48 protein-coding genes, 3 tRNA genes and 1 pseudogene are annotated in these 56,458 nt (G+C 69.5%); 25 read left to right on the top strand and 27 right to left on the bottom strand.

Annotated elements, in window-relative coordinates; genetic code table 11:
* A partial coding sequence (locus tag ADK57_RS40800) for an IPT/TIG domain-containing protein (protein WP_199830792.1) occupies nucleotides 1-697 on the top strand: 697 nt, incomplete at its 5' end.
* A gap of 27 nt (nucleotides 698-724) precedes the next feature.
* Here ADK57_RS40800 and ADK57_RS40805 read toward each other — a convergent pair.
* A complete protein-coding gene (locus ADK57_RS40805; protein ID WP_053754791.1) occupies nucleotides 725-1,552 on the bottom strand; it encodes a hypothetical protein in 828 nt (275 codons plus the stop codon).
* A gap of 242 nt (nucleotides 1,553-1,794) precedes the next feature.
* Here ADK57_RS40805 and ADK57_RS40810 point away from each other — a divergent pair, with 242 nt between their 5' ends.
* The 4 genes and pseudogenes from ADK57_RS40810 to ADK57_RS49555 all read left to right on the top strand — a co-directional run.
* A complete protein-coding gene (locus tag ADK57_RS40810) occupies nucleotides 1,795-2,994 on the top strand; it encodes a hypothetical protein (RefSeq protein WP_159050234.1) in 1,200 nt (399 codons plus the stop codon).
* 228 nt (nucleotides 2,995-3,222) lie between these two features.
* Entirely contained in the window at nucleotides 3,223-3,402 is a 180-nt protein-coding gene (locus ADK57_RS50280) for a hypothetical protein (RefSeq protein WP_053754793.1), read from the top strand.
* Nucleotides 3,399-3,644 (top strand): hypothetical protein, encoded by a 246-nt coding sequence (locus tag ADK57_RS50730; RefSeq protein ID WP_053754794.1) that lies wholly within the window; start codon nucleotides 3,399-3,401, stop codon nucleotides 3,642-3,644. The genes ADK57_RS50280 and ADK57_RS50730 overlap by 4 nt, the downstream gene beginning before the upstream one ends.
* 31 nt (nucleotides 3,645-3,675) lie before the next feature.
* A pseudogene (locus ADK57_RS49555) lies at nucleotides 3,676-3,750 on the top strand (IS5/IS1182 family transposase); the annotation flags it as partial.
* A gap of 10 nt (nucleotides 3,751-3,760) precedes the next feature.
* Here the strand turns inward: ADK57_RS49555 and ADK57_RS40825 are convergent.
* Nucleotides 3,761-4,390 carry a TetR/AcrR family transcriptional regulator gene (locus ADK57_RS40825; protein ID WP_053754795.1) on the bottom strand — a complete coding sequence of 210 codons (630 nt, stop codon included), beginning with the start codon at nucleotides 4,388-4,390 and terminating at the stop codon, nucleotides 3,761-3,763.
* Nucleotides 4,391-4,467: 77 nt separating this feature from the next.
* Between ADK57_RS40825 and ADK57_RS40830 the strand changes: the two genes are divergently transcribed.
* Complete coding sequence (locus ADK57_RS40830) at nucleotides 4,468-5,244, top strand: amidohydrolase family protein (protein WP_053754796.1); 777 nt, start codon at nucleotides 4,468-4,470, stop codon at nucleotides 5,242-5,244.
* A 129-nt stretch (nucleotides 5,245-5,373) separates the two neighbouring features.
* On the opposite strand, the gene ADK57_RS40835 is transcribed toward ADK57_RS40830, so the two are convergent.
* Both ADK57_RS40835 and ADK57_RS40840 read right to left on the bottom strand, forming a co-directional pair.
* Complete coding sequence (locus ADK57_RS40835; RefSeq protein ID WP_053754797.1) at nucleotides 5,374-6,048, bottom strand: response regulator; 675 nt, start codon at nucleotides 6,046-6,048, stop codon at nucleotides 5,374-5,376.
* A complete protein-coding gene (locus ADK57_RS40840) occupies nucleotides 6,045-7,706 on the bottom strand; it encodes a sensor histidine kinase (RefSeq protein WP_107091774.1) in 1,662 nt (553 codons plus the stop codon). Before ADK57_RS40840 ends, ADK57_RS40835 begins: the two co-directional genes overlap by 4 nt.
* A 145-nt stretch (nucleotides 7,707-7,851) precedes the next feature.
* Here ADK57_RS40840 and ADK57_RS40845 point away from each other — a divergent pair, with 145 nt between their 5' ends.
* The 6 genes from ADK57_RS40845 to ADK57_RS40870 all read left to right on the top strand — a co-directional run bounded on the left by ADK57_RS40845 (nucleotide 7,852) and on the right by ADK57_RS40870 (nucleotide 13,387).
* Nucleotides 7,852-8,814 (top strand): Bug family tripartite tricarboxylate transporter substrate binding protein, encoded by a 963-nt coding sequence (locus ADK57_RS40845; protein WP_420711966.1) that lies wholly within the window; start codon nucleotides 7,852-7,854, stop codon nucleotides 8,812-8,814.
* Nucleotides 8,811-9,344, top strand: a complete 534-nt coding sequence (locus ADK57_RS40850; protein WP_053754799.1) for a tripartite tricarboxylate transporter TctB family protein — start codon at nucleotides 8,811-8,813, stop codon at nucleotides 9,342-9,344. Before ADK57_RS40845 ends, ADK57_RS40850 begins: the two co-directional genes overlap by 4 nt.
* Complete coding sequence (locus ADK57_RS40855; RefSeq protein ID WP_053754800.1) at nucleotides 9,344-10,843, top strand: tripartite tricarboxylate transporter permease; 1,500 nt, start codon at nucleotides 9,344-9,346, stop codon at nucleotides 10,841-10,843. The genes ADK57_RS40850 and ADK57_RS40855 overlap by 1 nt, the downstream gene beginning before the upstream one ends.
* Nucleotides 10,844-10,889: 46 nt before the next feature.
* Nucleotides 10,890-11,285, top strand: coding sequence for a universal stress protein (locus ADK57_RS40860; protein ID WP_053754801.1), 396 nt, complete (start codon nucleotides 10,890-10,892; stop codon nucleotides 11,283-11,285).
* A gap of 83 nt (nucleotides 11,286-11,368) precedes the next feature.
* Nucleotides 11,369-12,514, top strand: coding sequence for a DUF475 domain-containing protein (locus ADK57_RS40865; protein WP_053754802.1), 1,146 nt, complete (start codon nucleotides 11,369-11,371; stop codon nucleotides 12,512-12,514).
* A 216-nt stretch (nucleotides 12,515-12,730) separates the two neighbouring features.
* Complete coding sequence (locus ADK57_RS40870) at nucleotides 12,731-13,387, top strand: DUF1326 domain-containing protein (RefSeq protein ID WP_053754803.1); 657 nt, start codon at nucleotides 12,731-12,733, stop codon at nucleotides 13,385-13,387.
* A 241-nt stretch (nucleotides 13,388-13,628) separates the two neighbouring features.
* Here the strand turns inward: ADK57_RS40870 and ADK57_RS40875 are convergent, their stop codons facing one another.
* A complete protein-coding gene (locus ADK57_RS40875) occupies nucleotides 13,629-14,465 on the bottom strand; it encodes a DUF2182 domain-containing protein (protein ID WP_053754853.1) in 837 nt (278 codons plus the stop codon).
* 321 nt (nucleotides 14,466-14,786) lie between these two features.
* Between ADK57_RS40875 and ADK57_RS40880 the strand changes: the two genes are divergently transcribed.
* On the top strand, nucleotides 14,787-15,302 hold the full coding sequence (locus ADK57_RS40880; RefSeq protein WP_053754804.1) for a MarR family winged helix-turn-helix transcriptional regulator: 516 nt from the start codon (nucleotides 14,787-14,789) through the stop codon (nucleotides 15,300-15,302).
* A 78-nt stretch (nucleotides 15,303-15,380) separates the two neighbouring features.
* Here the strand turns inward: ADK57_RS40880 and ADK57_RS40885 are convergent, their stop codons facing one another.
* Together ADK57_RS40885 and ADK57_RS40890 are read right to left on the bottom strand one after the other, a co-directional pair.
* Nucleotides 15,381-15,806, bottom strand: a complete 426-nt coding sequence (locus tag ADK57_RS40885) for a PPOX class F420-dependent oxidoreductase (protein ID WP_053754805.1) — start codon at nucleotides 15,804-15,806, stop codon at nucleotides 15,381-15,383.
* A 72-nt stretch (nucleotides 15,807-15,878) separates the two neighbouring features.
* A complete protein-coding gene (locus ADK57_RS40890) occupies nucleotides 15,879-16,271 on the bottom strand; it encodes a nuclear transport factor 2 family protein (protein ID WP_053754806.1) in 393 nt (130 codons plus the stop codon).
* Nucleotides 16,272-16,604: 333 nt separating this feature from the next.
* Here ADK57_RS40890 and ADK57_RS40895 point away from each other — a divergent pair, with 333 nt between their 5' ends.
* Nucleotides 16,605-17,486, top strand: a complete 882-nt coding sequence (locus tag ADK57_RS40895; protein ID WP_053754807.1) for an SPL family radical SAM protein — start codon at nucleotides 16,605-16,607, stop codon at nucleotides 17,484-17,486.
* Nucleotides 17,487-17,509: 23 nt separating this feature from the next.
* On the opposite strand, the gene ADK57_RS40900 is transcribed toward ADK57_RS40895, so the two are convergent.
* Nucleotides 17,510-17,845: a winged helix-turn-helix transcriptional regulator gene (locus ADK57_RS40900; RefSeq protein WP_053754808.1), complete on the bottom strand. Its 336-nt coding sequence runs from the start codon at nucleotides 17,843-17,845 to the stop codon at nucleotides 17,510-17,512.
* 63 nt (nucleotides 17,846-17,908) lie between these two features.
* On the opposite strand from ADK57_RS40900, the gene ADK57_RS40905 reads away from it, so the two are divergent.
* Nucleotides 17,909-18,751, top strand: a complete 843-nt coding sequence (locus ADK57_RS40905; RefSeq protein WP_053754809.1) for an SDR family oxidoreductase — start codon at nucleotides 17,909-17,911, stop codon at nucleotides 18,749-18,751.
* A gap of 957 nt (nucleotides 18,752-19,708) precedes the next feature.
* On the opposite strand, the gene ADK57_RS40910 is transcribed toward ADK57_RS40905, so the two are convergent.
* Complete coding sequence (locus ADK57_RS40910; protein ID WP_420711967.1) at nucleotides 19,709-22,024, bottom strand: family 43 glycosylhydrolase; 2,316 nt, start codon at nucleotides 22,022-22,024, stop codon at nucleotides 19,709-19,711.
* Between the two features lie 219 nt (nucleotides 22,025-22,243).
* Nucleotides 22,244-23,803: a sigma-70 family RNA polymerase sigma factor gene (locus ADK57_RS40915; protein WP_053754811.1), complete on the bottom strand. Its 1,560-nt coding sequence runs from the start codon at nucleotides 23,801-23,803 to the stop codon at nucleotides 22,244-22,246.
* Between the two features lie 410 nt (nucleotides 23,804-24,213).
* Between ADK57_RS40915 and ADK57_RS40920 the strand changes: the two genes are divergently transcribed.
* Nucleotides 24,214-25,647 carry a glycoside hydrolase family 43 protein gene (locus ADK57_RS40920; protein WP_053754812.1) on the top strand — a complete coding sequence of 478 codons (1,434 nt, stop codon included), beginning with the start codon at nucleotides 24,214-24,216 and terminating at the stop codon, nucleotides 25,645-25,647.
* Nucleotides 25,648-25,967: 320 nt separating this feature from the next.
* Here ADK57_RS40920 and ADK57_RS40925 read toward each other — a convergent pair whose 3' ends face one another.
* From ADK57_RS40925 to ADK57_RS40950, 6 genes are all read right to left on the bottom strand, one after another.
* Nucleotides 25,968-27,095 carry an ABC transporter ATP-binding protein gene (locus ADK57_RS40925; RefSeq protein ID WP_053754813.1) on the bottom strand — a complete coding sequence of 376 codons (1,128 nt, stop codon included), beginning with the start codon at nucleotides 27,093-27,095 and terminating at the stop codon, nucleotides 25,968-25,970.
* Nucleotides 27,092-28,840: an ABC transporter permease gene (locus ADK57_RS40930; RefSeq protein ID WP_107091776.1), complete on the bottom strand. Its 1,749-nt coding sequence runs from the start codon at nucleotides 28,838-28,840 to the stop codon at nucleotides 27,092-27,094. Before ADK57_RS40930 ends, ADK57_RS40925 begins: the two co-directional genes overlap by 4 nt.
* Nucleotides 28,837-29,865 carry an ABC transporter substrate-binding protein gene (locus ADK57_RS40935; RefSeq protein WP_053754814.1) on the bottom strand — a complete coding sequence of 343 codons (1,029 nt, stop codon included), beginning with the start codon at nucleotides 29,863-29,865 and terminating at the stop codon, nucleotides 28,837-28,839. Before ADK57_RS40935 ends, ADK57_RS40930 begins: the two co-directional genes overlap by 4 nt.
* Before the next feature lie 159 nt (nucleotides 29,866-30,024).
* Nucleotides 30,025-30,786 carry a response regulator transcription factor gene (locus ADK57_RS40940; protein ID WP_053754815.1) on the bottom strand — a complete coding sequence of 254 codons (762 nt, stop codon included), beginning with the start codon at nucleotides 30,784-30,786 and terminating at the stop codon, nucleotides 30,025-30,027.
* Complete coding sequence (locus ADK57_RS40945; RefSeq protein ID WP_053754816.1) at nucleotides 30,783-31,589, bottom strand: sensor histidine kinase; 807 nt, start codon at nucleotides 31,587-31,589, stop codon at nucleotides 30,783-30,785. The genes ADK57_RS40940 and ADK57_RS40945 overlap by 4 nt, the downstream gene beginning before the upstream one ends.
* A gap of 1,207 nt (nucleotides 31,590-32,796) precedes the next feature.
* Entirely contained in the window at nucleotides 32,797-33,375 is a 579-nt protein-coding gene (locus ADK57_RS40950) for a TetR/AcrR family transcriptional regulator (RefSeq protein ID WP_053754817.1), read from the bottom strand.
* Between the two features lie 235 nt (nucleotides 33,376-33,610).
* Here ADK57_RS40950 and ADK57_RS40955 point away from each other — a divergent pair, with 235 nt between their 5' ends.
* From ADK57_RS40955 to ADK57_RS52685, 4 genes are all read left to right on the top strand, one after another.
* Entirely contained in the window at nucleotides 33,611-35,041 is a 1,431-nt protein-coding gene (locus tag ADK57_RS40955; RefSeq protein ID WP_234390567.1) for an alpha/beta hydrolase, read from the top strand.
* A 154-nt stretch (nucleotides 35,042-35,195) separates the two neighbouring features.
* The gene (locus tag ADK57_RS40960; protein ID WP_053754818.1) at nucleotides 35,196-36,014 is read left to right on the top strand and encodes an oxidoreductase; all 819 of its coding nucleotides are present in this window, start codon (nucleotides 35,196-35,198) and stop codon (nucleotides 36,012-36,014) included.
* Between the two features lie 50 nt (nucleotides 36,015-36,064).
* Entirely contained in the window at nucleotides 36,065-36,916 is an 852-nt protein-coding gene (locus ADK57_RS40965; protein ID WP_053754819.1) for an alpha/beta fold hydrolase, read from the top strand.
* 73 nt (nucleotides 36,917-36,989) lie between these two features.
* Nucleotides 36,990-38,075 (top strand): low temperature requirement protein A, encoded by a 1,086-nt coding sequence (locus ADK57_RS52685; RefSeq protein ID WP_420711965.1) that lies wholly within the window; start codon nucleotides 36,990-36,992, stop codon nucleotides 38,073-38,075.
* 200 nt (nucleotides 38,076-38,275) lie between these two features.
* Here the strand turns inward: ADK57_RS52685 and ADK57_RS40970 are convergent.
* From ADK57_RS40970 to ADK57_RS40980, 3 genes are all read right to left on the bottom strand, one after another.
* Nucleotides 38,276-38,349 (bottom strand) — tRNA-Ile (locus ADK57_RS40970).
* A gap of 177 nt (nucleotides 38,350-38,526) precedes the next feature.
* Nucleotides 38,527-38,599 (bottom strand) — tRNA-Asn (locus ADK57_RS40975).
* Between the two features lie 5 nt (nucleotides 38,600-38,604).
* Nucleotides 38,605-38,677, bottom strand: a tRNA-Asn gene (locus tag ADK57_RS40980).
* Nucleotides 38,678-38,836: 159 nt separating this feature from the next.
* Between ADK57_RS40980 and ADK57_RS40985 the strand changes: the two genes are divergently transcribed.
* The 4 genes from ADK57_RS40985 to ADK57_RS41000 all read left to right on the top strand — a co-directional run bounded on the left by ADK57_RS40985 (nucleotide 38,837) and on the right by ADK57_RS41000 (nucleotide 44,463).
* Nucleotides 38,837-39,145 (top strand): hypothetical protein, encoded by a 309-nt coding sequence (locus ADK57_RS40985; protein ID WP_053754855.1) that lies wholly within the window; start codon nucleotides 38,837-38,839, stop codon nucleotides 39,143-39,145.
* Nucleotides 39,146-39,196: 51 nt separating this feature from the next.
* Complete coding sequence (locus tag ADK57_RS40990) at nucleotides 39,197-40,648, top strand: xylulokinase (RefSeq protein ID WP_053754820.1); 1,452 nt, start codon at nucleotides 39,197-39,199, stop codon at nucleotides 40,646-40,648.
* 153 nt (nucleotides 40,649-40,801) lie between these two features.
* Nucleotides 40,802-42,535, top strand: a complete 1,734-nt coding sequence (locus tag ADK57_RS40995; RefSeq protein WP_053754821.1) for an ABC transporter ATP-binding protein — start codon at nucleotides 40,802-40,804, stop codon at nucleotides 42,533-42,535.
* Nucleotides 42,535-44,463, top strand: coding sequence for an ABC transporter ATP-binding protein (locus ADK57_RS41000; protein WP_053754822.1), 1,929 nt, complete (start codon nucleotides 42,535-42,537; stop codon nucleotides 44,461-44,463). The genes ADK57_RS40995 and ADK57_RS41000 overlap by 1 nt, the downstream gene beginning before the upstream one ends.
* 210 nt (nucleotides 44,464-44,673) lie before the next feature.
* Here the strand turns inward: ADK57_RS41000 and ADK57_RS41005 are convergent, their stop codons facing one another.
* From ADK57_RS41005 to ADK57_RS41025, 5 genes are all read right to left on the bottom strand, one after another.
* Entirely contained in the window at nucleotides 44,674-45,981 is a 1,308-nt protein-coding gene (locus ADK57_RS41005) for an RNA polymerase sigma factor (RefSeq protein ID WP_053754823.1), read from the bottom strand.
* Nucleotides 45,982-46,087: 106 nt separating this feature from the next.
* Nucleotides 46,088-47,989 (bottom strand): DNA primase, encoded by a 1,902-nt coding sequence (dnaG, locus tag ADK57_RS41010; RefSeq protein WP_053754824.1) that lies wholly within the window; start codon nucleotides 47,987-47,989, stop codon nucleotides 46,088-46,090.
* A 149-nt stretch (nucleotides 47,990-48,138) separates the two neighbouring features.
* The gene (locus tag ADK57_RS41015) at nucleotides 48,139-49,404 is read right to left on the bottom strand and encodes an NAD(P)/FAD-dependent oxidoreductase (protein ID WP_053754825.1); all 1,266 of its coding nucleotides are present in this window, start codon (nucleotides 49,402-49,404) and stop codon (nucleotides 48,139-48,141) included.
* A 168-nt stretch (nucleotides 49,405-49,572) separates the two neighbouring features.
* Nucleotides 49,573-50,853: a deoxyguanosinetriphosphate triphosphohydrolase gene (locus tag ADK57_RS41020; RefSeq protein WP_053754826.1), complete on the bottom strand. Its 1,281-nt coding sequence runs from the start codon at nucleotides 50,851-50,853 to the stop codon at nucleotides 49,573-49,575.
* Nucleotides 50,854-51,019: 166 nt separating this feature from the next.
* The gene (locus tag ADK57_RS41025) at nucleotides 51,020-51,826 is read right to left on the bottom strand and encodes a sirohydrochlorin chelatase (RefSeq protein WP_053754856.1); all 807 of its coding nucleotides are present in this window, start codon (nucleotides 51,824-51,826) and stop codon (nucleotides 51,020-51,022) included.
* A gap of 317 nt (nucleotides 51,827-52,143) precedes the next feature.
* On the opposite strand from ADK57_RS41025, the gene ADK57_RS41030 reads away from it, so the two are divergent.
* Nucleotides 52,144-52,830 carry a SanA/YdcF family protein gene (locus tag ADK57_RS41030; RefSeq protein ID WP_053754827.1) on the top strand — a complete coding sequence of 229 codons (687 nt, stop codon included), beginning with the start codon at nucleotides 52,144-52,146 and terminating at the stop codon, nucleotides 52,828-52,830.
* On the opposite strand, the gene ADK57_RS41035 is transcribed toward ADK57_RS41030, so the two are convergent.
* Genes ADK57_RS41035 through ADK57_RS41045 form a run of 3 tightly spaced genes read right to left on the bottom strand, consistent with a single transcriptional unit; the run spans nucleotide 52,817 to nucleotide 56,441 of the window.
* On the bottom strand, nucleotides 52,817-53,584 hold the full coding sequence (locus tag ADK57_RS41035) for an enoyl-CoA hydratase-related protein (protein WP_053754828.1): 768 nt from the start codon (nucleotides 53,582-53,584) through the stop codon (nucleotides 52,817-52,819). The genes ADK57_RS41030 and ADK57_RS41035 overlap by 14 nt on opposite strands.
* Before the next feature lie 29 nt (nucleotides 53,585-53,613).
* Complete coding sequence (locus ADK57_RS41040) at nucleotides 53,614-54,882, bottom strand: hypothetical protein (protein WP_053754829.1); 1,269 nt, start codon at nucleotides 54,880-54,882, stop codon at nucleotides 53,614-53,616.
* Nucleotides 54,879-56,441, bottom strand: a complete 1,563-nt coding sequence (locus ADK57_RS41045; protein ID WP_053754830.1) for an amino acid adenylation domain-containing protein — start codon at nucleotides 56,439-56,441, stop codon at nucleotides 54,879-54,881. Before ADK57_RS41045 ends, ADK57_RS41040 begins: the two co-directional genes overlap by 4 nt.
* Between the last annotated feature and the right edge of the window lie 17 nt (nucleotides 56,442-56,458).

Genomic DNA, 56,458 nt, shown 5'->3' on the forward strand with positions numbered 1-56,458 from the left:
GAATCTCTCCGGCGCGACGGCAGTGGGCTTCGACGGCGTGGCCGCCACATCATTCACCGTCAACTCCGCCACGCAGATCACCGCGGTGGCCCCCGCTCACGTGGCCGGTGCCGCAGCCGTGACCGTGACCACCCCCGGCGGCACCAGCAACCCCGACGATCCTCAGGCGTACTTCTTCTACGCCGCCTCCCCCTCGCTGGCCGCCGTCGCCCCTGCCTCCGGGACCACGGCGGGCGGCACGACGGTGACCTTGACCGGCGCCGACCTGCTCGGGGCGACGGCGGTGCGCTTCGACGCCGTGGCCGCGACGTCGTTCACCGTCGACTCCGCCACGCAGATCACCGCGGTGGCCCCCGCTCACGTGGCCGGTGCCGCAGCCGTAACCGTGACCACCCCCGGCGGCACCAGCAATCCCGTCGGCTATGTCTACCTCGCACCGCCCACGCTGATCTCCCTGGTCCCCGACGAGGGACCGACGCACGCCGGCACGGTCGTCACCCTGACCGGCACCAACCTCACCGTCACCACCGAGGTCCGCTTCGACGCCACCCCCGTCTCGTTCACGGTGGTCTCCCCGACCCAGGTCACGGCCGTGGCCCCCGCAGGCACCGACGGGCCGGTCAGCGTCACGGCCACCACCCCCGCCGGCACCAGCAACGCCCTCACCTACACCCGGCTCCCGGCCCCCGGCATCTGATCCCGGCTCTCCCCGCCCCCGCCCGGCTCAGTGCCAGGTCGTCGAGCGGTCGACCGCCCGGCAGTCGGCGCTCTTGTCGAGCCCGCCCGGTGCGGGTTCGTCGGGCGCGGGGACGTCGAGGACGACCAGGTCACTGTCGGAGCCGCAGTGCAGGTTCTGCTTGCCGTTTTGGGCCGTGGCGGACTGTGGTCCTGCTGCGGTTCCGTTCACGGCCGTGGCCTGGCCCCGGCGGTGAACGCCGGGGGCGTGGCTGCTGGAGCGGTCCACGGCCTCGCAGGTCGTTCTCTTGCTGACGGTGCCCAGGGCATTGACGGCGAGTACGTCGGCGGAGTTGCCGCAGTCCAGGTTCTGCTTGCCGCTTTGCGCGGTGGTGAACTGCGGCCCGAGGGCTGTGCCGCCGACGGCGGACGCGCCGCCGGAACCCGGCTCCGCCACCGAACGGGTATCGCCGGCCCGGGCCCGGCCAGGGAGGTCCTGTGAGTCGTCCACGATCTGGCAGGTGGTCTCCTCCTCCACCGTGCTGAGCGCATTGACCGTCACGACGTCGGCGCTGTTGCCGCAGTGCAGGTTCTGCTTGCCGGACTGTGCTGTCGTGAACTGCGGGCCGACAACCGTTCCGCCGACGGCGGAGGCCTCGGCGTCGCGGCTGCCGGGATGCGTGCATGTCCGCTCACGCCTGACGGTGCGCAGGACGTTGACGGTGACCAGCTCATGGCTGTTGCCGCAGTCCAGGTTCTGCTCGCCGTCCTGTGCGGTGGTGAACGGCCCGCCAATCGCGTGGGCGGTCTCGCCGGGTACGCCCAGCAGAGTGCTGACGGCCATGGTCAGTAGCGCCGCCTTGCCGATCACGCTCATTCGTTTCCTCCGTCGTTCGACCAGCCGGGGCACAGGGACCACGGTTCTGGTCAACCGGCCCGGAGGTCCTGAGGTCACGGACGGAGCCGGCCCGCTACTCGGACGGCCCACACGGCGCCGGATGGCAGCGTGCATTCGGGCGAAGCCGTGATCGCTCACGTGTCTCACAGGCGCACCGTGCGTTGGCAGCGGTAAAAGCGACGGATGCGCGCCCGTGCGCGTTCAGCCAGGAGGATTGCACGATGACCGTTGCCGTACGACGTATGACCGGGAAGTCCGTACTCGCGGCCGTGGTGCTCGCCGGGCTGGTGTCCACGGGTACAAGCACGGGTGCGCCCCTCCCAGACGGTGGTGCCCAGGCCGGCGGGGGCTCCGGAGCGGCCGGCCTCTTCGACCAGAACACCGCGTTGGACGGCCGGCAGAACAACGCCTGCGGCGATTCACAGCGGCTCACCGGCTCCGACATCCTCGGGGGCAGTGGCCGGTTCGGAACGCACTGCACAACGGGCGCCCGTTCGCACAGCATCGACACCGTGACCACAGGCGGCGGCGCCGAGGCGAGCGGAGGCGACGGCGTCGCCCTGCAGCAGAACATCGCCGAGCGCGGCCGGCAGAACAACGCCTGCGGCAACACGATCGAGAGCGGCCTTTACGACGGCGAGACGGACACGCACTGCACGGCGCTCGACGACTCCGTGAGCAAGGGCACCGTCAACCACGCGGGCGCCGCACAGGCCACCGGCGGCGAGGGAGACCTGTACCAGCAGAACATCGCTCAGCAGGGCCGGCAGAACAACGCCTGCGGCGACATGAACCAGGGCATTCTCTCCAGCACCACGGAAGCCGACTGCGCGGCGCACGACGGCTCGGTGAGCATGGGCGCCGCCACCCGCGGCGACGGCGCCCGGGCCACCGGCGGCAACAGCACGCTGGGCGCGTCCCAGCAGAACATCGCCCAGGAGGGCCGGCAGAACAACGCCTGCGGCGACATGAACAACGCCGGCCTCCCCGGTGTGACCGAATCCGGCTGCGCGGCGCACGACGGCTCGGTGAGCAAGGGCACCGTCACCCGAAGCGGCGGCGCCGAGGCCACCGGCGGCGACAGCGGGCTGAGTTCGACTCAGCAGAACATCGCCCAGGAGGGCCGGCAGAACAACGCCTGCGGCAACGCCAACGTCGGTTCCGTCTCCGGTGAAGCACAGGCGCACTGCACCACGCATGACGGCTCGGTGAGCAAGGGCACCGTCACCCGCAGCGGCGGAGCCCGGGCCACCGGCGGCAACAGCACCTTGGAGCTGACGCAGCAGAACATCGCGCAGGAGGGCCGGCAGAACAACGCCTGCGGCAACACCAACGCCCTGGCCCTGGACGAAGGCCGGACGAACGCCCAGTGCAGCGCCACCGACGAGTCCGTCGAGATCAGGAGCAAGAACCACGGCTGAGACGCCGGCTGGCCGCAGCACGTCGTAGGCGACGAAGTGGGCAGACACCCACTGGCGAGCCGGGCGGGCTGCGGCGCCTCTCCGTTGCAGCCGGCCCTGGTCGGCGGAGAACCACGCCCTCCACCCGTCCCACTTCGGCTTGCCCGCCCGGCCCGGCCGCAGATCAGGGCCCACCACGCCCGGTGCCGGCAGGGGCGGGCACCCGATCTTGGCGAGGACACCGCTGACGTGGGACCTGAGGGAGGCCGGGGCGACGGCGGCCGGGCCGGCGCGTTCGCGCACGCGCTCGCGCTCGCGCTCGGTGAGATCCTCGAACCGGCCCACCCGCTGCGGGGCATCGGTGCGGCGCCGTTGTCGGACGGCGTCGAGACATGCACACGGACGTATGGCGGCGCACCCACGAGGTGAACCTGATCGGCTACGTGCTCACGTGCCGCGCAGCCCTTCCCCTGCTGCTCGAACAGGGCGGCGGAGCGATCGTCAACACCTCCTACGTCAACCACGCCGGATTCTGGCTGGTCAAGGAATCCTTCGGCATGGACCTTACGCAAGCCGCCAGGACACAGGTTCGGCAGGCAGGCTGTGGTGAGGAGGGCGACCCATTCGTCGGCGCTGCGTTGCTTGAGTTTGTCGACCAGGTAGGGGCGTAGCTGCTCGCGGTTGCGGGTGCGGTCCTTGGTCGCAGGGCGAGCACCGGTCGATCGCGGCAAACAGGGCCTGAGACGTTCCGGCATGACAGGTGGTCATGGCATTCCGCATCACTTGCCTAGGCGTGTCCGGCATCACTCGCGAATCCGGCCAGCACGAGCGCGATCGCGGCGTCCACCTCGGCTGTGAACGCCCCTTGCGGCGCAGCGTCTTGGGAGAGCCGTCGCATGAGTGCGCCCTGGAAGACGTCGTAGAGCACGTCCACGGTCAGGGCGGGATCGGCAGAGGGCGTCGGTCCGTTGTCCGGCCGTTCCCGTAGGCAGTCACGCAGCCAATCACGCAGTTCCACGGAAAGCTGCGAGCGGTGGGGCGGCACGCCAGGTCCGCGCAGCAGTCCGGTTGTCATCTGCCGGGTCTCGTCCCAGTCCCGCTCCGCCATCAGGGCCAGCTCGTGGAAATATGCCCGTACCCGGTCTGCGGCAGAGGTGACGCTGTCGACGTCGCGCACCAGGGCGAAGACCGACTCCCCGCCCCGCACGGCCCACTCAGTGGCGATGTCCGACTTCGCGGGGAAGTGATTGAACGCGGTCCGCCGTGCCACCCCGGCCGCTGCCGCGATCTCGTCCATCGTGGCGGCGTCGTAGCCGCGCGAAGCGAACACCTTGATCGCTGCCGCGTAGACGCGCTCCCGGTTGGCCTGGGCATTGCGCGTCCTCCCGTCCTGCTTCTCGCCCTCCGTCTGCCTCATGTGGACATTATTGCACTTGAGTGCAACCATCGAGCTTGTTGCACCTGAGTGCAATTTGATTCGAGGGAGAACGCATCATGGGCAAGATCAACGGCTGGGTGGACATCCACGCGCATTTCACCCCACCGACCACGGCAGAGGCGCGTGAGGCCCAGTGGCGTCAGCTGAGGGACGCGCACCTCCTGGCGCCCGAGCCCTACGACTGGCAACCCGAGACGATGCTCGCCACCATGGATCGCCTGGGCATCGCCGTGCAGATGCTCAGCCCGGTACCCGTCGATCCCCCGCTGCCGCGACTGCGTGCCTGGAACGACTACGGCGCCCAGCTCCTGTTCATCCATCCGAGCGCCGTACCGCCCACGTTCCGGCAGACCTCCGTCCTGGTCGAGTTGCCGTTCGAGACCACCCGGACCGTCGTGGACCTCCTCTACGCAGGATTCTTCCGCCGGTACCCCCGTCTCACGGTCGTCCTCGCCCACTGCGGTGGCGCCCTGCCCGCGCTCTCCGGTCGCCTCGGGCTGCTCGGGGCGGAGGAGTACGTGTTCAACCCACTGGGCCTGACCGCCGATGACATCCGCACCGACCTGGCGAAGCTCTACCTCGACACCGCCGCGGCCGGCACAGACGCCAACCTCGCCGCAGCAGTCACGATGGTGCCCCGCGACCACCTCGTCTACGGCGCCGACGCCGGAGTCCCCTGCTCGAACGAGAACAACATGACACGCAACATCGACGCGCTCCAGAACTCCCACGTCCTCACACGACAAGAGGTCGACGCACTCGGCCACCGCGCCTTCGACCTCTTCCCCGCAGCCGCACAACGCCACCGCGACGCCATCGCGGCAGCAGCCTGAGAGGCCGACCCTGCGGTCTGCGGATCGTGGTGGCCGAGCTCATGCTGCCGACCGAACAGGTGGCGGGGCCTCGACGCCTGCTCCCCCGGCAGTCAGGCCTTCGGCCGATCGACAGGAACACGGTCCGGCCTAGGCGTGCCAGTGGTAGCGGCGCTCGGGGCGGCCCGCCTGTCCGTAGCGCAGCGACACCTCCGCCTGGCCCGTGACGCTGAGGTATTCGAGGTAGCGGCGCGCGCTGACGCGCGAGATGCCGACCTTCGTCGCGCACTCGGCCGCGGACAAGGTTCCGTCAGCCGCGCGCAGTGCGCGTTGGACCAGCTCCGCGGTCTCCACACTCATGCCCTTCGGCAGAGTGGACGTCACCGTCGGCGCCGCCGCCCGTCCCAGTGCGCGGTCCACATCGGCCTGCCCGCTCACCATGGCGGTGTGCAGATTGCCGCGCCGGGCACTGTAGCGTTCCAGCCGGTCTTTGAGATCGTCGGCGTCGAAGGGTTTCAGAAGGTAGTCGACCACGCCCTGCCGGACGGCAGCCCGGACCGCCTCTGCCTCGCGGGCGGCACTGATCACCAGCACATCGCAGTCATGGGCCGCCGTCCGCAGCCCGCGGATGACATCCAAACCGAACATATCGGGCAGATAGAGGTCGAGGAGAACCAGGTCGGGCTGCAACTCGGCGGCGGCGGCGAGCGCCTTCTCCCCGCAGTCCGCCGATCCGACCACGCGAAAGCCCTCGACACCGTCGACGAATCCGCGGTGGATCCGCGCCACCATGAAGTCGTCCTCGACAACCAGTACGTCGATCACTGGACTTCCTCCGTCTCCCGATCGGTGAGCTGACCCACGGACATCCGGGCGGTGAACACGGCGCCAGGATGTGTGTTGGCCACCGACACCTCGCCTCCTCTGCGTGTGCAGACCAGCCGGGTGAGCGCCAGGCCGATACCCCGGTCGCCGCCCTGCGCGGCCTTTGTGGTGAACCCGCGGGAGAACACTTCCTGAGCGAGCTCCGGAGCCACGCCCGGGCCCGAGTCACGGACCACGATCTCCACACTCGACGCGTCCTGGCGCAGCTCCACCTCCACCCAGGCGTCGTTCTCCTGGTCCGGGGCCGCAGCAGCGTCGAGGGCGTTGTCGACGAGATTGCCGAGCACCGTCGCCACGTCCGCGGAGTCCGTCGGCTCCAGGCGGTCCAGGGCCGTGAGCTCCGAGATGCGCAGCCGGACCCTGCGTTCCGCCGCGAGCGCGGACTTGGCCATGAGCAGCGCGGCGACGGCCCGGTCGCGGACCCGGCTGGTGAGAGTCAGGTCGAGCGACTCACGGTGCTTCCGAAGGGCGCGGACATAACGTACGACCTCGTCGTGCTCGCCGATCTGGATGAGCCCGGAGATGGTGTGCAGCTGATTGGAGAACTCGTGGGCCTGCGCGCGCAGCAGTTCGGTGCTGCTACGGAACGAGCCCAGTTCGCGTTCCAGCTGGGCCAGCTCGGTACGGTCCCGCAGTGTCGTCACCGAGCCCAGCCGACGGCCGTCCTTGGTGACGTCCATCCGGTTCATCACCAGCACCCGACCCCGGCGTACCACCACCTCGTCGCGCCGCTCGCTGCCGTGCTCGGCGCCGTGCTCACCGCCTGTCCCGGCCAGTACGTCGTACAGCCTGCCCCCGATCCCCAGGTCGGCCAGGCTCATTCCGACGCAGTCCTCGGGAAGGACGAGCAGTTTGCGGCCGACCTCGTTCACCAGCGTGAGCCGCAGCTGCGGGTCGAGCGCGATCACTCCCTCGGCGATCCCGAACAGCATCGCTTCGCGGTGCTCGGCGAGACCCGCTATCTCACGTGGCTCGAGGCCGAGGGTCTGGCGCTTGATCCGCCGGGCCAGCAGCCATGATCCGGCGCCCCCCAGCACGCTCGCGATGCCGAGGTAGGCGAGCAGATACGACGAGGCGCCGCTCAGCCGCTGCCAAGACGTGGGTGAGGCCCGTCCGATCATGACTGTGCCGAGGTGCTCGCCGACGTGGTTCTCGTTGTCGGCGAGCACCGGGACCTGGGCCACCAGCTCGCGGACCCCGTCCACCGGCAGCTCCCCCGACCAGCCGCGCGCTTGCGCGACGCCGGGGCCGTCGACCGGCAGCCGTGTCCCGACCAGGGTGGGATTGGTGGCGGCGACGATCTCACCGGCGGCATCGGCGACCGTGACGGAGGTGACGTGCGACTGGGTCAGCCTCGTCTGCAGCAACGGCGCGAGGGTCTCGGCGGGCGCGGGAAGACGGAGCTGACTGCGCAACAGTGGGTTTCCGGCCATCTCCTCGGCGAGGGCGGTCACCCGGCGTCCCTCGACCCGGTCGAACGTCGCCTTCGACTGCGCCAGCGAGACCGCGGCGACCGCGAACAGCACCAGCACAATGATCGCGAGCTGCAATACCAGCAGCTCACCGGCCAGTGTGTGGCGGCGTGACGTAACGACCACTATGAACTCAACCTTCAATGCTCACACAAGGCAGACGGGCTGTCCGGGGAACCGCACAATCATGGCGCCGGACTCGCCCAAGCGAAAGAGATGAGCCATGAGAACTCGCAGAGCCGCACTTCTCGGAGCTCTTGCCACTGTGTCGATGCTCGCCGTGAGCGCCTGTGGCGCCACCGCGGAGAAGGAGGATTCGGGGAGCGGAAGCGGGAGCGGCAAGCCCGTCACCGGTCTTCGGCTGATGGTGCCCAACACCCCGGGCAGCGGGTACGACGTCACCGCCCGGACCGTCGCGCAGGTGATGCAGGACAGCAAGGTGGCGTCCGGGGTCCAGGTGTACAACCTGCCCGGGGCCGGCGGCACCGTGGGCCTGCAGCGCCTGGTGAACGAGAAGGGCAACGGCAAGCTCGCCATGCAGATGGGGCTGGGCGTCGTCGGTGCCGCCTACACCTCGAAGTCGGCGGCGACGCTGACCGACACCACGCCGATCGCCAAGCTGATCGAGGAGGCCGGCGCGATCGTCGTGTCGAAGGACTCCCCGTACAAGACGATCGACGATCTCGTCGCCGCGTGGAAGAAGAACCCCAAGAAGGTGGCCGTGGGCGGCGGCTCGTCGCCGGGCGGCCCGGACCACCTGCTTCCGATGCAGCTGGCGAAGGCCGTCGGCATCGAACCGAAGGACGTCAACTACGTCGGGTACGACGGCGGCGGTGAGCTGCTGCCCGCCATCCTCGGTGACAAGGTCGCCTTCGGTGCCAGTGGGTACGGCGAGTTCCTCGACCAGATCGAGGCGGGGCAGGTGCGGGTGCTGGCGGTGACCAGCGAGAAGCCGATCGACGCCGTGAAGGACGCCCCCACGCTCAAGGACTCCGGGATCGACCTGGTCTTCACCAACTGGCGCGGCATCGTCGCCCCTCCCGGGATCACCGACGCGCAGAAGAAGACCTGGATCGACTCCCTGACCAAGATGCACGACTCGGAGCAGTGGAAGGCCGAGCTGACCAAGCGCGGCTGGGCCGACGCCTTCGTCACCGGTGACGAGTTCGGCTCCTACTTGAAGGAGCAGGACCAGTCCGTCGCCGCCCTGCTGACCGAGCTCGGACTGGCATGAGCTCCCAGGTCGACGAAGTGAGCGTCGAGGACGCTCCTGGGCCGCAGGGCAAGGACCGCGCACAGTACGGTGTGTGCGCGTTCCTCGCCCTGCTGGGCACCGCGGTGATCGTGGACGGGCTCGGCATCCCGCACATCACCAGCAGCACCGACCCGGTGGGACCGCGCGCGGTGCCCGTGCTCCTGGGCGTACTGCTCCTGGTGGTCGCGGTGCTGTACGCGGTCGATGTGGCCCGGGGCGGCCACGGTGAGCCGGAGGCCGGCGAGGACGTCGACCTGTCCCAGGGCATCGACTGGCGCACGGTGCTGCTGCTGATCGGCGCGTTCGTGGTGAACGCGGTGCTGATCGAACGGCTCGGCTGGGTGATCAGCGGCGCGTTGCTGTTCTGGGGAACGGCCTTCGCCCTCGGGAACCGCCACTACGTACGCAATCTGCTGATCGCCGTGACGATGTCCCTCACCACGTTCTACGCCTTCGCGATCGGGCTCGGTGTCAGCCTCCCGGCCGGTGTTCTGCAAGGGATCCTGTGATGGAGAACCTGAACAATCTTCTCCAGGGCTTCGAGGACGTCGTTGCCCCGATGAACCTGCTGCTGGCGTTGATCGGCGTCGTGGTCGGCACCGCGGTGGGTGTACTGCCGGGCATCGGCCCGGCGATGACCGTGGCCCTGCTGCTGCCGATCACCTACGGCATGGAGCCGGTGCAGGCGTTCATCATGTTCGCCGGCATCTTCTACGGCGGCATGTACGGCGGATCGACCACCTCCATCCTGCTGAACACTCCCGGTGAGTCGTCCTCGGTGGTCACGGCCATCGAGGGCAACAAGATGGCCAAGGCCGGCCGGGCGGCGCAGGCGCTCGCCACCGCCGCGATCGGTTCCTTCGTGGCGGGCACGATCGGCACCCTGCTGCTGGTGCTGGTGACTCCGCTGGTGGTGGACTTCGCGATCAGCCTGGGTGCTCCGGACTACTTCGCCCTGATGCTGCTCTCCTTCATCGCGGTCACGTCCGTGCTGGGCGCGTCACGGGTCCGTGGTCTCATCTCGCTGCTGCTGGGTCTGACCATCGGCCTGGTCGGCATCGACTCGGTGTCGGGACAGCAGCGGCTCACCCTGGGCATCCCCCAGCTGGCCGACGGGATCGACGTGGTCGTCGTCGCCGTCGCCATCTTCGCCGTCGGCGAGGCGCTGTGGGTGGCCGCGCATCTGCGGCGCAAGCCCGTCGAGGTCATCCCGGTCGGCAGGCCGTGGATGGGGAGGAAGGACTGGAAGCGGTCCTGGATGCCCTGGCTGCGCGGTACGGCGTTCGGCTTCCCGTTCGGTGCGCTCCCGGCCGGCGGTGCGGAGATCCCGACCTTCCTGTCGTACGCGACGGAGAAGCGGCTGACCAAGCATCCGGAGGAGTTCGGCAAGGGTGCGATCGAGGGTGTGGCCGGTCCGGAGGCGGCGAACAACGCCTCCGCGGCGGGCACCCTGGTCCCGATGCTCGCCCTCGGGCTGCCGACGAACGCGACCGCCGCGGTCATGCTGGCGGCGTTCCAGTCGTACGGCATCCAGCCCGGTCCACTGCTGTTCGAACGCGAGGCGAGCCTCGTGTGGGTGCTGATCGCCAGCCTGTTCATCGGCAATCTGCTGCTGCTCCTGCTGAATCTGCCGCTCGCGCCGACCTGGGCGAAACTCCTGCAGATTCAGCGCCCCTATCTGTACGCGGGAATCCTGTTCTTCGCGTCGATGGGTGCGTACGCCGTCAACGCACAGCCCCTGGACCTGTTCCTGCTGCTGTTGCTGGGACTCCTCGGCTTCGCGATGCGGCGGTTCGGACTGCCGGTGCTGCCGCTGATCATCGGCGTCATCCTCGGCCCGCGGGCCGAACTGCAGGGACGGCGCTCCCTGCAGCTGTCGGGCGGCGAGTTGTCGGGCCTGGTGGGCGGACCGGTGTCCTACGCGGTGTACACGACGATCGTGCTGGTGCTCGTCTGGCCGCTGGTGCGGCGGTTCGTCGTACGTCCGCTTCGTGAGCGAAGTGTCTGAGAGTGCCGGAGAGGGGGCCTGAGAGGGCCCTGGAGGGAGAGCAGACATGACCGTACTGGTCGGATACGTACCCTCACCCGAGGGTGAGGCCGCGCTGCGCGCGGGAATCGACGAGGCCCACCTGCGCGGCGAGAAGCTGCTGGTGGTGAACACCTCGCGGGGCGACGCCTATGTGGACCCGCGCTTCGCGCAGGAGCCCGATCTGGCTCATGTCCGCGAGGACCTGGCCGCACTGGGGATCGAGTTCGACATCCGCCAGGTGCTCGGCGGCGGCGATGCCGCCGAGGAGATCATCGAACTGGCGGAGCAGGCGGACGTGTCCCTGGTGGTGATCGGGCTACGGCGCCGGAGCGCGGTCGGCAAGCTGATCATGGGCTCCGCCGCGCAACAGATCCTGCTGGGAGCCGGCTGCCCGGTCCTCGCCGTGAAGGCCGCTTCCTGAGCCCGGCGCCGGGGGCCGGGGGCCGGGAGCTCCCAGCCCCCTCGGAACCCCCTCGGAACTCACTCTCACCGTATGGGACAACGATGATCTTCAGAACATTCGGCTGGTCGTTCGTCGTCACGGCGGCCGGCCTCGCCTTCGCCGCGTGGCAGTGGGGATGGGAGGCGTTCGGGATCGTACTGATCCTGTCGATCCTGGAGATCTCGCTGTCCTTCGACAACGCGGTGGTCAACGCCGGAATCCTGAAGAAGATGAATGCCTTCTGGCAGAAGCTCTTCCTCACCGTCGGCGTCCTGATCGCGGTGTTCGGCATGCGGCTGGTCTTCCCGGTCGTGATCGTCGCCATCAGCGCGAAGGTCGGCCCCATCGAGGCGGTGCAGCTCGCCCTCGACGAACCGGGCCGGTACGAGGACCTGGTCACCGACGCCCACCCGGCGATCGCCGCCTTCGGCGGCATGTTCCTGCTGATGATCTTCCTGGACTTCATCTTCGAGGACCGCGACATCAAGTGGCTCGGCCGGCTGGAGCGCCCGCTGGCCAAGCTCGGCAAGGTCGACATGCTGTCGGTCTGCATCGCGCTCGTTGTGCTGATGGTCTCGGCGATGACGTTCGCCACCCACGCGCACGTCAGCACGGGCCATGCGGACAAGTCCGCCACGGTGCTGCTCTCCGGAATCGCCGGTCTCATCACGTATCTGATCGTGGGCGGCCTCTCCGGATACTTCGAGGACAGGCTCGAAGAGGAGGAGGAACACGAACACGAGGAGGAGGAAAAGGCCAAGGCCGAGGGCAAGCCGGTCTCGGTGGTCGCCCTCGCCGGCAAGGCGGCGTTCTTCCTCTTCCTCTACCTGGAAGTCCTGGACGCGTCCTTCTCCTTCGACGGTGTGATCGGCGCCTTCGCCATCACCAACCACATCTTCTGGATGGCGCTCGGCCTGGGTATCGGCGCCATGTACGTCCGGTCCCTCACCGTCTACCTGGTCCGCCAAGGCACCCTCGACGACTACGTCTACCTGGAGCACGGCGCGCACTACGCGATCGGTGCCCTCGCCGCGATCCTGCTGATCACCATCCAGTACGCAATCAGCGAGATCATCACCGGCCTGGTCGGTGTCGTCCTGATCGCGGCATCCTTCCTGTCGTCCGTCCGCCGCAACAAGGCACTAGAGGCGGCCGAGAGGAAAGGCCTGACCTCGGACGAGAAGACCGAAGTCCCGTCCGGAAGTTGACCGGCCGGCGATCAGTGCCGCAAAGGCACGTTCCGCACCCCATTACGGCGGCCGGCGCGGGCCAGGACCGCGGTGTTCCGGGGGCGGTCGGCTTCCCCGACCGGGACGTGAGGTGCAAGCTGGAATGGAGGCCGCCCCGCCATCCCGGGAACGGGCTCGGGACGCGGTCTCGCCACTCCGAGTGAGCTCCCTGGGGCTCGGCAGGAGGGAAGCGAGATGACAGAGCAGGTCACCACCGGTACGCGTTGGCGCCTGGCCGGTGATTGGTTCGATGTGTGCAAGTGCGCCATACCGTGCCCCTGCACGTTTGCACAGCCCCCGACCTACGGCGACTGCGAAGGCGTGCTGGTCTGGCATATCCGGGAAGGAAACTTCGGCGACGTGCGGCTCGACGATCTCAACGTCCTGATGCTCGGCTCCTTCGTCGGCAACGTCTGGGCCGGCGCGCACACCGACGCGTACGCCGCGGTCTTCCTGGACGAGCGCGCCGACGAGCAGCAGCGCGGTGCACTCGGGGCCGTCTTCGGCGGTGAGGCGGGCGGATGGCCGGCACAGTTCGGGGAGATGTTCCACCCTGAGATGCGCGGCATGGACATCGCCCCGATCCACGTGGAGATCGACGAGGACCTCGCGACCTGGCGAGCCGAGATTCCGGGCCGGGTCACGGCCACCGCTGAGGCACTCACCGGCCCGACGTCCCCGGACGGCGCACGCGTCCAGCTTCACAATGCCCCGGGCGCCGAGGTGGGGCCGGGCCAGGTCGCCACCTGGGGACGCGCCACCGTCGACCGCGCCGAGGCATTCGGCTTCTCGTGGGAACGCTCGGGAAAGTCGAGCAAATACTTCCCGTTCGACTGGAGCGGTCCTGACTGAAGAGCTGGACGGCCCGGCAGGAGCCTTACCCGCAGCCCGACAAAGATCAAGAGCTCGCGCGGTGGGCACCCTGCTCTCATGGGTCGACCAGGGCGCGGTGATCGCGCCCGGCGACGCCGCGGCCGCGACCTGGTTGCGGGTGCTGTTCCACTTCCTGGTGCCGTTCTGCGTGTCCAGCGCGGGCTTCCTCGGCTGCCGGCGGGCCGCCTGGCGGAGCGCACGGTCACCGGGGACAGGTGAGTCACATGCCGCCCATCGACGGCATCGACCCCTGCAGCCCCGGCAGCAGCCAGTCCTGGAACGGTGCGAGCACGGCCAGCACGAGAAACGCGATGCCCACTACCCGGCCGAGCAGCGGGCCACGGGGCCACAGCTTCTCCACGAAGATCACCACGGCCAGTCCGGCCATCGCCGCCACGTTCATCACGCCGAGCGGGATGAGGACGACCATCAGTCCCGCGCAGCAGCCGACGCAGTAGGCGCCGTGATGGACGCCGACCCGAAGATCGCGGGCCGGCTGCCGGAACCCGGCGTAGCGCACCAGGTGGCTCATGGGATCGCGGCAGTGCCGCAGACAGACGTACTTGAGGGGGCCGAACTGATACAGGCCCGCGAGCAGGAAGGCCCCCGCGGCGATCCAGTGTCCGACGGTCGGGTGGTCGTCCACCAGGCCGCCGGTGAGGGCCAGGGCCGCGTAGGCGAGCAGTCCGAAGGCGGTCCACACCAGCAGATACCCGCCCACGAACTCGACGGTGCGCAACGTCCGCGTCCAGCCGGAGGACTGCCGGCCGAGCCCCCGCACCCACGTGATGGCCACCGGCGCCATGGACGGCAGCATCATGGCCGCCATCATCGTCACCCACAGCAGCAGGAACAGCGGCAGCGCCATCCCCATCGTGCCGGGCTCGACCCCCATGTCCCGGGCCTGCCCGATCGTCAGCGCCCAGGCCGGCACCGCAATCAGGACGACCAGGAACCAGGCGGCCACGAGATCCCGCGCCGGCAGCAAGCCTCCGCCCGCTCCGGTCGGCGCGGGCGACCGGGCGGATGCGAAGGCGGAAGTCCGGCTGTGACGCATCGGCGTGTACTCCTGCGGATGGTTCCAGGACAGCACGCATCCCTCCGGGGCGCGACCTCGCACGGCCTGAGTCAAACGCAGACTCCTCGGAGAACACTCTCCCGGGCACTTCCCCGATACCGTCGGCCTCAGGATGGCCTCAACAGGTTGCCCTGCCGCAGCAGAACACGTCTCACCAGCCACGCGTCAGGGCGTGCTCGTCGGGAGGGAACTCCGCAACCAGGTCGGGCCGTACGGGGTGGTAACTCCAGTCCGCACGATGGGATTGGCGGTAGCCTACAATTAACTATCCATGGAAGATAATTCTTCGGAAGATGAGTGATGGCTGACGCCGACCTGAAGCTGTTGTACCGGGAGCTGGTCTCGCTGGAGATCGAGCTGTGGGATGGCATCGAGGGGCGGTTGAGGGCCGAGTACGACCTGCCGCTGACCTCGTTCGAGGTGCTGCACCTGCTGCTGCAGCGGCCCGGGCGGCGGATCCAGGACATCGCGGAGAAGTTCTCGATCACGGTGGGTGGCACGAGCAAGGTGGTCGATCGCCTGGAGGCGGCGGGCCTGTGTGAGCGGCGGGCCAATCCGAACGACCGCCGTTCCTCGATCGTCGAGCTGACGCCCGAGGGGCGGAAGCTGGTGGACGGGGCCCTGAAGGTCTTCGAGGAGGAGCTGGAACTGCGTATCGGGTCGGTGATTCCCGAGCAGTCCGTACGCGGGGTGACCGCGGTCCTCAGCACTCTGCGGGCAGCCGGACGCGCCCTGGACGCGGAGCGGAAGGCCGCCGCGCAGACGCCAGTGCCGGCTACGCGGGCTCCGAAGCAGCCCGGCCGGCCGGCATCGTGAGCCGGGACGGCTCGGCAGTGCCCGTGGGTTGATCAGCCGGGGCCGGACGAACACAGCCCCGGCCCATCAGCGCACGATTCAGTCGGCGATACCGGCGAAGGCGATGACTTTGTCGATGTGGCCCCGGACGAGGAGGTTACCGGGGCCACCGTTGCGTGCGGCGTACTCCTCGGTACGGTCGTCGCCCATGTATCGGGTGCCCAGGAGGCCGCCCCAGCGCAGCATGCCGTCCGGGTCCTCGGAGATCGTCGTGTGGCCCTGGAGGAGGACGAACGCGTACGGGGGCCGGTCCTCGTCGATGCAGAGGGCGAACCGTCCGTCGCGGGCGAGGTTGCGGCCCTTGACCCCGCTCTTCTCGGTGGTGAGCACGATGTCGTCGCCGTCGAGGAGGAACCAGACCGGTGTGACGTGGGGGCTGCCGTCGGCGCGGACGGTGGACAGCTTGCCTGTGCGGGTGCCGTACGTGACGAACGCCCGCCACTGCTGCTCGGTCATCTTCCGCATGTGGGTGCCTTTCGCGTGCGTGGATCGGCTCGTGGGTGCCCGAGGCCGAGTCGGCCCCGGGCACCACGGGCTCTAGCCCCAGAAGGCGTCTTCGGCGGCCGGGTCGGCGGAGAAGAGCCACATCTCGGTGATCTTGCCGTTCTCGATGCGCAGGAGGTCGACGCCGTCCATGCTCATCGACGCGTCGTCATGGCTGCCGGTGAAGTGGATGGTGGCGGCGACCATGTCGCCGTTGCCCATGAGGGTGTGGATCTTGTCGATGGCGAAGGTGCCCCGGCTGGTCTCCATCATGCTGCCGAGCATCTGGAAGACGGCGCCCTGGCCCTTGTGCTCGCCGGAGAACCGGTTGGCGCCGGGCTGGTGCCAGACGATGTCGGCGTCGAGGAGTTCACCGAGAGCGGCCATGTCTCCGGTCTGGACGGCCTGGAAGTAGGTGCGGGCGAGGTCGATGTTCGCGCTGGTCATGTCACTTGCTCCTTGGGTTCTTGCACGGGGGCGGTGGCTATCGGGCGAAGTCGAGGCGGTCGGCGCAACTCTCCGGGGCGGCCCCGATCCGGAGGGTGGCGGTCGCGCTCTGCCGGAATGGCTTCACGGGCCCGCCTGCCGGAGCGGGCAGCCGAGGCCCCGGATCGGCCGCCCGCCCAGCAAACCATTTAGATTCCATGGAATCAACTTCCAGGGATTATTGTTCCATGTGATGCAGTGCAGATTCGGCGTCCGGTCACCTCGCCCTTGCGCACAGCACAGGAACGAGGCCGCCCCGGGCGCGGGCGGCCGAGAGCAGAGAGGAATCCCGTCATGGAACCGGTCGAGATCGAGGCGAAGACCCTGATCCAGAAGTCGAAGACCCCGTCGAACGACTACGTGATCAACCCCTACACCGGCTGTGTTCTGGGCTGCGCGTACTGCTTCGCCTCCTTCGCGGGGCGGCAGTTCGGCCGGTCGGCCAAGGAGTGGGGCGACTACCTGTACGTGAAGAAGAACGCCGTCGACCTGGCCCGCAAAGAGCTGGCCAGGATGCCCGAGCACAGGCGCCACGGCACGATGCTGCTCAGCTCGGTCACCGACCCCTACCAGGGCCACGAGACGAAGTACCGGCTCACCCGCGGCATCCTGCGCGAACTGAAGACCGTCGAGTACCCGGGCCTGGTCCGCATCCTGACCAAGTCGCCGGTCGTCACCCGCGACATCGACCTGCTCACCAACCTGCCCCGGGCCGAGGTCGGCATGACCGTGACCACCGCGGACGACAAGGTCAGCCGCTGGCTGGAGGTCCGCGCCCCGCTCGCCTCCCGCCGTCTGCGCACGCTCACCGAACTACGCGAGGCCGGCATCCCCACCTTCGCCTTCGTCGGCCCGCTCCTGCCCCACTTCGCCACCCAGCCCGAACTCCTGGACCACCTCTTCGGGCAGCTCGTCGAAGCGGGCGTCACCGAGGTGTTCATGGAGCACATCAACCTCAAGCGGTACATCCGCGAGCGCATGGACCAGGTCCTCGCCGATGAACCCGACGAGGTGCGCGAGGCGTACGTACAGGCCCGCACCAAGGAACACCGCGAACAGCTCGACGCGATCGTGGCGGATCTCCTCGCCAGGCACGGGCTGCGGCTGCGCTTCGACGAGGTCGTCCACCACGACGACAACGACGCCCTGCGGCAGAGGCTGGCCGGCTCGGCGTGAGCGCGTCGCAGCCGGCGGCAGTGTCAGGTGACGGCGTCGGGCTCGGGATCGGGGACCGCCTGAGCCCAGGCGCCCATGGCGTTGAGGACGTCGCGCAACCCCTCGCCGAGGGGGGTGAGCCGGTATTCGACGCGTGGGGGGATCTCCGCGTAGGCGGTGCGGATGACGATTCCGTGGGTCTCGAACTGGCGCAGCCGGCTGGTCAGGGTGTGCGGGCTGATGCCGGGCAGGGCCTCGCGCAGCTCGGTGAAGCGGTGCGGGCCGCGCAGGAGCTCGCGCACGATCAAGGTGGCCCACGGGCCGTTGAGCAGGGCAAGGAACCGGGCGACACCGCACTCCGGGAGGCATGGATCGGACATTTTTCGAGAGTAGCCCATTAGTGCAGTTGATGTAACTGGTGCATCACATGCACTAATGGCCCCATGACCTACGTGATTCACGGCGCCACCGGCGCCCAGGGTGCCCCCGTCGTCTCCGCCCTCGCCGCCGCGGGCAAGTCCGTGACCGCTGTGACGCGCAACGAGCACGCCGTCGTGGACGGCGCACGCGTCGTGGCGGCCGCCTACTCCTCCCCCGCTGACCTGACCGACGCCTACCGCGGTGCCGCAGGGGTGTTCGTCCACCTGCCGGTCACCTCGGAAGAGGACCGCCAGATCTTCGCGGGCAACATCCTCACCGCCGTCCGAGCGGCCCGTCCGGCCCGCGTGGTGTTCTCCACCAGCGGCTTCCCGATCGATCCCGCCGTCGGCGGAGCCGCCGCGACACTGGCTGCCGGTCTGGCCGACAGTGGCGTGTCCCATGCGGTGATCGCACCCGAGCTGTACCTGGAGAACCTGCTCATGCCCTACGTCATCGACTCGGCCCGTGAGCGCGGTGTGCTGCCCTACGCGATCCGGGCCGACTTCCCCGTCTCCTGGGCCTCCCACCTGGACATCGCCGATGTCGCCGTCGCCCTGTTCGAGCGCCCGGACGTCACCGGTGTGGTCTCCGTCGGCCAGTACCCGGCGATCACCGGGCCGGACCTGGCAGAGGCGTTCGGCACTCGGCTCGGCCGGGACGTCGTCTTCGAACCGATCACCCCCGAGGAGATGCGCACCTCGATCGCACCCCTGATCGGGGAGGGCGCGGCCGCTGATGTCGCAGGGGCCTATGAGGCGATGAGCACCATGCCGGGCCGCTCGATCGCGCCGGAGACATCCGCTCAGAAGCTGCTCGGCGTCACTCCCCGGACCACGAGCCGGTGGCTGGCCGACATCGGCGTCTGACCGTCGTCACCGCCGGCTTCAACCGGGTTTGACGGGCAGCACGTGGCAGGCCGCCCGGTTCCGCGGGCGGCCTGCCACGCCAGCCAGAGCAGCCGGCCGCCCACACCAAGACCACGGTGCGGGCGGAGAGGACCGACTGCGCACGGGGCGTAACTCCACACATCACGTGGTGTGCTGAGGGTGCCTCATCCGGGTCGCAAAAGTGAGGTGCCGTCCCGGCCGGCGATCTCTCGGCAGGAGGGGTGGACAGTGATCGGCCGGAGGCATTGTCGGTCTGCCCGCTGCTGCGCCGTCCGGGCCTCTGTAGGGCCCCTGTAGAGCCCCTGGGTGTTGGCAGCCCTCAGGGCAGTCGCCCGGACCGCGAGCCACACTCTTGATCATCTGGTCAGCCGCAGGTCAGAGGGGCTGGAGCTCCCCGAGCACCGCCCGACTCCAAACTCAAGAGCAGCGGATGCAGTCCGTTCAGGCAAAGTTGACGCCCCGACACCCGAAAATGAACGTTTCCGCAGGCTCAGAGACCTGTCAAAGTGGGGCGGGTGGGACTCGAACCCACGGCCGACGGATTATGAGTCCTTTGAGGATCTTGGCGGCCCTTGCCGATCAGCGTCGGTTCATGAGTTTTTGCTGGTCAGACGGGGCGCACCGCGTCTACACGTCTCGGTCTTTGCCGGCCTGTTCCTATCCTTGCGTCCCAACTGCGTCCCGACACCGGCACCGGTTGTTCGTCGGCACGTCCGGCACGTCCGGCCCGTGCAGGCCGTACAGCGCCCCGGAGGCACCGCCGCGGAACGCCCCGGTGATAGTGCCCAGGTCAACGGTAAGGGTGGGGGTGGCGACGGCATCAGCTCGGCCGCCCGGCGACTGCGGACGTACCTCACCCACGGCCCCTGACCGGGACGTGGGTGACCCGCACGGCAAGGCCGTGCGGGTCCCTGCCCGCCGTGCGGGGGAAGTCGGTCAGGCCCAGGGGCTGACCGACTTGAAGGAACTGTCGGCGCGGAAGGTGGCGTTGTCCTGGTAGGTGTCGACGCGCAGCTCGTAGTTGTAGTGACGGATGTAGCGGCCGGGGTAGTTGTACGACTCCAGGCCGACCGAGCCGGTGACGGAACCCGGCCGGGCGCAGAAGGTGGCGTCCTTGTTGAAGAGCGTCGTGCCGTTGCTCGCGTCGGCGCGGATCCGGAAGTCCTTGTGGCGCAGGTAGCGGCCGGAGGAGTCGCGGAAGGAGTAGCAGCTGCCGTCGGCCAGGCCGGGGACGACCGTGAAGGTGGCGCTCTGCTTGACCGCCGTGGTGCTGGAGGACGTCACCGCATCAAGGTAGCCGAGGCTGTCCGAGCGGACGGCGGCGTAGCGGCCCGGGTAGTTGACCGACTGGAGCGAGCGGGTGGTGCCGGTCGGCAGGGCGGTGCCGCCGGAGACGGGGTCGATGCTGCCCAGGGTGGGGACGACCTTTTTGATCAGTCCGTCGGCGTCGAATCCCAGCTTGTCGATGGTGGTTTCGCGGTGGGTGCCGTCACCGCCGGGGATGGCGAAGCGGTGGTAGGCGATGTACCAGTCGTCCGTGCCCGGCGCCTGCACCACGGAGTGGTGGCCGGTCCCCTTGATACCGAGGGAGAGGTCCTTCTCCAGAATCACGCTTCGCTTGGTCCAGGGACCGGTGGGCGAGGAACCTGTGGCGTAGTCGACACGGTAGTTCTCGTCCCGGGTGTCGTTCTCCGACCACATGAGGTAGTAGGTGCCCTGGCGCTTGATGACGAAGGAACCCTCGTTGTAGCCGCTGGGAGTGATCTCGGTGACCTTCGCGGGGTCGAAGGAGACCATGTCGTCGTTCAGCGGGACCACGTAGGCGTGGCCGTTGCCCCAGTAGAGGTACGACTGGCCGTCGTCGTCGGTGAAGACGTCCGGGTCGATCATCTGGCCGGTGTAGGCGCCGCGGGCGATCAGCGGCTTGCCCAGGGGGTCGGTGAACGGGCCGGTGGGGGAGTCGGAGACCGCGACGCCGATGTTCGTGTCGGCGGAGTAGTAGAAGTAGTACTTCCCGTTCTTCGCGGTCGCCGTCGGGGCCCAGGCGCGGCTGTCGGCCCAGCTGATGTCAGGACCGAGGTCGAGGATGACGCCGTGGTCCTGCCAGTGGACCAGGTCCTTGGAGGAGTACGCCTTGAACTGCGTACCGCTCCAGCCCGCGAAGCCGTCGGTGGTCGGGTAGATGTAGTAAGTGTCGCCGAAGCGGACGATGTTCGGGTCGGCGGTGAGCCCCGGCAGGACCGGGCTCCTCATGATCTGTGCGGAGACCGTCCAGGTGCGCTTCGCTCCGTCGGAGCCGGTCGCCTCGTAGGTCACGGGCTGGGTGAAGTCGCGCGGGGTGCCGGAGGCCGGGCTGATGGACGCGCCCTGGGCGAGGGTGAACTGCGGGGCGAGCGCGGTGAGATCCGTGCCCTCCTTCATCGGCAGGGCGATCTTGCTGTTGGCGTCGTCGATGACGGCGGCGATCTTCAGCGAGGGGTCGGTGACCGCGGCGATGCCCGTCGTGTTCCCGCTGATGTCGAGGACCTCGCCGGGCGTCAGCGCGCGGTTGTAGACCCGGAAGTCTCGCATCTTGCCCTTGAAGAGCTTGTCACTGCTGTAGAGCGACTTGCCGATGTAGTTGGCGGTGGTGATGCCGGACCCGATGGAACCGGGGGTGACGGTGACCGACGTGTTGCGGGCCACCTCCACGCCGTCCTGGTAGAGGACGCCCGTGGTGCCGGTCTGGGTGTAGGTGACGTGCTTCCACACCGAGCGCGGCAGCGCGGTGGAGGTCTTGGTGTTCTGCTCGGTGGAGAAGCCCCCCGAGGCGATGGCGGTCCGGAACGTGTTGCCGGTGGTGAACAGGTACCCGTTCCCGGCGCCGTTGCTGGTGTTGCCGAAGCCGTAGAGGAAGTACGGCGTGGCCTGGGCGGCGTCGATCTGCACGTCCATCGAGACGGTGATCGAGTTCATGCCGCTCATGATGTTGTCCGGCACCTTGATGTAGGTGTCGGAGCCGTTGAACGTGAGCCCTTCTCCGGCACCCGGCCAGCCCGCGGTGCCGTTGACGGTTCCGTTCCGGCCGTTGCCCGAGGAGTCCACCGCCACGGTGCCCGACGTGGCGTCGAGTTTGTACCAGAGGGCCAGGCCGTTCGTGATGTCCGCCGCCTGGGCGGGGGACTCCGGGCCGGCGACGCCCGCCAGAAGCGAGGCGACGGCCACGGCGGCCATGACGCCCGGCCGGAATCTCCGGCGGCCTTGAGGTCTCACGCTGCGCATGGGTTCACGTTCCTTGAAGAAGACACGCCTGAGGAGGGGGCCCCGAGACCTCGGCCGAGGTGCTGACGTGCCGCCCGTATGACATCGCGTTGCGTGAGTGTGAAGTGGGCCATGAGTCAACGTCAATACTTTACGAACAATGTCCGATAGGTCGAACGACCTCCTGCCTGACCCGGCGTCAAGCGAGTTTCGGGGCAGGGCCGTTCAGTGTCAGGTCCAGGGCGCCACGAGGACGAAGGAGCGGCTGGCCCGGTACGCGGCCGTCTTCTCGGAAGGGTCGAGCCACAGCTGGAGGTTGTCCCGGTGGCGGAGGTAGCGGCCGGGGTAGTTGTACGACTCCAGGGAGACCGAACCTGCCGTGGAACCGGAACGGGGGCAGAAGGTGGCGTCCTTCTGGAAGATGGCGGACCGGTCGTCGGTGTCCAGCCGGATGCGGAAGGCGTAGTGCCGCAGATACCTGCCGGTGGCGTCCCTGAGTGAGTAGCAGCGGGGGTCGGCCAGGCCGGGAACGAAGGTGAAGGTGGCCGCCTGCCGGGTGGCCGCGGAGCTGGTGGCGCCGACCGGGCCCAGGATGCCGAGCCGGCCGGACTGGCTCACGTAGTCGCCGGGGTTGTCGACCGACCGCAGGGCATGCCGCCCCGAAACCCGCGCCTCAGCCTTCGTCGCCCGGGCCGTTACCCGCGTCGGCGTCGGCGTCGGTGTCCGTGAGGCGGACCTTCTCGGGGACGGCGGCACGGACGAGGCGGCGGGCGGCGGCGGGGCCGCGACGGCGGGCCGAGGGGCCGGCTCGTGAGACTCCGTGGCGGCGTACCAGGCCACTCCGGCAGCCGCGAGTGTCACGGCACCGGCGGCTGCCGCCGCCACGGGCTTGGCGGCCAGCCTGCCGATCGTCCGCGCCGTACGGCCGGCACCGCTCGCCGTATGCGTGACCGTGCCGACGGTCGCCCCGGCCGAGTCCGCCGCCAGCGCCCTGGCCAGCACCAGCCCGGTCATGCCGACCGGCACCGGCACCAGGGCGAGGCCGGCCAGCAGCCCCTCCGCCGGTACCAGGTCGGACGAGCGCAGCAGGCACTGCGGACAGTCGCGGACATGGCGTGCCAGCCGCTTGCGCCACAGCGCCGACGGCCGCCCGTTCCATGAGGCGAGCACGGCGGCCAGGTCCGGACAGCACGGCGAGGCCGTCACGGCTCGTATGACGGTGCGCGCCGTCTCCAGCCGTTCCTTGACCCGCTGGATTCGGACCGCGGCATGCTGCGGTGTGAGGCCGCAGGCCGCCGAGAGCTCGCCGCGGGTCAGTTCACCGGCGCTCTCCATCCACCACAGCGCGAGTACCTCGCGTTCCTCGTCCTCCAGCCAGCGGGTCGCCTCCACCGCTTCACGCCGCTGGCCCGACAGCGCAAGCCGGAGAATCGCCAGGTCGGAGAAGTCGGCCTGCGGGTCTGGTTCCTGGGCGTTCTCCTCCAGGGGTTCCGCAGTGAGCCAGGTGCGCCCTCTGCGCCACCGGTCACGGATCTGCCGCACGGTGATGGCGACGAGCCAGGACCGGAACCGATCCGGTTGCTCCAGTCCGGGCAACCCGTCCAGGACCCGCATCATCGTCTCCTGGACCACGTCGTCGACGTCGCTGTGCCCGTCCAGCGCCCGCCCGACGATGTTGTAGACCAACGGCAGACAGTCCCGTATCAGCTGTTCCGAGGCCTGCCGGTCCCCGGCCCGCGCCGCCATGACGACGGTGATGTCCGGCCGTTCTTGCGCGTCCTGCGAGCGCACCCCGCCCCACCCGTCCCGTTGCCTTGCCGATGTGTCGAGGGCGTCAGTCTGTCAGGAGCGAACCCGGAGGATTTGCGTGGGCCGCTCCTCGGGTGCCGCCCCCACGTCTTCGTCCGTTCCGTGATTTCCGTTATGTGCGACGCGCCGGTGCGTCTCCTGTGTGTACGACCCCTGCGGGCGACCCCATCCCGAGGACGGACGGAGACAACGCTGCTTCTCTTGACTTCTCCCTCTTGACACCCACTCTTACTCACCTCTAACTTTTCGCTGATTTTCACGAACAATGTCCGACATTTCGAACCAGGCGTGTACTTGCCGGAACCTTTTGGCTGGCCTCCGCTCCCGCTCCCGGCGCGAAACAAGGATGTCTTTCACCTCGCCCTGGCACCCGCAGAAAGACAGGAATGCACATGTCCGTGCTTCTCAACCGGCTGGCGGCGATATTTGTCGCTGTCGGCCTGCTCTTCACAGCACAAACCCTGACCACCCCTCAGCGGGCCGCCGCCGCCGACCCGGGCTACCTGATGGTGCACTTCACCGGGGAGGGGTCGACCAATCAGCAGATGTACCTCTCGCACAGCACGGACGGCCTGCACTGGAACGACCTCAACGGCGGAGGCATGGTCCTGCGCTCCCCGGTCGGCACGAAGGGTGTGCGCGACCCCGCATTCGTGAGATCCCCTGATGGCAGCAAGTACTGGATCATCGCGACCGACCTGTGCATCGCCTGCGGGCAGACGTGGAGTCAGTCCATCAACGACGGCAGCCGCAGTCTTGTGGTGTGGGAGTCGACGGACCTGGTCACCTGGTCACAGCCGTGGCTGCTGAACGTCGCCGGCGCCATCCCCGACGGGCGCAACGCGTGGGCGCCGGAGGCGATCTGGGACCCGGCCAGCAACGACTACGTGCTGTACTGGGCGACGAACGTTCCCCTCAACGGCGCGACGAAGCACCGCATCTTCTACGCCCGCACCAGCGACTTCCGCACCATCACCACGCCGCAGAGCTACATCGAGCGCCCCGGCACCCAGGAAATCATCGACACCCAGATCATCGAGATGCCGGCCGGCGTCGGCAACTACCGCTACGTGCGGGCCTCCGGCGACGGCCAGATCACGCTCGAGGGCAGCAACTCGATCCTGGGGACCTGGACCAGGCTCGGCGACCTCTCCGGCATCGGCCTGCCCGGGTCCATGGTCGAGGGCCCGATGTGGATGAAGTTCAACGGCACCAACAAGTGGGCCCTCTACCTGGACCAGTACGCCACCAGCGGCGGCTACATGCCGGTCCTGACGACCGACCCGTCGAACCCCGCCGCCTACCAGAAGCAGGCGTCGACGAGCTACAACATGGGCGGCACCAAGAAGCGCCACGGCTGGATCATGAACCTGACGGCCGCCGAGGAGAGCCGCGTCCTCGCACGCTGGCCCAACACCGCGATCAACCGGCTCCAGTCCTACAACTTCCAGGACCGGTACGTGCGGCACACCAACTTCGACGTGCGCATCGACCCGAACGTCAGCCCCGCCGACGACTCCCGGTTCAAGCTGAGAACCGGTCTGGCGGGCACCGGCACCGTCTCCTTCGAGTCGGTGAACTTCCCCGGGTACTTCCTGCGGCACGCCAACTACGACTTCCAGCTGGTCTACAACGACGGCAGCAGCCAGTTCGCCGCGGACGCGTCCTTCCTCCAGGTCGCCGGGCTCGCCGACTCGACCTGGTCGTCGTTCCAGTCCTACAACCACCCTGACCGGTACATCCGCCACTACGCCTACTACCTGAAGCTCGACCCGATCACCACCGCGACAGCACGCAGCGACGCCACGTTCCGCGTGACGAACTGACCTGAGACCGGGATGCCGGCGCCTCCACGGGAGAGCGCCGGCATCCCCTTTCTCTGCCTCCCCCTATGCAGGCAAGAAGGACCACCACCGCGTCGCAATCGATGAGGGTGGCCGTCGGCTGCTGTCGCGACGCGTGACCAACGACGAACCCGGTGCCTGTCCGGTGCACCGCCTCGGGAGCTGTACGGCTCAACCAGCCCTGGACGATCCAGTCGCGGGCGATCGCGCCGCCGGAAGGGGCGCCGGAGCGCCGGTCGTCGCACTACGGGCTCAAGGGTGCCCGGCATTGTCGGCCGGGCACCCGCATCGGTATTGATCGTCTAGTCCCGCGTGAGCAGGTAGGCCCGGTCCTGGTCCAAGGTGACGTCGACGTTGGTTCCTTCGGCCAGTGCCTCCCGTGGGTCGACGCCCGGCTCGGTGACGGTGACGGTGCCGGCGGTCGTCTCCACCTCGTAGTCGATCGTGGCGCCGTGGAAGGTGGAGCGCAGCACCGCGCCGATGCCGGTGCCGCCGTCGATGACGGCGGACAGGCTGACCGTTTCCGGCCGCACCATCAGGTACGCGGCGGCGTCGGCGCTCACCTTGGGGTGCGCGGCGACGGTGAGCTGTCGGCCCAGCACGGTCACGGTGGCTCTGCCGCCGCCGACCTGCTCGGGCACCGCCTCCAGGAAGTTCGCCCGGCCGATGAAGTCGGCGACGAACACACTGGCCGGCCGGGCGTAGATCTCGCCCGGCGTGGCGGCCTGCTCCACCCTTCCCTTGTTCATCACCACGATGCGGTCGGACATGCTCATCGCCTCGTCCTGGTCGTGGGTGACATAGATGCTGGTGATGCCGAACATCTTCTGGATGCGCCGGATCTCCGCCCGCATCGCGTCTCGCAGCTTCGCGTCCAGATTGGACAGTGGCTCGTCGAACAGCAGTACCTTCGGCTGCACCACCAGGGCACGGGCCAGTGCGACCCGCTGCTGCTGGCCGCCGGACAGCTCGTGCGGGCTGCGGTCCTCCAGACCGACCAGGTTCATGCTGGTGACGGCCATCCTCATGCTGGTGGCGATGTCGTCGCGGGAGCGCCGCTGCAGTCGCATCCCGTAGGCGATGTTCTCTGCCACGGTCAGGTGCGGGAACAGCGCGTAGCTCTGGAACACCATCGCCATGGGCCTGCGCTGCGGGGGCATGGCGTCGATGGCCTTGCCGTCGAGGAGGATGCTGCCGCTGGAGGAGTCCTCGAAGCCGGCCACCATGCGCAGGGTGGTGGTCTTGCCGCAGCCGGACGGGCCGAGCAGGGTGATGAACTCCCCGGGCTCGACATCGAGGGACACGCTGTCCACGGCGGTCACGGTGCCGGAGCGGCCGGTGAACCGCTTGGTCAGGGCGTCGAGCCGCAGGTGTCCGCTGTCGGCCTCGCGCGGTGGCGCGGTGGTGAGTTCGGGCGCGGCGGCGGTCATGTCTTCTGCCTTTCGGAGGTGGCGGTGCGGTGCAGGGCGGCGCCGGTGCCGACGAGGACGCGAATGAGTGCGAAGCCGGTGAGCACGAGTGCGGTCAGCACCGTGCAGTAGGCGAAGGCGACGCCGTACCGGCCCGTGCTGGCGGCGCTGAGGACCTGGGACGTGATGATCTTCGTCTCTGGTGTGACCAGCAGGACGATCGTCGAGACGGAGGTCATGCTGCGGGCGAAGCTGTAGCTCAGCCCGGTGAGCAGCGCCGGCCGGATCAGCGGAAGTGTCACCCGGCGGAAGGTCTGCAGCGGACTCGCGCCCAGGTCCGTCGACGCCTGCTCGATGTAGGGGTGCAGCTGCGTGAGCGAACCCACTGCGGTGCGCTGGCCCGCCGGGACGCTGCGGACGATGTACGCCAGGACGATGGCGACCGCACCACCGGCGAGGGCGCTGCCTCCCACCAGGCTCGGGAACGCGTGCACCGGGCCGATCCACCGGTCCGGCCGGTAGGCCAGCACGAAGCCGATGCCCAGCACGGTGCCGGGAACGGCGACGCCCAGCGTGCCGCCGAGGTCGAGCAGCCAGGCCGTGCGGTCCAGGTGCCGCACGACCAGCCAGGCGATGACCAGACCGACGAGGCCCGCGACGGGCGTCGCGATGGCCGCGAACCTGAGTGTGTCCAGCACGGCCTCGACCCCCACGCCGGCGACGACCTCCTTGAGGTAGTCCAGCGTGAACGTGTTGTCGACGCCGAACACCCGGGTCACCGAGCCGACGATCACCGTGCCGTAGAGACTCAGGATCACCGCGGAGGCCAGCAGCGCCAGCCCGTAGACGGGCCACCGCGCCCAGCCGTCGATCAGGTGGACGCTGCCGGACGGACGGCCGGTGATCGTCGTACGCACCTTCCGGTTGATCCACCGGCGCTGCCCGAAGTACATCGCCAGCGACGGCACGAGCAGGATCACGCAGTAGACCGCGGCGCCGGTGATGTCGTACTCACCGGTGACCGCCAGATAGGCGCGGCCGGCGAGGACGGTGTAGTCGCCACCCAGCACCAAGGGGTTGGCCAGGTCGGCGATCGCCTCCACGAACAGCAGCAGGAACGGCGCGACCAGACCGGGGGCCACCAGCGGCAGTATCAGCGTCCGCAGGACGTGCCACCGGGAGGCGCCCATGTTCATGGCCGCCTCCTCCAGTGCCGGGTCCAGACCCCGCAGCATGCCGAGCAGCCCCAGGTACGCCACGGGGAAGAGCGACAGCGACAGCACGAACACCAGCCCGTCGAGGCCGTAGATGTCGTACTCCACACCGAACACACCGTGGCTGATGACACCGCGCCGGCCGTACAGCACGACGGTGGCCGTGGCCACCGCGAAGGGCGGGCTGACGATCGGTATCAGGGCGATGACGTGCAGGATCTTCTTCCCCGGCACATCGAGCCTGGCCTGGACGAACGCGAACAGGAAGCCCAGCGCCGTTCCGCACAGGCCGACGAGAGCGCCGAGGACCAGGGTGTTGCGCAGGATGGCGAGGTCGACCCACGAGGTGAAGAACTCCGCGTAGCGGGGGAGCGCGTCCGGCGCGAAGGCGGTGGCGAGCACCGCGACCAGCGGCACGACCGCGCCGATCACCACCAGCAGGGCGACGGCGACGATCAGGACTCGGACGCCCGGGTCGGCCCGGCGGCGCCGCCGCGGAGCCGCCACCTCCGTCGAGGTGGCCGGCTCGCGGTCGGAAAGCATCGTGGTCATGACTTCGGCGCCTGCGCGACTTCTTCGTCGAACCGCTTGGTCAGCGCCGCCTTGGCCGCCCCGGCGGCGCCCGCGTCGTATTTCACCAGCTTGATGCTGTCCAGGTCGACGACCTTGTCCGACACCTTGGCGTTCGGGTTGGTCGGGAACTGGTACGCCTTCACGCCGGGGCCGATCTCCTGCGCCTCGGGGGTCAGCGCCCAGTCGACGAACTTCCTGGCGCTGGTGGGGTTCTTGGCGCCCTTGATCAGCGCGACGCCGCCGGTCTCGTAGCCGGTGCCCTCGGACGGGAAGGTCACCTCGAGGTCGGGGAATCCCTCCTCCTTGGTGGCCATGCAGTCGTGGGAGAAGATGACGCCGACGGCGACCTCGCCGCGTGCCGTCATCTGCGCCGGCGCCGAGCCGGACTTGGTGTACTGCAGCACGTTCGGGTGGAGTCGGCGCATGTACTTCAGCGCCTTGTCCTCGTCGCCGCCGGCCAGCTGGACCTGCGTCCACAGGGCCGTGTACGCGGTGCCCGAGGTGGACGGATGCGCGATGCCGATGTCTTTCTTCAGCTTCGGGTCGAGGAGGTCGGCCCAGGACTTCGGGGCGCTGAGGCCCTTCTCCTTCAGCAGCTTTCCGTTGCTGCAGAAGCCCAGCGCGCCGACGTAGACGCCGGTCCACAGACCGGAGGCGTCCTTGTACTGAGCAGGGATGACCTTCGCGTTCGCCGACGCGTAGGGCTCCAGCAGGCCCATGTCGCCCGCGGCGGCGAATCCGTCAGCGGGTCCGCCGTACCACACGTCGAACTCGGTGTTGTCCTTGCCGGCCTGGATACGGGCCAGCGCCTCGCCGCTGGAGAGGCGGACGAAGTCGGCCTTCACCCCGGTGGTCTTGGCGAACTGCTCGGTGGTGGCGGCGCACCACTCCTCGGTCGCGCCGCAGGCGACGTGCACCACGCCGCCGTCCTGAGCGGCGCCGACGTCATCGGCCTCCCGCGCACAACCGCTCGCAGTCGCCACGACCACAGCCGCCAGCGCCATCGTCAGTGTTGCGCCGCGGCGCGACCGTCTTCCCTTTGTCACGACGTTGACCTCCGCATTTTCGAGCCGGACAGGCTCGGCCGAGCGATGTTTCGGCAAGATTAGGAGCGCGTGAACGGGGTGCCGGTGACGGCGGAGTGATCCCCGGTGACAGCGCCGTCACCCAGCAGACGTCCCGTCCGGCTCGCCGACCGGATCGCTGTCCCGGGCGTCCACCGGCAGATCCGGCATCAGATAGCCGACCCCGCGCAGCGTGTGGATGTACGCCGAGCCGCCCGGGACCCCCGCCAGCCGCGAGCGCAGCCGGTACACGGTGGACTTGACCACGTCCCGTCCGCCCAGCAGGTCCGTGGTACCCCATACCTCCCGCAGCAGGTCCTGCCAGGACTGCGGCACACCCCGCCGGGAGGCCAGCTGGGTGAGCAGTTTGAACTCCGTGAACGGCAGGTCAAGCCGGTGCCGCCCCAGGGTCGCCGACTGCGCGACCGGGTCGATCACCAGCCGGCCGACGCGCACCGCCGCGCCGCTGCCCCGGCGGTGGCGGCGCACGAGTGCCTGGGCGCGCAGCGCCACCTCACGGGGATGGAACGGCTTGGTCACGTAGTCGTCCGCGCCGTTCTCCAGGCCGACGATGACGTCTTCGTGCTGGGACAGCGCGGTGAGCAGCATGACCGGCACGTCCGACCGGGCCCGGATGCGTCCGCACAGCGTGATCCCGTCCATCGCCGGCATCATCACGTCCAGCACGACCAGGTCGACGGCCCGGGTCCGCAGCAGGTTCAGCGCCGTGGCGCCGTCATGTGCGGTGAGCACGGTGAATCCCTGCGTCTGCAGGGCGTACTCGATGATGATCGTCATCTGCGGCTCGTCGTCGACCACCAGCGCGGTGGGCCCGCCCGCCGAGTCCGCCGGAGCCGTCATGACGCATCGGGCAGGGTCAGCAGGAACGTCGTCCCGCGGGTGGACGCGGTGTGCACCATGATTTCCCCTCCGTGCAACTCCACGACGGTCTTCGTGATCACGAGACCGAGACCGGTCCCGTCAGCCAGGGGCCGCCCGGTGGCGAAGCGTTGAAACAGCCGGTGCCGCTCGGCCCGCGTCATGCCGGCGCCGTCGTCGGTGACGTACACGGCGACTCCGGTGTCTATGAGCGCGACCCGGACGTCGATACTGCCACCCGTGGTGGTGAACCGGCTCGCGTTCGACAAGAGGTTCGTCAGCGCCTGCGTCAGCAGCATCGGGTCCGCCGGGATCCGCGGCATCACCTGCGGCACGTCCAGGCTGATTCGCTGCCCGCGCTGAGCGCACAGCGGCCGCATCGCGGTGACGACGTCTCGCGCCACCACCGACACGTCCACCTTCTCCATACGGGGTGTGAACAGGCCCGCCTCGATCTTCGCCTGGATCAGCAGGCTCTCGCACAGGCCGATGACCTGCGTGGACTGATGGTCCGCGACCTGCAGCAACCGCTCCTGCGCCGCTGTCAGCGGGCCCGGGGTCCCTTCCCGCAGCAGATCCACCGCACCCTTGATCATGCTGAGGGGCGTGCGCAGCTCATGACTGAGCGCGGTCACCTGTTCCGCCCGGCGCTCCACCAGCTGTTCCAACTGGGCCAGCTGAGCCACCCCGGACGCGGCGGTGCGGCGCATGCGTATGAGCGTCAGCAGCGCGGCGGCACCCGCACCGGCCAATGCCGCCGCCGGCAGCCACCAGACGGTGACCATGACACGTCCTCCTCAGGACCTCCGCCGCACGTGGGGCGGGGTCCCGTGCATTGTGCACGGCATCGGCGCCGGGACAAAGGGGTCTCCACGGAGAACCGAAAGACCATGGGGGCCGGTCCGGGTGTCGTCTTCGGACCCGCGCCCGGGAAGGCCCGGCGTGATCGACCTCAGGCAGTAGAACTCGCGAAAGCACAGCGGGAGCCCGAGCCTCACACCGGCATGACGGCGTTGCCCCACGCCATGGCGCCGGTCCGGTGGGCCGAGCGCATGTCGCGTCCGCCCCGACTGGCCAACGAGCTGGACCGTTTTCGGTACGGGCCGTTTACCCGGCGCCCAACTCGGGCCGCCGCAGCAGACCAGCGGTCCAGACGCTGCACAGCACCCCAGTGGCCGACAGCCACACACCGCACCGACCTCGTCATCGGCAGCCAGAGCGGCGTAAGCGCAGGTCCCCAGGCAACCCTTTTCGATTACCTGCGTCCCATCAGCGTCCCGACTGCGGCGTCCAGCCACCCGTGCAGCCCGTCTGCAGCGGCTCGCGCCAGCAGTGGGCTTAGACGTCTGTGCCGGTCAGAGCGCCCCCAACATCCCTCCGCGACAAAAGCGTTGAACTCGCAAGCAGCGGATTCAGTCCGTTGGCCCAAAGTCCTGAATCCGCGCCCCTGCTGAGACGTTTCCGCAGGTCACAGGCGTGCATGGTGGGGCGGGTGGGACTCGAACCCACGGCCGACGGATTATGAGTCCTTTGAGGATCTTGGCGGTCCTTGCATTTCTAAGCCGATCCGTGGCGTTTTTGCAGGTCAGATGGGGTGACCTGTGTCGACAACCCTTGGCCTTTGTCAGTCTGTTCCTGTCCTTGCGTCCCCAATGCGTCCCCAACTCCGTCGCACGGCAAAAATGGCACGGGGCCAACATGCGATCGCGCCAGCTCGGAGGGGGATTTCGACCCTGCCCGCAGCGGATTCCCCTTCCATCGCACAGCAGCTCCCACCCAACCTCGGGACGGACCTCCAGCGGCCGTGGCTGCAGGTAGCCCTGCCGTACGCAGGGGCCCAAACCTTGCGATGCGGGGAGCAGGGCCGAGGTGCTCCCACATTGCGTCCGCGTGGCCGTCAAGGCCGAGCAGTGCCACCAGGCGTGAGTGGCGCTGACATGTTTGGCGACGGCAGCCGATCGGTGGCTCCGGCGCCTGCCGAGCAGTTGCGGCTCAGCCGCGTGGTCCTGCGCCGTGCAGGAGGGTGTCGATGACGAGCGTGGCCAGTGCGTCCGGGTCCTGCGCGGCAGGGTCCTGCTCCGCGCCGGGCCTGTTGATGGCTTCGCTGAGGAGGGCGTAGTACACCTGCCGCGTCCACTCCAGGTCTGCGTCCGGGGCGAGTAGCCCCTCGCGCTGCGCCCGGTTCATGAGATCGACGGTGTGGGTGTTGATCTCGCCCCAGAGGACGGCTGCGGCGGGTGTGTGAGCGGTGGCGTGGCTGAGGGTGAAGCGCCAGGTGTTCTTGACCCGTAGGACGTTCGCCGTCACTCGATGCAGCGCCACGAGTGCGGGAGCGGCGTCCGGCCGGGCTTCCTCGATGGCGTCGATGAGCTGCTGCTTGGCGGAGACGGCGAGCGCCTCCAGGAGGGCCTGCCGGTTCGCGAAGCGGCGGTGAACGGTGATCCTGGTCAGTCCCGCCGCCTCGGCGACCTGTTCCATGGAGGCGCCGGCGTCCTGGGCGAAGACCTGCTCGGCCGCCTCCAGAATCGCGCGCACACTGCGCTCGGCATCTGCCCGCAGTGCTCGGCCCATGTCTGTCTCCTGTCTGGTTCGCTACCCGGTCCCTTGTAGAGGATACGGGAACGCTACGGGTATCTCATTAATTGATTCTCTGATGTTGCAACTCTGGCGATAGTTGATACCTTAGTGACACCGTTAAGGGATCGCGCCGCACCGACGGAGCGGGCATCTGCACGACCGTCGCGCACGACCGGTATCCCGTCTCCCCTGCCGGAGGAGACATCCGAGCCCGACTCAAGGAATTGGCATGCCTACAACGAAGCTACGCACCCGTGTCTCCCGACGCACCGCAGTGGCGCTGGCCACCCTGTCGGTCGTCGCCGCCGTCGCCGGCGCCGCGCCGAGTGTGGCGAGCGCAGTGAGCGACAGCTCCAGCGTCACCCGTCACGCGGCCGTACAGACGCAGAGCCCCCAGAGCGCCGCCACCGCCCCCAACCTGCGCGTCAAGGCCGCCAACGGCGTCACCTACCAGTACCGGCGCTTCGGCAACCCCAGCGCCGGCAGCGTGCCCCTGATCTTCCTCCAGCACTACCGCGGCACCCTCGACAACTGGGACCCCAAGCTCATCGACACCATCGCCGCCAAGCGCGAGGTCATCCTCGTGGACAACGTCGGCGTCGGCGGCTCAACCGGCACCACACCCAGCACCATCCAGCAGATGAGCCTGGACGCCATCGACTTCATCGACGCCCTCAAGCTGCCCCGCTACGACCTGTTCGGCTTCTCCCTCGGCGGCCAGGTGGCTCAGGAGGTCGCCCTGCGGCGCCCCTGGCAGGTCCGTCGCGTCGTCCTGGCCGGCACCGGCCCGCAGGGCGGGGTCGACCAGAGGGCGTCCGACCCCAAGGTGCTGGGGAGCGTGTTGGCGGACAACCCCGGCCCTGCCGACCTCCTCTTCCTGTTCTTCAAGAACACCGCATCCAGCCAGGCCGCCGGAACTGAGTTCCTGCAGCGCCTCGGCCAGCGCACCACTGACCACGACGCGCCCGCGAGCCTCCAGACCCGCGACGCGCAGCTCACCGCGATGTCGGAGTGGGGCATCCCGGACAAGTCCAAGCTGGTGCGGCTCAACGCCCTCTTCCAGCCCACGCTGGTCGCAGACGGGGACAGCGACATCCTGATGCCCCCCCAAGAACTCCCACCTGTTGGCCAAGCACCTCCCCAACGCCCAGCTCAGCATCTACCCGAACGCCGGCCACGGGTTCCTCTTCCAGTACGCCGCCAAGTTCGGCGCCGAGGTGAACACCTTCCTCGACCACTGACAACCCATCAATCCATCACCGCGAGACGGTCACCGACACCGCACACGGTGACGGCCGATCAACACACCTGCCCCGCCGGAGCCCCGTCCGGCGGGGCAGAGCCACGCAGAGAGTCCCGCCGGCGCCCTCGCAGCCCTCCGCGTCACGACTGCGCACCCCAGACCATTCGCTCACATCTGCGCCGCCATCGAAGCCATGGGCCCAATGGGCGACTGAGGCGCCCCGCGGCCGGCGGCGCGTGCTGGCCACGAAAGGGTCGGTGCGTCGTCCTGGCCGTCACGGCGACGGCCTGCGTGTCCGCCCGGCCCAACACGTCGTTGCAGCTCAGCCCGCCGTCCGCAGGTCTGCTTCATGGAGCCGGCGGCACCTTGGAACGACCCCTGCCCGGCAGCGTCAGCCCATCCGTTGACCCTCCGTAGAGGATACGTTGACGCCACGGATAACCGATTAATTGATGCTCTGCTGTTGCCACTACAGGTAAATCTGATACATTGGTGAAACCGATTGAGGGGACGTCGGAAGCGATCCCCTACACGGCAAGACACACGCGATCCCCTGAGTCAGGAGTCCGAAATGGCAACGACGACACGACCGGTAGCCCTCATCACGGGTGCGTCCTCCGGCATCGGAAAGGCAGCCGCGCTCGCGCTGGCCGCGGCGGGCTACGACGTGGTCGGCACCAGCCGCAACACCGTGCACGTCACCCCTGTGAAGGGCGTGACCTTCCTCGACCTGGACGTGACCAGCGACGATTCGGTGACCACTGCGGTCGGCGAGGTGATCGACCGGTTCGGGCGGATCGACGTCCTGGTCAACAACGCGGGTATCGGCTCGGCGGGCGCCGCCGAGGAAAGCTCCGCCGCGCAGGCGCAGGGCCTCTTCGACATCAACGTCTTCGGCGTCATCCGCATGACGAACGCCGTCCTGCCGCACATGCGCGCCCAGCGCAGCGGACGGATCATCAACATCTCGTCCATCGTCGGGTTCATCCCGCAGCCCTACATGGCGGTCTACGCCGCCTCCAAGCACGCCGTCGAAGGCTACTCGGAGTCCGTCGACCACGAGGTACGCGAGTACGGCGTACGGTCCTTGCTCGTCGAACCCGCCTGGACCAACACCGCGATCGAAGCGGCCACCGTGCGGCCCGACCAGCCCCTGGACGTCTACGCCAAGCGGCGGCTCGCCTTCGAGGAGTACATGGCCGGCGCGGTCAAGGGCGGCGACGACCCCGCCGTCGTCGCCAAGGAGATCGTCGCGGCGGCCACCGACGCCAAGCCCAAGCTGCGCTACACCGCCGGCGCCATGACCGGACGCGTCCGCACCATGCGCCGCATGGTCCCCTCCCGCATGTTCGACCAGCAGCTGCGCAAGCTCAACCACCTGCCCGCCTGACGACTCCCAGAAGACCTCCACGACACATCGACAGGAAAGCGAACCCCGCCATGAGCACATACATTGCAGACGCGGCCGAGGACCTCACCGTGGAAGGACCCTCCGCGACGTTCACCTACCGGCGCATCGGCCCGCGGGGCGGTATCCCGCTGGTCCTGCTGAACCGGGTCCGCGGGACCCTCGACTGGTGGGACCCGGAGTTCCTGGACCACCTCGCCGCCGGCCATGACGTGATCGTGTTCGACAACGTCGGCACCGGCTACACCACCGGCACCCCGCGCGACTCGGTCGAGGGGATGGCCAACGGCACCGTCGAGTTCATCGAGGCCCTCGGCCTGCCGCAGGTGGACCTGCTCGGCTGGACCCTGGGCGGCACCACCGCCCAGCACATCGCCCGCCTTCGGCCCGACCTGGTGCGCAAGCTGGTCGTGGCGGCCGCCAACCCCGGCGGCACGGTGCCCGGCGCCCCCGACCCGGACCCGAAGGTGCGGGCCACCATGACCAAGCCCGAGAACACCGGGGACGACCTGGTCTTCCTGTTCTTCCCCGAGACGGACACCGGACGCGCCGCCGGGTACGAACACCTCGCCAGGGTGGCCACCCGGCTGGCCACCGGACGCCCCGACGTGTCCGAGGCCGCGGCCATGGGCCAGATCGCCGCGATCCAGAAGGACGCGTCGATCCCCTTCGAGCAGGTGCGCGCGGACCTGGCAACCATCCGGCAGCCCGTTCTGTACGCCACCGGCATCAAGGACGCGATGATCCCCGCCCTGGCGTCCTACACCGCCGTCCAGTACGTCCCCGACGCCACCCTCGTCGCCTACAGCGACGCCGGGCACGCCTTCCTCTTCCAACACGCCGAGGACTTCGCCGGCCAGGTGAGCGCCTTCCTCGCCGACTGACCGTTCACACGGACACCGGCCCCACAGGAGGCACGACAAAGTCGGGACGCCTCCCGCACCGAGGAGAGTCATCGTGCAGGTGACCAGCGACCCGGCGCGCCGGGAGGTCAGGCCGCTGGAGTTGTTCTTCGACCTGGTCTACGTCTTCGCGATCGGCCAGTTGTCGCACCGGCTCCTCGTACATCCCACCTGGACCGGCGCCGCCCAGGCGCTTGTGCTCTACCTCGCCGTCTATGCGGCGTGGGCGTACACCACCTGGGCGGTCACCCTCGTCCCAGCCGAGAACCCGCGGACCAGGCGGATGCTGCTGGCCGTCATGCTCGCGGGGCTGTTCATGAACGCCGCGATCCCACGAGCCTTCGGCGACGCCGGCTGGGTCTTCGTCGCCACCTTCCTGCTCATTCACATCGGCCGGACCGTATGGCTGCTGACCGTCGGCCTCGACCCGGTTAATCAGGAGCACTTCCTCCGCGTCCTGGTCTGGTTCGTCGGGGCCGCACCTCTGTGGCTGATCGGCGCGGCAGTCGACGGCGGCGCGCGGCTGACCTGGTGGGCCGCGGCGATCCTGGTCGAGCTGGCCGGCACCTGGGCGGCGCATCCGCTGCCCGGCCGCAGGCTGGACTCCCGACGATCGGACTCGACCTCGGCGCCCGGACCGCCGAGGAAACAGCGATCTCCATCACCGCGGAGATCATCGCCCCCACCCACCACGGCACCGGCCGGTCCCTGTCCAACGGCACGGGCCCCATCCACCCGGCTCACGACCGCCCCCTCGCAACAGAGGCCCCCCACTTCCTCAACGCCTGACCTACATCCACGCACGGAGAAGACCCTGCGAGCGTCCCTCACGGTAGTAACCCGGCGTGGTGCTTCGTTCCGGCGTCACGAAGCCATGGGCTGCGAGGGGCGACGCCGGTACCGTGGTCGAACGGATCATCGGACATACCGGGCCGTTTTCTGTTCGGGCAGTTTCCGCCCAACGCACACCAGCCCCTCAAGCCCCTCTACCGACGCGATCGGGCTCGACGGTGCGGCCGAACTCGGTCAGCAGTCCCGTACGGAAGCTCCCCGGGCGGCCGGACAGAGGGCCCGCGGACGGTGGCCAGCAGACACCACCGAAACCCTGCGTCCCCAACACGTCCCCAGGATCACGAAATGAAGCCGAGAGGATGCTGCCAGCTCGCCGGTACAGTTCCTGATCATCAGCATTTCCGCAGGTCAGCGCGGTGTCTGCTCGGCGAGGGAGTAAGAGCCTCGCCCCGCTCAGAAGTCGCGAGCAGCGGATTCAGTCCGTTCAGGCAAAGTTGACGCTCCGCCAGCCAAAAAAGAACGTTTCCGCAGGTCAGAGACCTGCGGAAGTGGGGCGGGTGGGACTCGAACCCACGGCCGACGGATTATGAGTCCGCTGCTCTAACCGGCTGAGCTACCGCCCCATAGCGGCGTGTCGCGTACATGTGTGCGCGCCGTCTGCCGCAGCATAGCCGCTCATACGATCTCCTGCTTCGGATGGTCGACTTCGCACGGGGTCCACGATCTCGAGGACCGCGCTGCGTCGCGCCCGGTTCCCCGGGACATGAAAAAGGACCCCTACGGGGCCCTCGTTCAGCATGCTCCCCCGACTGGACTCGAACCAGTAACCTGCCGGTTAACAGCCGGCTGCTCTGCCAATTGAGCTACGGAGGACCGAGCTCCCCCGACTGGACTCGAACCAGTAACCTGCCGGTTAACAGCCGGCTGCTCTGCCAATTGAGCTACGGAGGAATGCCTCGTTGCATCGAACGTACCTACCTGGGTATTCGCCAGGGGGCGGGCGCTCGCTGCGACACATACATTAGCGCAAGCAGGGGGGTGCTCCGCCAATCGGTTCCCCCCTGGCACCGATGCCGCGCCGGAGACCTACACGAGGGAAGGGTGGCCGTCATGCGCTACCGGCTCACGTTCGTCGGCGGACTCGCTCTGGGTTACGTGCTGGGCACGAAGGCCGGACGCGAGCGCTACGAGCAGTTGAAGAAGTCCGCGCGCCAGGTCGCGCAGAACCCCGCCGTCCGCAACACCGCCGAGACCGCGGCGCAGCAGGGCCGCCAGTTCGCGGGCAAGGCGTACCACGCGGTGAGCGAGAAGGTGGGCGATCGGGTCCCCGATTCGGTGGCTCAGCGGGTGCGGTCCCTGCGCGAGCGCAACGCGAACGGCAGCGCCGGTGAGGACGACTGGGGCACCAGTAACACGTAGGGGCCGCCGAGCCGACACAGTCACCCCCCGCAGTACGGCAGAATTTTGGCCATGGGGATAGTCGCCGGGTTGGACAGTGCGCCCGAATTCACTCGTATCGTCGTCTGCGACACGGACACGGGTGCCGTGCTCAGGCAGGGCTATGCGCCGCATCCGGTGGAGAACGCCGAGAGCGGGCGGCCTTCCGATGTCGATCCGCAGGCCTGGCTGCTGTCCCTCGGTGAGGCCGCCGGCGGCGGGCTGCTGGAGGGCGTGCAGGCCATCGGCGTGTCCGCGCAGCAGAACGCGGTGGTGCCGCTGGACTCCCAGGGCAACACGGTGCGGCCGGCGATGGTCGGCGGGGACAAGCGGGCGCAGGTCGCGGCGGCCGATCTGGTCGACGCGCTCGGCGGGCGCGAGGCGTGGGCGCAGGCCGTGGGCAGTGTGCCGCAGGCCGCGCAGCCGGTGGCCAAGCTGCGCTGGCTCGCCAAGACCGAACCCGAGGCCGCCCAGCGCACCGCCGTCCTCCTACAGGCGCACGACTGGCTGGTGTGGCAGCTGCTCGGACGGCCGGTGAGAAGGACCACCGATCGCGGTGGGGCTTCCGGGACCGGGTACTGGTCTGCCGCCACCGGCGGCTACCGGCCCGATCTCGTCGAGCTGGCGCTCGGCCACCAGGTCATGCTGCCCGAGGTGATCGGGCCCTCCGACGCGGCCGGTACGACTCCGGAGGGGCTGCTGATCTCCGCCGGGACCGGCGAGACGATGTCCGCCGCCTTCGGCCTGGGGCTCGGGCTGGGCGATGCGGTGGTGTCGCTCGGGGCCTCCGGGTCCGTGATGGCCGTGCACCCCGAGGCGCTCGTCGACCAGAGCGGGATGATCACGTCCCTGGCGGACGCGACCGGCATGCACCTGCCGGTCGTCACGACGCTGAACGCCGTACGGACCCTGCGCGGCGCCGCCGAGATGCTGGGGCTGGCCGATCTGGAGAGCCTTTCCGAGCTGGCCATGAAGTCGACGCCGGGGGCGCACGGGCTGGTGCTGCTGCCCTATCTGGAGGGTGAGCGGACGCCGAACCTGCCGCACACCGCCGGGACGCTGGCGGGTCTGAGGCGGGAGTCGATGAAGCCGGAGCATCTGGCGCGGGCCGCGTTCGAGGGCATGCTGTGCGGGCTCGCGGACGCGCTCGACGTGATGCGCGGCCGGGGGGTCGAGGTGCGGCGCGTCTTCCTGCTGGGGGCGGCGGCCGAGTTGCCCGCCGTGCAGGCGGCGGCGCCCGCGCTGTTCGGCGCGCAGGTCGTCGTACCGCAGCCGGCGGACTACGCGGCGATCGGCGCGGCCCGGCAGGCCGCCTGGGCGCTCGGCGTGTCGCAGGGGAGTCTCGACCCGCGCACCCCGCCGGCCTGGCAGGGAGCGGCGGCGCAGGTGCTTGAGCCCGGTGAGGAGCTGGCGGTGGGGCAGGCCGTACGGCAGCAGTTCGTGTCGGTGCGGGAGCAGACGCATCCGGGGGCGTTCCGGGCATAGCGGAAGGTAAGAGTCCGGTAGGAGGCGCACCCGGAAGGCCGTACGAAGCACTGCTGTCGGCTTAATCGGTTGAGGTAACACGGGTGGAGTGTCCGACGATAGGGGCCAGGGGCAACCAACCCCGCCCCCACCGCCGACTCCGAGAGACCAAGCGTGCTCATACGACTTCTGCGGACCTATCTCAGGCCCTACAAGAAACCCATCACCCTTCTGGTGCTGCTGCAGTTCCTGCAGACCTGCGCCACTCTCTACCTGCCCACGCTGAACGCGGACATCATCGACAGCGGCGTCGTGAAGGGGGACACCGGCTACATCCTCTCGTTCGGCGCCGTGATGATCGGCATCTCGCTGGTGCAGGTCGTGTGCAACGTCGGTGCCGTGTACTACGGCGCGAAAACCGCGTCGGCGCTCGGCCGGGACCTGCGGGCCGCCGTCTTCGACCGGGTGCAGTCCTTCTCGGCGCGTGAGGTCGGCCAGTTCGGCGCGCCCTCGCTGATCACGCGGACGACCAATGACGTGCAGCAGGTCCAGATGCTGGCCCTGATGACGTTCACGCTGATGGTGTCGGCGCCCATCATGTGCGTCGGCGGCATCGTGCTGGCGCTCGGCCTGGACGTGCCGCTGTCCGGGGTGCTGGTCGCGGTGGTGCCGGTGATGGGCATCTGTGTGACGCTCATCGTGCGTGCCCTGCGGCCCCTGTTCCGGTCCATGCAGGTGAAGTTGGACACGGTGAACCGGGTGCTGCGCGAGCAGATCACCGGCAACCGCGTCATCCGCGCGTTCGTCCGGGACGACTACGAGGAGCAGCGGTTCCGGAAGGCCAACGCCGATCTGACCGCCACCGCCCTGGGCGCCGGCAACCTGCTCGCGCTGATGTTCCCGATGGTCATGGCGGTGGTGAACCTGTCGTCGGTCGCGGTGGTGTGGTTCGGGGCACACCGCATCGACGGCGGGGAGATGCAGATCGGCGACCTGACCGCGTTCCTCGCCTATCTGATGCAGATCGTGATGTCCGTGATGATGGCCACCTTCATGTTCATGATGGTGCCGCGCGCGGAGGTGTGCGCCGAGCGCATCGAGGAGGTCCTGGACACCTCCTCCAGCGTGGTCCCGCCGACGGCTCCCGTGCTCGAGCTGCGCCGGCACGGCCATCTGGAGGTCCGCGGGGCGGGCTTCCGCTACCCGGGGGCCGAGGAGCCGGTGCTGAAGTCCATCGACCTGGTGGCCCGGCCCGGCGAGACGACCGCCGTCATCGGTTCGACCGGCAGCGGCAAGTCGACGCTGCTGGGGCTGGTGCCGCGGCTGTTCGACGCGACCGACGGGGAGGTGCTCGTCGACGGCGTGGACGTGGCGACCATCGACCCGGTGCTGCTGGCGAAGACGGTCGGCATGGTGCCGCAACGGCCCTACCTGTTCGCGGGCACGGTCGCCACCAACCTGCGCTACGGCAATCCCGACGCGACCGACGAGGAGCTGTGGCACGCTCTGGAGGTGGCGCAGGCCAAGGACTTCGTCTCCCGGCTGGAGGGCGGGCTCGACGCGCCGATCTCGCAGGGCGGGACGAACGTGTCGGGCGGTCAGCGGCAGCGGCTCGCCATCGCCCGCACCCTGGTGCAGCGGCCGGAGATCTACCTCTTCGACGACTCCTTCTCCGCGCTCGACTACGCGACCGACGCGGCCCTGCGGGCGGCGCTTGCGGACGAGACCGCCGAGGCGACCGTCGTGATCGTCGCCCAGCGGGTGGCGACCATCCGGGAAGCCGACCGGATCGTCGTCCTCGACGAGGGCCGGGTCGTCGGCACCGGCACGCACCACGAGCTGATGGCGGACAACGAGACCTACCGGGAGATCGTGCTCTCCCAGCTGACGGAAGCGGAGGCTGCCTGATGGCGGGGCCTGCAGGGCGGATGATGGCGGGGACCGGCCCCGACCACCACTCGATGGACTTCAAGGGGTCGGGCAGACGCCTCATCGCCCAGTTCAAGCCCGAGCGGCTGACCATCTACGCGCTGCTGTTCTGCGTGACGGTGAGCGTCGCTCTGTCGGTCGTGGGGCCGAAGATCCTCGGCAAGGCCACCGACCTGGTGTTCGCGGGGATCATCGGGCGGCAGATGCCGGCCGGGGAGACCAAGGCGGAGGTCCTGGAGTCCATGCGCGAGCGGGGCGAGGGCTCCGTCGCCGACATGCTCCGCAGCACCGACTTCACCCCCGGCAAGGGCATCGACTTCGGTGCCGTCGGGGAGGTGCTGCTGCTCGCGCTGACCGTGTTCGTCGTGGCCGGTCTGCTGATGCTGGCGGCCACCCGGCTGGTGAACCGGACGGTCAACCGGACGATGTACCGGATGCGCGAGGACGTGCAGACGAAGCTGTCGCGGCTGCCGCTGTCGTACTTCGACAAGCGACAGCGCGGCGAGGTGCTGTCCCGGGCCACCAACGACATCGACAACATCGGGCAGACCCTCCAGCAGTCGATGGGCCAGCTCATCAACTCCCTGCTCACCATCATCGGTGTGCTCGTGATGATGTTCTGGGTGTCCTGGCTGCTGGCGCTGGTCGCGCTCGTCACCGTGCCGCTGTCGTTCGTCGTCGCCACCCGCGTCGGCAAGCGGTCGCAGCCGCACTTCGTGCAGCAGTGGCGCTCCACCGGCAAACTCAACGCGCACGTCGAGGAGATGTACACCGGGCACAGCCTGGTGAAGGTGTTCGGCCGTCAGCGGGAGTCGGCGCAGCAGTTCGCCGAGCAGAACGAGGCGCTGTACGAGGCCGGTTTCAAGGCGCAGTTCAACAGCGGGATCATGCAGCCGCTGATGATGTTCGTGTCGAACCTGACGTACGTCCTGGTCGCGGTCATCGGCGGGCTGCGGGTGGCGGCCGGTGCGCTGTCCATCGGCGATGTGCAGGCCTTCATCCAGTACTCGCGGCAGTTCTCGATGCCGCTGACGCAGGTCGCGTCGATGGCGAACCTGGTGCAGTCGGGTGTCGCCTCGGCCGAGCGGATCTTCGAGATCCTGGACGCGGAGGAGCAGGAGGCGGACCCGGTGCCGGGCGTGAAGCCGGAGGAGCTGCGCGGGCGGGTGGCGCTGGAGCACGTGTCGTTCCGGTACGACCCCGAGAAGCCGCTCATCGAGGATCTGTCACTGAAGGTCGAGCCGGGTCACACGGTCGCGATCGTCGGGCCGACGGGAGCCGGCAAGACGACTCTGGTGAACCTGCTCATGCGGTTCTACGAGGTGTCCGGCGGTCGGATCACCCTCGACGGCGTCGACATCGCGTCGATGTCCCGGGACGAACTGCGCTCCGGGATCGGCATGGTGCTCCAGGACACCTGGCTGTTCGGCGGCACGATCGCCGAGAACATCGCGTACGGCGCCTCGCGCGAGGTCACCCGTGGGGAGATCGAGGAGGCGGCGCGCGCGGCCCACGCGGACCGGTTCGTCCGGACGCTGCCCGACGGCTACGACACCGTGATCGACGACGAGGGCAGCGGGGTCAGCGCCGGTGAGAAGCAGCTCATCACCATCGCCCGGGCGTTCCTGTCCGACCCGGTGATACTCGTGCTCGACGAGGCGACGAGTTCGGTGGACACCCGCACCGAGGTGCTGATCCAGAAGGCGATGGCCAAGCTCGCGCACGGGCGTACGTCGTTCGTCATCGCGCACCGGTTGTCGACCATCCGGGACGCGGACACGATCCTGGTGATGGAGAACGGGTCGATCGTCGAACAGGGCGCGCACGCGGATCTGCTGGCGGCCGACGGGGCGTATGCGCGGCTGTACAAGGCGCAGTTCGCGCAGGCGGTGGCCGAGGTGGACTGACCTTTCCTCGCCCCCGCCGCCCCTTCCCGTTCCCGACCTTGGGGGCTCCGCCCCCCAAACCCCCGCTCCTCAAACGCCGGAGGGGCTGAATTTCAGCCCGTCCGGCGTTTGAGGACGAGGCCGTTCAGGCCGAAGCGGGGGTCTGGGGGCGCAGCCCCCAGGGACGGGACGGGAAGGGGCGGCGGGGGCCGGGGGCGAGGAACTTCTGGCTCAGTCCAAGTAGCCTCGCAGCTGGTCCGCGAAGGCGTGGTCACGGAGTTTGTTCAAGGTCTTCGACTCGATCTGGCGGATCCGTTCCCGCGTCACGCCGAAGATGCGGCCTATCTCCTCCAGGGTGCGCGGGCGGCCGTCGGCGAGGCCGTAGCGGAGTTGTACGACCTTCCGCTCCCGCTCCCCCAGCGTCGACAGCACCGCTTCCAGGTGCTCCCTGAGGAGCAGGAACGCCGCCGACTCGACGGGCGACGCGGCGTCTCCGTCCTCGATGAGGTCGCCGAGGGCCACGTCGTCCTCCTCGCCCACGGGGGCGTGCAGGGAGACGGGTTCCTGGGCCAGGCGCAGGACCTCGCTGACGCGCTCGGGCGCCAGGTCCAGGTGGGCTGCGACCTCTTCCGGCGTCGGTTCGTAGCCCCGTTCCTGGAGCATGCGGCGCTGGACGCGGACGACGCGGTTGATGAGCTCGACGACGTGGACCGGGACGCGGATGGTGCGGGCCTGGTCGGCGAGGGCGCGGGACATGGCCTGGCGGATCCACCAGGTGGCGTAGGTGGAGAACTTGTAGCCGCGGGCGTAGTCGAACTTCTCGACGGCCCGGATCAGGCCCAGGTTTCCCTCCTGGACGAGGTCGAGCATGGTCAGCCCGCGGCCGACGTACCGCTTGGCGACGGAGACCACGAGCCGCAGGTTCGCCTCGATCAGCCGGCGCTTGGCCATCCGGCCCATGACGACCAGTCGGTCCAGGTCGAGGCCCAACTGGCTGTCCAGGTCGGGGGTGTTGCTCAGCTTCTCCTCGGCGAACAGGCCGGCCTCGACCCGGCGGGCGAGTTCGACCTCCTCGGCCGCGGTGAGCAGCGGGATACGGCCGATCTCCCGCAGGTACTGGCGGAACAGGTCCGAGGAGGGGGCGCTGTTGTCGGCGCGGCCACGGCGCGGGTCGGGGACCTCGACGGGCTCTGGGACCTCGACGGGTTCGGGGGCCTCGGCGCTCTCCAGCGCGTCGGCCGGCGGGGCTTCGGGCTCCGCCTCGGGGTGGTGCACGGCACGGTTCTGCGGCGGGACCGCGACGAGAGTGTCGGTCTCCGGGTCCGATTCCGTGCCGTCGGTACTGATGTCGGTCTGGGTGAGGGTCTGGGTCTGCACGGGGGCGACCTCCAGGATGATCGCTGCTGAGGTGTGCGGCAGCGCTGCTTCGGGAGCGGAGTCGACGGCCTCGCCGCTGTCCGTCCCGTACGCGATGAGCGGAACCGCGGGGGTGTGGGATCCGTTGGGGACGGACCGGCCGCGCTCCGAGGACTCAGGCACCGGAACCCAGTGTGGAGTACGACACATCGCCGCCACGAGGGGCGTGCGGGGACTTTTTGAGTCCGGTCCGTGACCGGGTGGTTACCGTGACGTTCGCCGTCCGGCCTCAGAGTGCCGCGGGGCCCTGCTCCTGGAGTGCTCTGTCGTACCGCGTGAGAATCATCATCTCGTTCTGGATGGCGGCGACCTGGGCCGGGTCCCCGTGCTGGCCGAGCCGGGTCAGGGCGCTCTGGAGGTCGGGGATACGGCGGGCCACGGCCCTGCGGCGTACGGTCACGAGCTGTTCGCCCGCGTAGTTCTCGTCGACCGTCTTGCGCATGATCGCCTCGACCGCGAGTTCCGTGACCATGGCGCGCACGGTGTCGTCCGGGGCCGCGTCACGGACCCGGACCAGGTACTCCTGCGGGTCCTGTGTGCCGTACTCGGCGCCGCCCGCGTCCATGACGGCCTGGCGTACGGCCGCGTAGGGCGGGGCGGTGAACTCGTCGACGCCGTACGCGTCGAAGGCCGGTGAGACCAACTCGGGGCGCTGGAGGGCGAGTTTGAGGAGCTCGCGCTCGGTGGCGTAGACGGGGTTGCGGAGGTTGAGCGCCGGCCCTGACACGACGGGCCGGGACGGGGCGTCGTACTGCTGCCCGCGGCCCCGCTGCGGGGCCGGGCCCTGGCCGCCGCGGTCGCGGGCCCAACGGGCCAGCTGGGCGACCCGCTTGACGACGAACTGCGTGTCGAGGATGCCGAGCATGCCGGCGAGCTGCACGGCGACCTCGTGCTGGGCACCGCTGTTCTTGATGCGGGCGACGATGGGGGCGGCCTCGTCCAGCGCCGCCGCGCGGCCCGCCGGGGTGTCCAGGTCGTAGCGGACGACGATCTGGCGCAGCGCGAACTCGAAGAGCGGCGTGCGGGGTTCGACCAGGTCGGCGACCGCCTCGTCGCCCTTGGCGAGGCGCAGCTCGCAGGGGTCCATGTTGTCGGGGGCGATCGCGATGTACGTCTCGGCGGCGAACTTCTGGTCGTCCTCGAAGGCGCGCAGGGCGGCCTTCTGGCCGGCCGCGTCGCCGTCGAAGGTGAAGATCACGCGGGCCGAGCCGTTGTCCATGAGGAGGCGGCGGAGGATCTTGATGTGGTCGCCGCCGAAGGCCGTACCGCAGGTCGCGATGGCGGTGGTGACACCGGCGAGGTGGCAGGCCATGACGTCGGTGTAGCCCTCGACCACGACCGCGCGGCTCGACTTGGCGATGTCCTTCTTCGCCAGGTCGATGCCGTACAGGACCTGGGACTTCCGGTAGATCGCGGTGTCGGGCGTGTTGAGGTATTTGGGGCCGTTGTCCGCCTCGTACAGCTTCCGTGCGCCGAAGCCGACGACCTCGCCGCCGATGTCGCGGATCGGCCACATCAGGCGGCCGCGGAAGCGGTCGATGGGACCGCGGCGGCCCTCCTGGGAGAGGCCGGAGAGGAGGAGCTCCTTGTCGGAGAAGCCCTTGCCCCGGAGATAGCGGGTGAGGTGGTCCCAGCCCTGGGGGCTGTAGCCGACGGAGAAGTGCTCCGCGGCGGCCTGGTCGAAGCCGCGCTCGGCGAGGAACTTGCGCCCGGTGTCGGCCTCGGGGCTGGTGGCCAGCTGCTCCACGTACCACTGGGCGGCGACCTTGTGGGCCTCGACCAGGCGGATCCGCTCGCCGCGCTGGTGGGAGGGGTTGTACCCGCCCTCCTCGTAGCGCAGGGTGATGCCGGCCTGGGCGGCGAGGCGCTCGACCGACTCGGAGAAGGAGAGGTGGTCGACCTTCATCACGAACGTGATGGTGTCGCCGCCCTCCTGGCAGCCGAAGCAGTGGAAGAGTCCCTTGCTCGGGCTGACCTGGAAGGACGGCGACTTCTCGTCGTGGAAGGGGCACAGCCCCTTGAGGTTTCCGCCGCCCGCGTTGCGCAGCTGGAGGTACTCGGACACCACGGCGTCGATCGGGACCGCGTCCCGTACCGCCTTCACGTCCTCGTCGTTGATCCGTCCTGCCACGAGGTGATTCTACGGGGCAGAACTGACACTCATGGGGCGCGGCGGGCCGCCCCTCGGCCGGGGGCCGGCCCGCCGCGCAGCGGCGTGGGATACGGCGCCCCGGGAATCGCAGCAAGGGTGCGGTGTGACAGTCGATCGCCTTCGTCAGGTCACGAGGCCAGGCTGTCCAGCGGAACGTGCGGGTCCGCAAGCGCCTCGGTGTCCACCTGAGCCTTGGTACGAATCAGCTGCTGGATGGGCTCTGTGACGTCCCACACGTTCACGTTCATCCCGGCCAGCACCCTCCCCCGCTTCACCCAGAACGCGATGAACTCACGCTTTCCCGCGTCCCCCCGGATCACCACTTCGTCGTACGACCCCGGGGGTGCCCAGCCGCTGTACTCCATTCCCATGTCGTACTGGTCGGAGAAGAAGTAGGGCACACGGTCGTAGGCGAGGTCGTGGCCGAGCATCGCGCGGGCCGCCGCCGGACCGCCGTTGAGCGCGTTCGCCCAGTGTTCGACGCGCAGCCGGGTGTCGTAGAGGGCGTGGTGGAAGGAGGCCACGTCGCCGGCCGCGTGGATGTCGGGGTCGGAGGTGCGCAGCTGTTCGTCGACCATGACGCCGCCGCCGTGCGCGCGCTCGGCGATCTCCAGGCCCGCGGCCACGGCGAGGGCGGTGCGGGGGGCCGCGCCGACCGCCGCGAGGACGTCGTGCGCGGGGTGCTCCTCGCCGTCGTCGGTGCGGGCCGCGAGGACCACGCCGTCCTGGCCGACGATCTCGGTCAGCCGGGCGCCGAAGTGGAAGCGGACGCCGTGCTCGCGGTGCAGTTCGGCGAAGAGGTTGCCGAGCTCGGGGCCGAGGACGCCGTGCAGCGGGGTCGGCTCGGGCTCGACGACGGTGACCTCGGCGCCGTACTCGCGGGCCGCCGCCGCGACCTCCAGACCGATCCAGCCGGCGCCGGCGATCACGATGTGGCCGTTGTCCCGGCCCAGGGCGGCCAGGACGCCCTTGAGGCGCTCGGCGTGGGCGAGGCGCCGCAGGTGGTGGACGCCCGCGAGGTTGGTGCCCGGGATGTCGAGGCGGCGTGGCTCGGCGCCGGTGGCCAGGAGCAGCTTGTCGTAGCGGACGACGGTGCCGTCCTCGCCGAAGCGGACCGTCTTCGCGGTGCGGTCGACGGCGTCGACGGTCTGGCCGAGGTGCAGCTCGATGTCGTTGCGCGCGTACCAGGCCGGTTCGTGTACGAAGACGCTGTCGCGTTCCTCCTTGCCGAGGAGGTAGCCCTTGGAGAGGGGAGGGCGCTCGTACGGGTGGTCGCGTTCGTCGCAGATCAGTATCACGCGGCCGGTGAAGCCCTCCGCTCGGAGCGTCTCGGCCGCCTTCGCACCGGCGAGACCGCCTCCGACGATGACGAATGTCTGATCCGCGTCGACCACTTGATGCCTCCTGCCAGGGGGTCCGGGGGATGTCCCCCGGAAAACACTGCGGGTGCCGCCACATGCGAGCGTCCCGCACGCAGCGTGATGCGGGAAGAGGGAGTGGACCGTTCAGGCCACGGAGTGTCACATTCGGGCTCGTTTCACGTCACTGGTCACTCAGCCGGCTCACAGGTGCTCCGTCAGGTGGGCGTGAAGCGAACGGGCCGAGGCGTCGGTGAGGGACGCGATCTGGTCGACGATCACCCGCTTGCGGGCGCGGTCGTCGGGTGCCCGGTCGAACAGGGCGCGGAACTGGGGGTCCAGGCCGTCCGGCGCGCGGACGGTGAGCGCCTGGGCCAGCTCGGCGACCACGATGCGCTGGTCGGCGCGGAGTCTCTCCTGTTCGGCGCGCTGCATGACGTACCGGTCGGCGACCGCCTTGAGGACCGCGCACTCCAGCCGGGTCTCGTGCGGTACGACGAGTTCGGCGCCGTACCTCGTCAGCCGGCCGCCGCCGTACGCCGCGCGCGTGGCGGCCTCGGCGGCGAGGCAGAAGCGGCCGATGAGCTGGCTGGTGGCGTCCTTGAGGCGGGCCTGGGCGACGGCCGAGCCGTCGTAGCCGTGCGGCCACCACTCCTGGTCCTGGAGACGGTCGAGAGCCTCGGCGAGCTCGGCGGGGTCGGTGTCCTCGGGGACGTACCGGCCGATGGCGACGGCGAAGACCGCCTGGCGTTCCGGCTCGGCGTGCAGGCAGTTGGGGTCGACGTGTCCTGCGTGCAGGCCGTCCTCGACGTCGTGCACGGAGTACGCCACGTCGTCGGACCAGTCCATGACCTGGGCCTCGAAGGTGGTGCGGGTGCCGGAGGCGCCCTTGCGGACCCAGTCGAAGACGGGACGGTCGTCGTCGTAGACACCGAACTTCGAGGACTTCGGGTCGGTGGGGTGGGCGCCTCGGGGCCAGGGGTACTTGGTGGCGGCGTCGAGGGTGGCTCGGGTGAGGTTGAGGCCGACGGAGCCTTCGCCGACGAAGCGCTTGGGCTCGATGCGCGTCAGGAGCCTCAGCGACTGGGCGTTGCCCTCGAAGCCGCCGCAGTCCTCGGCGAATTCGTTGAGGGCCTGTTCGCCGTTGTGGCCGAACGGGGGGTGGCCGAGGTCGTGGGAGAGGCAGGCGGCCTCTACCAGGTCGGGGTCGCAACCGAGGGCTGCGCCCAGCTCTCGGCCCACCTGGGCGCACTCCAGGGAGTGGGTGAGGCGGGTGCGGGGGCTGGCGTCCCAGGCCTGGTTGCGGGTGCCGGGCGTCACCACTTGGGTCTTGCCGGCGAGTCTTCTCAGGGCGGAGGAATGGAGTACGCGGGCTCGATCGCGTTGGAAGGCGGTGCGGCCGGGGCGTTTGTCCGGCTCTACCGCCCAGCGTTCGACTGACGTCGGGTCGTAGCCGGCGGGCGGGATGTGGTTGTTGCCTTCCATGTCTCGACAGTAAGCGCAGGTAGTGACAATCGGGGTGTGCCTACGCGTATGCCAGGACCTGTCGTGTGGCGGGTGCGGGTGCGCTGTGGCTGGTCGCGCCCACGCGGCGGAACCGCAAATCGATACGGCCCCGCGCCCCTGAGGGTGTCGGCCCCACTCGGCGTTGCTATGCCGAGGCCAACGCCGGTTCCGTGGCCGTCGCCGTTGCCAGGGACTGGTCGTAGCGGTGCAGGACCAGGCGGGCCATGGCCGGGTGGGTGCCGAGGGGGGCCGAGGCTATCCAGGGGGCTTTTTCCGCGCACTGGGTGGCGAAGAGACCCGGGGCCGTGAAGTAGGAGGCGACGGCCACCCGGTGGCGGCCTCGGGCTGCGAGGGCGCGGACGGCCGTGTCGACCGTCGGTTTGGCTGCCGAGGCGTAGGCCGGGACCACCGGGACGCCCAGGCGTTCCGACAGGAGGTGGGCCGTGCGGCCCGTGTCCACTGCCGCCTGGGGGTCTCGGGAGCCGGCCGCGGCGAGGACGACCGCGCTGGAGCGGCGGGTGGTCTCGTCCATGCGGTTGCGCCAGCCGGCCTCGACGAGGCGGGCGTGCAGGGTCTCCACGAGGAGGGGGTGCGGGCCGAGCGGGGCGGCCACGCGGGTGCGGGCCGGGCCGGCGGCCGCCATCTCGGGGATGTCGCGCTTGACGTGGTAGCCGCGGCTGAGGAGCAGCGGTACGAGCACGGCGTCGCCGGTGCCGAGGGAGGCGAGCGTGTCGGGGAGCAGCGGCTCGTTCAGCTCGATGTGGCCGAGGCGCACGGGCAGGCCGGGACGCAGCTCGCGGACGCGCTCGACGAGGGTGTGGACCGTGCTCAGCGTGCGCGGGTCGCGGCTGCCGTGGGCGACCAGGACGAGCGCGGGCGGCTCGGGGCGCCGGCGGCCGTCGAGCGAGACGAGGCTGAGCTGGGTGGCGAGCTGGCTGCTGATCCGGTTCATGATGTGCGCCGTACTGTCGAGGTCGGCCCCCGGGAGCGGCGGGGCTCCGATGGGGAGGGGCGTGGTCTTCTCACGAGGAACGTTCGACTTGCTCGTCGCCGTCATGAACCGATGGTGGCGGCGGGAGGTTGCCGCCCCGTTGCACGGGAATGACGGGTGTTTTCAGGGGGTTCACGGTGGGGTGCAGGGGGTCTGTGAGGTGTTGTGACCTGCGGATTCACCGGTCGACGTGAAACTGGTCACAGGGGTGGCGGCGAACCGGGGGGCCTTACAGGACGTCTCTGACTGTCGAAAGCCGACCGGGGAGGGGCCCTGCGATGCGACTGCCCAAGCCGCGCAGACCGCGCCTGCCGCGCACCCGTGCCGGGCAGCGGCGGCTGGTGCAGGCCGTGATGGCCGGGTGCGTGCTGGCGTTGCTGCCCGTGACCTGGATGTACGCCGTGACGGGCGACCGGCTGCGCACCGCGGCGGACGTCCCGCGCACCGAGGTCGCCGTCGTGTTCGGCGCCGGTCTGTGGGCCGGGGAGCCGTCGCCGTATCTGGCCCACCGGCTGGACGCGGCGGCGCGGCTGTACCGCGAGAACCGGATCGAGGTCGTCCTGGTCACCGGCGACAACAGTCGCGAGGACTACGACGAGCCGGACGCGATGCGCACGTATCTCACGAAGCACGGCGTGCCCGACGCGCGGATCGTCAGCGACTACGCGGGCTTCGACACCTGGGACTCCTGCGTCCGCGCGAAGAAGATCTTCGGCGTCGACCGGGCCGTGCTGATCAGCCAGGGCTTCCACATCCGGCGGGCGGTGGCGCTGTGCCAGGCGGCGGGGGTCACGTCGTACGGCGTCGGGGTCGACGCCAAGCACGACGTGACCTGGTACTACGGGGGCGCCCGGGAGATCTTCGCGGCGGGGAAGGCGGCCCTGGACGCGGTGTTCGAGCCGGATCCCCGGTTCCTCGGGCCGAGGGAACCGGGGGTCACCCAGGCGCTCGCTAGCGGCCGGTGAAGCGCGGGGCGCGTTTCTCCAGGAACGCGGCCATTCCCTCCTTCTGGTCCTCGGTCGCGAACAGGGCGTGGAACACCCGCCGTTCGAAGCGGACGCCGTCCCGCAGGCCGGTCTCCAGGGCGCGGTCGACGCACTCGCGGGCCGCGCCGACCGCCGTACGGCTGTACGAGGCGACGGTCGCCGCCGCTTCGAGGGCCTCGGGCAGGACCCGGTCGTCGGGGACGACGCGGGAGACCAGACCGGATGCCTCCGCCTCGCGGGCGTCCATCGTGCGGCCGGTGAGGACCAGGTCCATCGCCTTGGCCCGGCCCACCAGGCGGGTCAGTCGCTGGGTGCCGCCGATGCCGGGGATCACGCCCAGCTTGATCTCCGGTTGCCCGAAGACCGCCGACTCCCCCGCGATCACCAGGTCGCACATCATCGCCAGTTCGCAACCGCCGCCCAGGGCATGCCCGTTGACGGCGGCGATCTTCGGGGTGCGGAGGTCCGCGAAGTGCTCCCAGGCGGCGAAGTAGTCCTCCGCGGCCATCTCCACGGCCGTCTTCGACGCCATCTCCTTGATGTCGGCGCCGGCCGCGAAGACCTTCTCCGAGCCGGTGACGACGAAGCAGCCGACCTCGGGGTCCGCGTCCAACGGGTCGAGAGCGGAGAGGAGTTCGGCAAGGAGCTCGCCGCTGAGGGCGTTGAGGACGTGCGGGCGGTGCAGACGTACGGTCACCACGCGGCCGTGGCGTTCGAGCTTGAGGTTGTTCATGTTCGCCTCCAGAGCGCAAAGTCGCAAAGTCACGAGTCCCAGATCGCGCCGTAGGCCGGAATCCCGCGCCGCTCCAGTCCGTGCACCACCTGCCAGGTGAGCTTCTTGTTGGAGATGCAGATCACCGCCTCGGCCCCGAAGTCGCGGTAGGCCTCGTAGGCGAGGCGCACCATGTCGGGCTTGCCGTCGCGGGAGGTGTCCCAGACGAGGGCGTGCGGCTGGACGGCGAGGATCTCGTCGACGAGGGCGTCGCCGTAGGTGGTGCGGGGGTCGCGGGTCGCCCAGACCAGGCGGGAGGGGACCTCGGCGGCGAGGAGGTGGGGCAGGCAGGGGCCGATGCCGCTGCCGGTCGCCACGTAGACGACCTTCGTGAAGAGTGTCTCGATGTTGGCGACCCCGGCCGTGGTGATGCCCTTCACCCACACCCGGGACGGCATGTCGTCGATGAACGAGCCCGTCCAGTCGCCGGCCCGGGAGATGGTGAGCCGGAAGCCGGGCTCGCCGGGGGACGGGACGTTGGCGAAGGAGTGCCACTCCTTCAGCGGGCTGCGGCTGACCGCCGTGGAGGAGCCGGCGAAGGGGGTCTCGCCGTGGTCGAAGCGGGCCAGGGCCACATGTGACGAGGGGCGTTCGACGCGCACGTCGACCTTGCGCAGCCGCAGCCAGGGCAGGGCGACGCTGAAGGTGACGACCGCGAGGACCGTGAGCGGGACCGGCCCCGGGGTGGACAGCAGGGTGTGCGTCCAGAAGAGGGCGAGGGCCGTCCAGCCGCCGAAGCGGTGGATCTTCTCGAAGTGGTCGTGATGGCGGGAGCGGAAGGGGGGCAGGGCGGTGGCGACGATGACGGCCAGGAGGGCCACCAGGGCCCAACTCACCGCAGTCAGCGCGGTGTTCGTACCCTGCGACGTGACCGAGACCGCCAGCGCCAGGAACCACCCCGCACCTGCCAGCGCCCCGCCCACGTGCAGTCCGCCGAAGTGGTAGACCTTGCCCAGCGTCCAGCGGATCCGCAGCGGCCAACCGGGTGACGGCCAAGTGGCCAGCCGGAAGAAGAGGTTGATGACGTACTGCTGGCGGACCACGATCGCGAGGGCGAGGTTGGCGATCGAGGCGTGGCCCAAGGTCGGCGTCGACAGCGGCCAACCGGCGTACAGGAACACCAGGTTGGCGAGGATCACCAGCCCCGCCAGGCGGTTGTGGTGCATCAGGCGCGGGTGCTTGAGCAGGCGGCGGGCGGCGGGGAGGAGTGGGGGCAGCTCGACGGCCTCGACGGCCTCCCGGTCGAGTGAGGTCGTCATCGGGCCACCTCCTGAAGAGCCGTCCGTTCCTCGGCCAGCCGCAGCAGCGCCGGTTTGTCGATCTTGCCGCGGTCGGTCTCGGGGAAGACGGCGATCGGCAGGACGTCCGAGGGCACGCAGTAGTAGGGCAGGGCGTCGGCGACCGCGCGGCGGGCCGCGTCCGGGTCGACGTGCGCCGGGCTGACGAAGGAGACCAGGTTCCGTGCGTCCCGTTTCAGGGTCACCGCGCGCACGCAGCCCTCGACGGACTCCAGTACCGAGGAGACGGAGTCGAGTTCGACGCGGAAGCCGCGCACCTTGACCTGGTCGTCGGTGCGGCCGAGGTGTTCGAGTTCGCCGTCGGGGGTCCAACGGCCCAGGTCACGGGTGCGGAACATACGGTGGTCGCCGCCGAGGAAGGGGTCGGGGGCGTAGCGCTCGGCGTTCAGTTCGTCGTTGCCGAGGTAGCCGGCCGAGACGCAGTCGCCGCCCGCCCACATCTCGCCGACCTCGCCGACGGGGAGGGGTCTGCGGTCGGCGTCGAGGACGTAGACCGTGTTGTTGGGGGTGGGGCGGCCGATGGTCAGCAGCGGGTCGGCCGGGTCGTGGCGGCGCATGGTGTTGACGATCGTCGTCTCGGTGGGGCCGCAGCAGTTGAAGAAGGCCGCCCGGCGGGCCCAGCGGTCGGCGAGCGGGCCCGGGCAGGGCTCGCCGGCGACGGCGACCGTGCGGACGCGCGGGCAGGCGGCGGGGTCGATGCCGGACAGCACGGTCGGGGTGGCGATCAGCACGGTGGCGGTGCGGGCCGCAGCCGCGATGTCCTTGCCGCGGATGACGAGGGTGCCGCCGTGGGCGAGGCAGCCGAGGATCTCCCAGGCCGCCATGTCGAAGGCGATGTTGAGGAGCTGGGCCACGCGGTCGCCGGGGCGGATACCGAGGCCGCCCGGCTGGGTGAGGAGGAGGTTGGCGACGTTGCGGTGGGTGACCTTCACGCCGTTGGGGCGGCCGGTGGTGCCGGAGGTGAACAGGACGTAGCAGCCGTCGTCGGGGCGGACGTGCGGGCGTGGGGCCCGGGGCTCGCCTCCGGCGGGACGGCGGGGGCCGGGTACGTACGGCAGCGGTTCGTCGAGCGCGATCGTGCGGTGGCCGTCCGGCAGCGGCACACGGTGGGCGTGTTCCGCGAGGGTGAGGACCACGCGGGTGCGGGCCGTGCGGACGACGTGGAGGAGCTGGGCCGGGGGCGCCATGGCGATGTCCTGCGGGACGTAGGCGGCGCCCGCCTTCAGGATGCCGAGCAGGCCGACGATCATCGGGATCGAACGGCGGACGAAGAGTCCGACGTGGTCGCCGGGGCGCACGCCCTCTTGGACGAGGCGGGTGGCGAGGGCGTCGGCGTAACGGTTGAGCTCGCCGTAGGTGATCGTCGCGCCCAGGTGCTCGGCGGCGACCGCGTGCGGGGCGGTCGCCGCCTGCCGTTCCACGGCGTGGTGGACCAGGGGGTCCGGGACGGCGACGGTGGGGCCGTGGCCGTACTGCCGGAAGAGGCGCTGGTCACGTGGGGTCAAATGGCGCAGGAGCATGGTCGGGGGACCTCCTG

Origin of the sequence: Streptomyces sp. MMG1533, assembly GCF_001279775.1 — a bacterium.
Classification (GTDB): domain Bacteria; phylum Actinomycetota; class Actinomycetes; order Streptomycetales; family Streptomycetaceae; genus Streptomyces.

Excerpts from the sequence above, each read along its gene's own strand:
- ADK57_RS40805 (WP_053754791.1), bottom strand. The coding sequence starts at position 1,552 with ATGAGCGTGATCGGCAAGGCGGCGCTACTGACCATGGCCGTCAGCACT.
- ADK57_RS40810 (WP_159050234.1), top strand. The coding sequence starts at position 1,795 with ATGACCGTTGCCGTACGACGTATGACCGGGAAGTCCGTACTCGCGGCC.
- ADK57_RS40825 (WP_053754795.1), bottom strand. The coding sequence starts at position 4,390 with ATGAGGCAGACGGAGGGCGAGAAGCAGGACGGGAGGACGCGCAATGCC.
- ADK57_RS40830 (WP_053754796.1), top strand. The coding sequence starts at position 4,468 with ATGGGCAAGATCAACGGCTGGGTGGACATCCACGCGCATTTCACCCCA.
- ADK57_RS40845 (WP_420711966.1), top strand. The coding sequence starts at position 7,852 with ATGCTCGCCGTGAGCGCCTGTGGCGCCACCGCGGAGAAGGAGGATTCG.
- ADK57_RS40850 (WP_053754799.1), top strand. The coding sequence starts at position 8,811 with ATGAGCTCCCAGGTCGACGAAGTGAGCGTCGAGGACGCTCCTGGGCCG.
- ADK57_RS40855 (WP_053754800.1), top strand. The coding sequence starts at position 9,344 with ATGGAGAACCTGAACAATCTTCTCCAGGGCTTCGAGGACGTCGTTGCC.
- ADK57_RS40860 (WP_053754801.1), top strand. The coding sequence starts at position 10,890 with ATGACCGTACTGGTCGGATACGTACCCTCACCCGAGGGTGAGGCCGCG.
- ADK57_RS40865 (WP_053754802.1), top strand. The coding sequence starts at position 11,369 with ATGATCTTCAGAACATTCGGCTGGTCGTTCGTCGTCACGGCGGCCGGC.
- ADK57_RS40870 (WP_053754803.1), top strand. The coding sequence starts at position 12,731 with ATGACAGAGCAGGTCACCACCGGTACGCGTTGGCGCCTGGCCGGTGAT.
- ADK57_RS40875 (WP_053754853.1), bottom strand. The coding sequence starts at position 14,465 with ATGCGTCACAGCCGGACTTCCGCCTTCGCATCCGCCCGGTCGCCCGCG.
- ADK57_RS40880 (WP_053754804.1), top strand. The coding sequence starts at position 14,787 with ATGGCTGACGCCGACCTGAAGCTGTTGTACCGGGAGCTGGTCTCGCTG.
- ADK57_RS40885 (WP_053754805.1), bottom strand. The coding sequence starts at position 15,806 with ATGCGGAAGATGACCGAGCAGCAGTGGCGGGCGTTCGTCACGTACGGC.
- ADK57_RS40890 (WP_053754806.1), bottom strand. The coding sequence starts at position 16,271 with ATGACCAGCGCGAACATCGACCTCGCCCGCACCTACTTCCAGGCCGTC.
- ADK57_RS40895 (WP_053754807.1), top strand. The coding sequence starts at position 16,605 with ATGGAACCGGTCGAGATCGAGGCGAAGACCCTGATCCAGAAGTCGAAG.
- ADK57_RS40900 (WP_053754808.1), bottom strand. The coding sequence starts at position 17,845 with ATGTCCGATCCATGCCTCCCGGAGTGCGGTGTCGCCCGGTTCCTTGCC.
- ADK57_RS40905 (WP_053754809.1), top strand. The coding sequence starts at position 17,909 with ATGACCTACGTGATTCACGGCGCCACCGGCGCCCAGGGTGCCCCCGTC.
- ADK57_RS40920 (WP_053754812.1), top strand. The coding sequence starts at position 24,214 with ATGTCCGTGCTTCTCAACCGGCTGGCGGCGATATTTGTCGCTGTCGGC.
- ADK57_RS40925 (WP_053754813.1), bottom strand. The coding sequence starts at position 27,095 with ATGACCGCCGCCGCGCCCGAACTCACCACCGCGCCACCGCGCGAGGCC.
- ADK57_RS40930 (WP_107091776.1), bottom strand. The coding sequence starts at position 28,840 with ATGACCACGATGCTTTCCGACCGCGAGCCGGCCACCTCGACGGAGGTG.
- ADK57_RS40935 (WP_053754814.1), bottom strand. The coding sequence starts at position 29,865 with ATGGCGCTGGCGGCTGTGGTCGTGGCGACTGCGAGCGGTTGTGCGCGG.
- ADK57_RS40940 (WP_053754815.1), bottom strand. The coding sequence starts at position 30,786 with ATGACGGCTCCGGCGGACTCGGCGGGCGGGCCCACCGCGCTGGTGGTC.
- ADK57_RS40945 (WP_053754816.1), bottom strand. The coding sequence starts at position 31,589 with ATGGTCACCGTCTGGTGGCTGCCGGCGGCGGCATTGGCCGGTGCGGGT.
- ADK57_RS40950 (WP_053754817.1), bottom strand. The coding sequence starts at position 33,375 with ATGGGCCGAGCACTGCGGGCAGATGCCGAGCGCAGTGTGCGCGCGATT.
- ADK57_RS40955 (WP_234390567.1), top strand. The coding sequence starts at position 33,611 with ATGCCTACAACGAAGCTACGCACCCGTGTCTCCCGACGCACCGCAGTG.
- ADK57_RS40960 (WP_053754818.1), top strand. The coding sequence starts at position 35,196 with ATGGCAACGACGACACGACCGGTAGCCCTCATCACGGGTGCGTCCTCC.
- ADK57_RS40965 (WP_053754819.1), top strand. The coding sequence starts at position 36,065 with ATGAGCACATACATTGCAGACGCGGCCGAGGACCTCACCGTGGAAGGA.
- ADK57_RS40985 (WP_053754855.1), top strand. The coding sequence starts at position 38,837 with ATGCGCTACCGGCTCACGTTCGTCGGCGGACTCGCTCTGGGTTACGTG.
- ADK57_RS40990 (WP_053754820.1), top strand. The coding sequence starts at position 39,197 with ATGGGGATAGTCGCCGGGTTGGACAGTGCGCCCGAATTCACTCGTATC.
- ADK57_RS41000 (WP_053754822.1), top strand. The coding sequence starts at position 42,535 with ATGGCGGGGCCTGCAGGGCGGATGATGGCGGGGACCGGCCCCGACCAC.
- ADK57_RS41020 (WP_053754826.1), bottom strand. The coding sequence starts at position 50,853 with ATGGAAGGCAACAACCACATCCCGCCCGCCGGCTACGACCCGACGTCA.
- ADK57_RS41025 (WP_053754856.1), bottom strand. The coding sequence starts at position 51,826 with ATGAACCGGATCAGCAGCCAGCTCGCCACCCAGCTCAGCCTCGTCTCG.
- ADK57_RS41030 (WP_053754827.1), top strand. The coding sequence starts at position 52,144 with ATGCGACTGCCCAAGCCGCGCAGACCGCGCCTGCCGCGCACCCGTGCC.
- ADK57_RS41035 (WP_053754828.1), bottom strand. The coding sequence starts at position 53,584 with ATGAACAACCTCAAGCTCGAACGCCACGGCCGCGTGGTGACCGTACGT.
- ADK57_RS41040 (WP_053754829.1), bottom strand. The coding sequence starts at position 54,882 with ATGACGACCTCACTCGACCGGGAGGCCGTCGAGGCCGTCGAGCTGCCC.
- ADK57_RS41045 (WP_053754830.1), bottom strand. The coding sequence starts at position 56,441 with ATGCTCCTGCGCCATTTGACCCCACGTGACCAGCGCCTCTTCCGGCAG.